This window comes from Nitrospirillum guaranorum (genome assembly GCF_034653275.1).
In the GTDB taxonomy this organism is placed as follows: Bacteria; Pseudomonadota; Alphaproteobacteria; order Azospirillales; family Azospirillaceae; genus Nitrospirillum.
Map to the genome: position 1 here is coordinate 1,598,651 of NZ_JAYEES010000003.1, position 54,846 is coordinate 1,653,496.

The 54,846-nt window shown below is 68.2% G+C and carries 57 protein-coding genes (2 of these 57 only partly in view); 24 read left to right on the top strand and 33 right to left on the bottom strand.

Annotated elements, in window-relative coordinates:
* A protein-coding gene (locus UAJ10_RS16280; protein WP_322916273.1) for a MotA/TolQ/ExbB proton channel family protein crosses the window boundary here: on the top strand, window positions 1–38 show its 3' end. 892 nt of this gene lie to the left of the window's left edge; the window shows 38 of its 930 coding nt (coding positions 893–930); its start codon lies off the left edge, out of view; it ends in the stop codon at window positions 36–38.
* A gap of 56 nt (window positions 39–94) precedes the next feature.
* Here the strand turns inward: UAJ10_RS16280 and UAJ10_RS16285 are convergent, their stop codons facing one another.
* Entirely contained in the window at window positions 95–424 is a 330-nt protein-coding gene (locus tag UAJ10_RS16285) for a hypothetical protein (RefSeq protein WP_322916275.1), read from the bottom strand.
* 332 nt (window positions 425–756) lie between these two features.
* On the opposite strand from UAJ10_RS16285, the gene UAJ10_RS16290 reads away from it, so the two are divergent.
* A complete protein-coding gene (locus UAJ10_RS16290) occupies window positions 757–1,677 on the top strand; it encodes a bestrophin family protein (RefSeq protein ID WP_322916276.1) in 921 nt (306 codons plus the stop codon).
* A 51-nt stretch (window positions 1,678–1,728) separates the two neighbouring features.
* Here the strand turns inward: UAJ10_RS16290 and UAJ10_RS16295 are convergent, their stop codons facing one another.
* From UAJ10_RS16295 to UAJ10_RS16345, 11 genes are all read right to left on the bottom strand, one after another.
* Window positions 1,729–2,088 carry a hypothetical protein gene (locus tag UAJ10_RS16295; RefSeq protein ID WP_322916277.1) on the bottom strand — a complete coding sequence of 120 codons (360 nt, stop codon included), beginning with the start codon at window positions 2,086–2,088 and terminating at the stop codon, window positions 1,729–1,731.
* 79 nt (window positions 2,089–2,167) lie between these two features.
* Window positions 2,168–2,512, bottom strand: coding sequence for a hypothetical protein (locus tag UAJ10_RS16300; protein WP_322916278.1), 345 nt, complete (start codon window positions 2,510–2,512; stop codon window positions 2,168–2,170).
* Between the two features lie 139 nt (window positions 2,513–2,651).
* The gene (locus UAJ10_RS16305) at window positions 2,652–2,984 is read right to left on the bottom strand and encodes an ArsR/SmtB family transcription factor (protein ID WP_322916279.1); all 333 of its coding nucleotides are present in this window, start codon (window positions 2,982–2,984) and stop codon (window positions 2,652–2,654) included.
* Window positions 2,977–3,450: an SRPBCC family protein gene (locus tag UAJ10_RS16310; protein ID WP_322916280.1), complete on the bottom strand. Its 474-nt coding sequence runs from the start codon at window positions 3,448–3,450 to the stop codon at window positions 2,977–2,979. The genes UAJ10_RS16305 and UAJ10_RS16310 overlap by 8 nt, the downstream gene beginning before the upstream one ends.
* Window positions 3,451–3,585: 135 nt before the next feature.
* Window positions 3,586–4,410: an anti-sigma factor family protein gene (locus UAJ10_RS16315; protein ID WP_322916281.1), complete on the bottom strand. Its 825-nt coding sequence runs from the start codon at window positions 4,408–4,410 to the stop codon at window positions 3,586–3,588.
* A complete protein-coding gene (locus UAJ10_RS16320; protein WP_322916282.1) occupies window positions 4,407–4,973 on the bottom strand; it encodes a sigma-70 family RNA polymerase sigma factor in 567 nt (188 codons plus the stop codon). The genes UAJ10_RS16315 and UAJ10_RS16320 overlap by 4 nt, the downstream gene beginning before the upstream one ends.
* Before the next feature lie 30 nt (window positions 4,974–5,003).
* A complete protein-coding gene (locus UAJ10_RS16325; protein WP_322916283.1) occupies window positions 5,004–5,543 on the bottom strand; it encodes a cytochrome b in 540 nt (179 codons plus the stop codon).
* On the bottom strand, window positions 5,540–6,676 hold the full coding sequence (locus tag UAJ10_RS16330) for a catalase family peroxidase (protein WP_322916284.1): 1,137 nt from the start codon (window positions 6,674–6,676) through the stop codon (window positions 5,540–5,542). The genes UAJ10_RS16325 and UAJ10_RS16330 overlap by 4 nt, the downstream gene beginning before the upstream one ends.
* 110 nt (window positions 6,677–6,786) lie before the next feature.
* On the bottom strand, window positions 6,787–7,986 hold the full coding sequence (locus UAJ10_RS16335) for an MFS transporter (RefSeq protein WP_322916285.1): 1,200 nt from the start codon (window positions 7,984–7,986) through the stop codon (window positions 6,787–6,789).
* Window positions 7,987–8,110: 124 nt separating this feature from the next.
* On the bottom strand, window positions 8,111–8,848 hold the full coding sequence (locus UAJ10_RS16340) for a hypothetical protein (protein WP_322916287.1): 738 nt from the start codon (window positions 8,846–8,848) through the stop codon (window positions 8,111–8,113).
* Between the two features lie 103 nt (window positions 8,849–8,951).
* Window positions 8,952–9,590, bottom strand: coding sequence for an ATP-dependent Clp protease proteolytic subunit (locus UAJ10_RS16345; protein WP_416235374.1), 639 nt, complete (start codon window positions 9,588–9,590; stop codon window positions 8,952–8,954).
* Window positions 9,591–9,881: 291 nt separating this feature from the next.
* Between UAJ10_RS16345 and UAJ10_RS16350 the strand changes: the two genes are divergently transcribed.
* Window positions 9,882–10,688, top strand: a complete 807-nt coding sequence (locus UAJ10_RS16350) for an ABC transporter ATP-binding protein (RefSeq protein WP_322916288.1) — start codon at window positions 9,882–9,884, stop codon at window positions 10,686–10,688.
* A complete protein-coding gene (locus UAJ10_RS16355) occupies window positions 10,685–11,464 on the top strand; it encodes an ABC transporter permease (protein ID WP_322916289.1) in 780 nt (259 codons plus the stop codon). The genes UAJ10_RS16350 and UAJ10_RS16355 overlap by 4 nt, the downstream gene beginning before the upstream one ends.
* A gap of 148 nt (window positions 11,465–11,612) precedes the next feature.
* Here UAJ10_RS16355 and UAJ10_RS16360 read toward each other — a convergent pair whose 3' ends face one another.
* Window positions 11,613–12,128, bottom strand: a complete 516-nt coding sequence (locus UAJ10_RS16360; RefSeq protein WP_040846319.1) for an adenine phosphoribosyltransferase — start codon at window positions 12,126–12,128, stop codon at window positions 11,613–11,615.
* A gap of 230 nt (window positions 12,129–12,358) precedes the next feature.
* On the opposite strand from UAJ10_RS16360, the gene UAJ10_RS16365 reads away from it, so the two are divergent.
* The 7 genes from UAJ10_RS16365 to bla all read left to right on the top strand — a co-directional run bounded on the left by UAJ10_RS16365 (window position 12,359) and on the right by bla (window position 19,179).
* Window positions 12,359–13,498, top strand: coding sequence for an MlaE family lipid ABC transporter permease subunit (locus UAJ10_RS16365; protein WP_322916290.1), 1,140 nt, complete (start codon window positions 12,359–12,361; stop codon window positions 13,496–13,498).
* Between the two features lie 42 nt (window positions 13,499–13,540).
* Window positions 13,541–14,308, top strand: a complete 768-nt coding sequence (locus tag UAJ10_RS16370) for an ABC transporter ATP-binding protein (RefSeq protein WP_322916291.1) — start codon at window positions 13,541–13,543, stop codon at window positions 14,306–14,308.
* A gap of 21 nt (window positions 14,309–14,329) precedes the next feature.
* Window positions 14,330–15,298: an MlaD family protein gene (locus tag UAJ10_RS16375; RefSeq protein WP_040846323.1), complete on the top strand. Its 969-nt coding sequence runs from the start codon at window positions 14,330–14,332 to the stop codon at window positions 15,296–15,298.
* Window positions 15,295–15,957 (top strand): ABC-type transport auxiliary lipoprotein family protein, encoded by a 663-nt coding sequence (locus UAJ10_RS16380; RefSeq protein ID WP_322916292.1) that lies wholly within the window; start codon window positions 15,295–15,297, stop codon window positions 15,955–15,957. Before UAJ10_RS16375 ends, UAJ10_RS16380 begins: the two co-directional genes overlap by 4 nt.
* Window positions 15,958–15,972: 15 nt before the next feature.
* Window positions 15,973–16,752: a DUF6969 family protein gene (locus UAJ10_RS16385; RefSeq protein ID WP_322916293.1), complete on the top strand. Its 780-nt coding sequence runs from the start codon at window positions 15,973–15,975 to the stop codon at window positions 16,750–16,752.
* Between the two features lie 215 nt (window positions 16,753–16,967).
* Entirely contained in the window at window positions 16,968–18,074 is a 1,107-nt protein-coding gene (spbR, locus tag UAJ10_RS16390) for a SpbR family protein (protein WP_322916294.1), read from the top strand.
* A gap of 100 nt (window positions 18,075–18,174) precedes the next feature.
* A complete protein-coding gene (gene bla / locus UAJ10_RS16395; protein WP_322916295.1) occupies window positions 18,175–19,179 on the top strand; it encodes a class A beta-lactamase in 1,005 nt (334 codons plus the stop codon).
* Here bla and hrpB read toward each other — a convergent pair.
* Entirely contained in the window at window positions 19,176–21,683 is a 2,508-nt protein-coding gene (hrpB, locus tag UAJ10_RS16400; protein WP_322917341.1) for an ATP-dependent helicase HrpB, read from the bottom strand. The two genes, bla and hrpB, sit on opposite strands and share 4 nt — an antisense overlap.
* Before the next feature lie 94 nt (window positions 21,684–21,777).
* On the opposite strand from hrpB, the gene UAJ10_RS16405 reads away from it, so the two are divergent.
* Window positions 21,778–22,134 carry a DUF1428 domain-containing protein gene (locus UAJ10_RS16405; protein WP_322916296.1) on the top strand — a complete coding sequence of 119 codons (357 nt, stop codon included), beginning with the start codon at window positions 21,778–21,780 and terminating at the stop codon, window positions 22,132–22,134.
* A gap of 1 nt (window position 22,135) precedes the next feature.
* Here UAJ10_RS16405 and UAJ10_RS16410 read toward each other — a convergent pair whose 3' ends face one another.
* Window positions 22,136–22,558 carry a response regulator gene (locus tag UAJ10_RS16410; RefSeq protein WP_322916297.1) on the bottom strand — a complete coding sequence of 141 codons (423 nt, stop codon included), beginning with the start codon at window positions 22,556–22,558 and terminating at the stop codon, window positions 22,136–22,138.
* A 358-nt stretch (window positions 22,559–22,916) separates the two neighbouring features.
* Between UAJ10_RS16410 and UAJ10_RS16415 the strand changes: the two genes are divergently transcribed.
* Both UAJ10_RS16415 and pssA read left to right on the top strand, forming a co-directional pair.
* A complete protein-coding gene (locus tag UAJ10_RS16415; RefSeq protein ID WP_322916298.1) occupies window positions 22,917–23,609 on the top strand; it encodes a phosphatidylserine decarboxylase in 693 nt (230 codons plus the stop codon).
* Window positions 23,609–24,592: a CDP-diacylglycerol--serine O-phosphatidyltransferase gene (gene pssA, locus UAJ10_RS16420; protein ID WP_322916299.1), complete on the top strand. Its 984-nt coding sequence runs from the start codon at window positions 23,609–23,611 to the stop codon at window positions 24,590–24,592. Before UAJ10_RS16415 ends, pssA begins: the two co-directional genes overlap by 1 nt.
* 7 nt (window positions 24,593–24,599) lie before the next feature.
* On the opposite strand, the gene UAJ10_RS16425 is transcribed toward pssA, so the two are convergent.
* The 3 genes from UAJ10_RS16425 to UAJ10_RS16435 form a co-directional block, all read right to left on the bottom strand.
* The gene (locus UAJ10_RS16425; protein ID WP_322916300.1) at window positions 24,600–25,451 is read right to left on the bottom strand and encodes a class I SAM-dependent methyltransferase; all 852 of its coding nucleotides are present in this window, start codon (window positions 25,449–25,451) and stop codon (window positions 24,600–24,602) included.
* Window positions 25,448–25,765 carry a hypothetical protein gene (locus UAJ10_RS16430; RefSeq protein ID WP_322916301.1) on the bottom strand — a complete coding sequence of 106 codons (318 nt, stop codon included), beginning with the start codon at window positions 25,763–25,765 and terminating at the stop codon, window positions 25,448–25,450. The genes UAJ10_RS16425 and UAJ10_RS16430 overlap by 4 nt, the downstream gene beginning before the upstream one ends.
* Window positions 25,766–25,880: 115 nt before the next feature.
* The gene (locus tag UAJ10_RS16435; RefSeq protein WP_322916302.1) at window positions 25,881–26,219 is read right to left on the bottom strand and encodes a hypothetical protein; all 339 of its coding nucleotides are present in this window, start codon (window positions 26,217–26,219) and stop codon (window positions 25,881–25,883) included.
* 263 nt (window positions 26,220–26,482) lie between these two features.
* On the opposite strand from UAJ10_RS16435, the gene UAJ10_RS16440 reads away from it, so the two are divergent.
* Complete coding sequence (locus tag UAJ10_RS16440) at window positions 26,483–27,160, top strand: response regulator (protein WP_322916303.1); 678 nt, start codon at window positions 26,483–26,485, stop codon at window positions 27,158–27,160.
* A gap of 64 nt (window positions 27,161–27,224) precedes the next feature.
* Window positions 27,225–27,755 carry a hypothetical protein gene (locus UAJ10_RS16445; protein ID WP_322916304.1) on the top strand — a complete coding sequence of 177 codons (531 nt, stop codon included), beginning with the start codon at window positions 27,225–27,227 and terminating at the stop codon, window positions 27,753–27,755.
* Window positions 27,756–27,811: 56 nt separating this feature from the next.
* Here UAJ10_RS16445 and UAJ10_RS16450 read toward each other — a convergent pair whose 3' ends face one another.
* Window positions 27,812–30,295, bottom strand: coding sequence for a Tex family protein (locus UAJ10_RS16450; protein WP_322916305.1), 2,484 nt, complete (start codon window positions 30,293–30,295; stop codon window positions 27,812–27,814).
* A gap of 537 nt (window positions 30,296–30,832) precedes the next feature.
* Here UAJ10_RS16450 and UAJ10_RS16455 point away from each other — a divergent pair.
* The 4 genes from UAJ10_RS16455 to UAJ10_RS16470 all read left to right on the top strand — a co-directional run bounded on the left by UAJ10_RS16455 (window position 30,833) and on the right by UAJ10_RS16470 (window position 35,723).
* Window positions 30,833–31,489: a tetratricopeptide repeat protein gene (locus tag UAJ10_RS16455; protein ID WP_322916306.1), complete on the top strand. Its 657-nt coding sequence runs from the start codon at window positions 30,833–30,835 to the stop codon at window positions 31,487–31,489.
* Window positions 31,486–32,916, top strand: coding sequence for an outer membrane protein assembly factor BamB family protein (locus tag UAJ10_RS16460; protein ID WP_322916307.1), 1,431 nt, complete (start codon window positions 31,486–31,488; stop codon window positions 32,914–32,916). The genes UAJ10_RS16455 and UAJ10_RS16460 overlap by 4 nt, the downstream gene beginning before the upstream one ends.
* 12 nt (window positions 32,917–32,928) lie before the next feature.
* Window positions 32,929–34,317 carry a ribosome biogenesis GTPase Der gene (der, locus tag UAJ10_RS16465; protein WP_322916308.1) on the top strand — a complete coding sequence of 463 codons (1,389 nt, stop codon included), beginning with the start codon at window positions 32,929–32,931 and terminating at the stop codon, window positions 34,315–34,317.
* 197 nt (window positions 34,318–34,514) lie between these two features.
* Window positions 34,515–35,723 carry a hypothetical protein gene (locus UAJ10_RS16470; RefSeq protein WP_322916309.1) on the top strand — a complete coding sequence of 403 codons (1,209 nt, stop codon included), beginning with the start codon at window positions 34,515–34,517 and terminating at the stop codon, window positions 35,721–35,723.
* 49 nt (window positions 35,724–35,772) lie between these two features.
* On the opposite strand, the gene sciP is transcribed toward UAJ10_RS16470, so the two are convergent.
* The 6 genes from sciP to UAJ10_RS16500 form a co-directional block, all read right to left on the bottom strand.
* Window positions 35,773–36,129 carry a CtrA inhibitor SciP gene (sciP, locus tag UAJ10_RS16475; protein WP_322916310.1) on the bottom strand — a complete coding sequence of 119 codons (357 nt, stop codon included), beginning with the start codon at window positions 36,127–36,129 and terminating at the stop codon, window positions 35,773–35,775.
* A gap of 120 nt (window positions 36,130–36,249) precedes the next feature.
* A complete protein-coding gene (locus UAJ10_RS16480; protein ID WP_322916312.1) occupies window positions 36,250–36,942 on the bottom strand; it encodes a flagellar hook capping FlgD N-terminal domain-containing protein in 693 nt (230 codons plus the stop codon).
* Between the two features lie 25 nt (window positions 36,943–36,967).
* Complete coding sequence (locus UAJ10_RS16485; RefSeq protein WP_322916313.1) at window positions 36,968–39,079, bottom strand: flagellar hook-length control protein FliK; 2,112 nt, start codon at window positions 39,077–39,079, stop codon at window positions 36,968–36,970.
* A gap of 411 nt (window positions 39,080–39,490) precedes the next feature.
* Window positions 39,491–39,985: a hypothetical protein gene (locus tag UAJ10_RS16490; RefSeq protein WP_322916314.1), complete on the bottom strand. Its 495-nt coding sequence runs from the start codon at window positions 39,983–39,985 to the stop codon at window positions 39,491–39,493.
* Window positions 39,982–40,491, bottom strand: a complete 510-nt coding sequence (locus tag UAJ10_RS16495) for a rod-binding protein (protein ID WP_322916315.1) — start codon at window positions 40,489–40,491, stop codon at window positions 39,982–39,984. Before UAJ10_RS16495 ends, UAJ10_RS16490 begins: the two co-directional genes overlap by 4 nt.
* Window positions 40,491–41,672, bottom strand: a complete 1,182-nt coding sequence (locus UAJ10_RS16500; protein ID WP_322916316.1) for a flagellar basal body P-ring protein FlgI — start codon at window positions 41,670–41,672, stop codon at window positions 40,491–40,493. The genes UAJ10_RS16495 and UAJ10_RS16500 overlap by 1 nt, the downstream gene beginning before the upstream one ends.
* A gap of 329 nt (window positions 41,673–42,001) precedes the next feature.
* Between UAJ10_RS16500 and UAJ10_RS16505 the strand changes: the two genes are divergently transcribed.
* Both UAJ10_RS16505 and dksA read left to right on the top strand, forming a co-directional pair.
* Window positions 42,002–42,424, top strand: a complete 423-nt coding sequence (locus UAJ10_RS16505) for a flagellar assembly protein FliX (protein WP_322916317.1) — start codon at window positions 42,002–42,004, stop codon at window positions 42,422–42,424.
* A gap of 233 nt (window positions 42,425–42,657) precedes the next feature.
* On the top strand, window positions 42,658–43,077 hold the full coding sequence (dksA, locus tag UAJ10_RS16510) for an RNA polymerase-binding protein DksA (RefSeq protein WP_004272667.1): 420 nt from the start codon (window positions 42,658–42,660) through the stop codon (window positions 43,075–43,077).
* 95 nt (window positions 43,078–43,172) lie between these two features.
* On the opposite strand, the gene UAJ10_RS16515 is transcribed toward dksA, so the two are convergent.
* On the bottom strand, window positions 43,173–44,174 hold the full coding sequence (locus UAJ10_RS16515; RefSeq protein WP_322916318.1) for an AraC family transcriptional regulator: 1,002 nt from the start codon (window positions 44,172–44,174) through the stop codon (window positions 43,173–43,175).
* Window positions 44,175–44,636: 462 nt separating this feature from the next.
* Between UAJ10_RS16515 and UAJ10_RS16520 the strand changes: the two genes are divergently transcribed.
* On the top strand, window positions 44,637–46,064 hold the full coding sequence (locus UAJ10_RS16520; protein WP_322916319.1) for a methyl-accepting chemotaxis protein: 1,428 nt from the start codon (window positions 44,637–44,639) through the stop codon (window positions 46,062–46,064).
* Window positions 46,065–46,286: 222 nt separating this feature from the next.
* Here the strand turns inward: UAJ10_RS16520 and flgH are convergent, their stop codons facing one another.
* From flgH to UAJ10_RS16545, 5 genes are all read right to left on the bottom strand, one after another.
* Window positions 46,287–47,042, bottom strand: a complete 756-nt coding sequence (gene flgH / locus UAJ10_RS16525) for a flagellar basal body L-ring protein FlgH (protein WP_322916320.1) — start codon at window positions 47,040–47,042, stop codon at window positions 46,287–46,289.
* A gap of 11 nt (window positions 47,043–47,053) precedes the next feature.
* Window positions 47,054–48,028, bottom strand: coding sequence for a flagellar basal body P-ring formation chaperone FlgA (gene flgA, locus UAJ10_RS16530; RefSeq protein ID WP_322916321.1), 975 nt, complete (start codon window positions 48,026–48,028; stop codon window positions 47,054–47,056).
* A gap of 25 nt (window positions 48,029–48,053) precedes the next feature.
* Complete coding sequence (flgG, locus tag UAJ10_RS16535) at window positions 48,054–48,839, bottom strand: flagellar basal-body rod protein FlgG (RefSeq protein WP_145609227.1); 786 nt, start codon at window positions 48,837–48,839, stop codon at window positions 48,054–48,056.
* Window positions 48,840–48,876: 37 nt separating this feature from the next.
* Window positions 48,877–49,596: a flagellar basal-body rod protein FlgF gene (gene flgF / locus UAJ10_RS16540; protein WP_322916322.1), complete on the bottom strand. Its 720-nt coding sequence runs from the start codon at window positions 49,594–49,596 to the stop codon at window positions 48,877–48,879.
* 291 nt (window positions 49,597–49,887) lie between these two features.
* Entirely contained in the window at window positions 49,888–50,364 is a 477-nt protein-coding gene (locus UAJ10_RS16545; RefSeq protein ID WP_004272662.1) for a peptidylprolyl isomerase, read from the bottom strand.
* A gap of 351 nt (window positions 50,365–50,715) precedes the next feature.
* Between UAJ10_RS16545 and UAJ10_RS16550 the strand changes: the two genes are divergently transcribed.
* The gene (locus UAJ10_RS16550; RefSeq protein WP_322916323.1) at window positions 50,716–53,253 is read left to right on the top strand and encodes an intermembrane phospholipid transport protein YdbH family protein; all 2,538 of its coding nucleotides are present in this window, start codon (window positions 50,716–50,718) and stop codon (window positions 53,251–53,253) included.
* Between the two features lie 151 nt (window positions 53,254–53,404).
* On the opposite strand, the gene UAJ10_RS16555 is transcribed toward UAJ10_RS16550, so the two are convergent.
* Entirely contained in the window at window positions 53,405–54,169 is a 765-nt protein-coding gene (locus UAJ10_RS16555; RefSeq protein ID WP_145609230.1) for a hypothetical protein, read from the bottom strand.
* A gap of 131 nt (window positions 54,170–54,300) precedes the next feature.
* A protein-coding gene (locus UAJ10_RS16560) for a glutathione peroxidase (RefSeq protein ID WP_322916324.1) crosses the window boundary here: on the bottom strand, window positions 54,301–54,846 show its 3' portion. Its footprint extends 57 nt past the window's final position; 546 of the gene's 603 nt are visible here — the last part of the coding sequence; its start codon lies beyond the right edge, outside the window; it ends in the stop codon at window positions 54,301–54,303.

Consider the following 54,846-nt stretch of genomic DNA (forward strand, 5'->3'; position numbering starts at 1 on the left):
GCCGCATTGCCGCCGCCCTGGCCGCCGAGGCGCGCTGAGGCCGCGCGCTGCCCGACGGCCAAGGAGTGCGGTTTCGGCCAAGTCCGCCGCCGTATCAGTTGACGGTCGTCTGGGCCTGCTGCAGCGCGCCGCTCAGGTTGGTGACACAGCGGTCGTAGATCTCGGTGCCGGCGGTCAGGCCGGCTTCGCCGCAGGCGGTCTGGCTACGCTGCTCATGCATCTTCTTGGTCATGGACAGCGTCTGCGTCAGGCTGGCGACGCAGGCGGCGTACTGGGTGTCGGCGGGGCTGACGTGCAGGGCGTCCTGGCAGGCGCGGTCGATCGACGGGTGCACGGTGACGGTCTGCACGGCATCGGCAGCCAGGACCGGCTGCGCGGCCAGGGTGAACAGGGCGGCGATGGCGACGACGGAAGATTTCAACATGGCATGATATCCTTTAGGGCTCGCGTGCCACGTATCCGGCACGTTGTGGGTGTGTGGGTCTTTTGTAGGGGTGGGGTCGTTTACTGGATTGGACAATTCAGTTGTTTATGGAATAATCATCGATGTTATTTTTGTGAATATTTGTACAATCCAGCCTTATTTTTATATTTACGCCGAGATAATTCCGGTTAAGGCGGTGGCGTTAAGGAAACGGATGGCAGCCGCCCGATTTTGCGTTTGGATTCGGGACGGCGGCGGGGGCATGGTCCGGAACGCCGCCGGCCCCTTGATCTCCAAGACCGGCGATCCTCAGTGCAGACGGAAACTCCACCATGATCGTCCGGGACCGGCCCGGCCTGCTGCGGCTGTTCTTCATCCTGCGCGGCTCCATCGTCCTACGCATCCTGCCCCAGGTGCTGGTCATCCTCGTGCTGTCGGCGGGTGTGGTGTGGGCGCGCACCACCCATCCGGGCTGGGCGCCCGCCTTCAACGGCACGCCCTTCGCCCTGCTGGGCATCGCCCTGTCGGTATTCCTGGGCTTCCGCAACAACGCCTGCTACGACCGCTGGTGGGAGGCGCGCAAGGATTGGGGGCAACTGCTCTATGCCGTGCGCGACCTGGGCCGGCAGACGCTGATGCTGGACCGGGACGGCGAGCCGAGAGCCGCGCGGCGCCAGCTGCTGCGCCTGGCCATGGCCTTCGGCCACGCCCTGGTCTGCCACCTGCGGCCCGGCGGCGACGCCACCAAGCCCCGCCGTTTCCTGTCCGCCGGCCAGCTGGCGGGTTTCGAGGCCAGCCGCAACCGGCCGGACTTCTTGCTGCGCCAGATGGGCCAGGTGCTGGCGGAGCTGCTGGCCGACGGCCATGTCAGCGACATCCAGTACACGGTCCTGGAAGGCGCTCTGGGCCGCATGTCGGCCGTCCTGGCGGCGTGTGAGCGCATTCGCAACACGCCGGTTCCCTTCGGTTACACCTTGCTGCTGCATCGCACGGCCTATCTGTTCTGCTTCCTGCTGCCCTTCGGCTTCGCCGATGTGCTGCACTGGGGCACGCCCTTCGTCACCGGGCTGGTGGCCTACACCTTCTTCGGCCTGGACGCCCTGGGGGATGAGTTGGAGGAGCCGTTCGGCACCCGGCCCAACGCCCTGCCCATCGAGGCGCTGGCCGACACCATGGAGATCAATTTGCGCGAAGCGCTGGGGGAGACGGACCTGCCCGCCCTGCCGCAGCCCAAGGACCACGTGCTGATGTGACCGCCGGCGGCCCGCGCCCCGGAGGATGGGGCGCGGGGCCGAAGGGAGCGGTCAGTTCGGGGCCAGCAGCACTTGGTTCAAGGCGCCGTCCAGGTTGGCGACGCAGCGCTCGAACCCGTTGGTGCCGGGCATCAGCCCCACCTCGGCGCAGGCGTTGCCGGTGGGCGTCTGGCGCTGGGGCTGCGCGACGGCCACGGCCTGGTTCAGGGTGGCGACGCAGGCGGCATAGTCGGTGTTGTTGACGGTCAGGCCCAGCGTCGACTGGCAGGCATGCTGGACGGTGGCGGTGCTGGCGGCCGTGACGGTGACCGTCAGGGGGGCGGCGGCGAAGGCCGGGGCGGCGACGGTGGCACCCAGCAGGGCGGCGATGGCGCCGGTTTTAATAATCATCGGCAAAGTCCGGGTGTTCATGGCCTTTACTCCATGTTGAATGGTGGATTTTTAAAGTGGATTTTTAAAAGACCGCAGGCTGCGGGGGCCTGGCGGAGGATCAGTTCGCGGACAGCTGGGCCTGGGTCAGGGCGCCGTCCAGGTTGGCGACGCAACGGCCGTAGTCGGCGCTGCCGGGGGCCAGGCCCACGTCGGCGCAGGCGGTGTTGGCGGGCGTTCGCGCCGGGGTGCTGGCGGCGCGCACCTGGGCCAGGGTGGCGACGCAGGCCGCGTAGCCGCTGTCGTTGACGGTCAGCCCCATGGTCTGTTCGCAGGTGTGCTGGATGGTGACTGCATCGGGGGTGGCGGCCGGGGCGGCGAAGGCGGGGGCGGTGACGGTGGCGGCGCCCATCAGGGCGGCGGCAACGGTGGTCCTGATCGACGCAGACAGAGTCCGGGTGTTCATGGCCTAAGCTCCTTTAATTTGGCATCGCGTTGAGGGGGTTTTGTTTTCCCCGCGCTGGGGATGCCAATAAGACGCCGGCCAGGGGGCTTTATTCCCGGGTACGCAAATTTTTTTGAACTTTTTTTGAGGGTGGAAAAACTCAGCCTTCGACGAAGGCGCGCAGGCGGGCAAGGGCGTCATCCCACTGCGCCGACACGGCGTCCAGATAGCCGCGCGCCGCGGCCACCGGTTCCGGCTGGAAGGCGAAGCGGCTTTCCCGGCCCACCCGCACGCAGGCCACCAGGCCGGCATCCTGCAGCACGTGCAGATGCTTGGTCACCGCCTGGCGGGTCAGGGTGGTGTCGGCCGACAGGGTGGCGATGGACCGGGCGTGCCCATCGCTGAGGCGGGACAGCAGGGACAGGCGGGTGGTATCGCCGAGGGCGGCGAAGACGACAGCCGGGTCGGGAATTGTCCCGACGGTTTCAGTCATCCAGCGGTCCCTCGATGTGGGCGCGGATGTTATGCGCCTGGGCCGTCCACCCGCCCTCGTTCATGCGTAGCGCCTCGACCCGGCGATGGTCGGGCAGGGTGTCGAAGCCGCTTTCGGTGATGGTCAGCAAGGTGCCGCCCGTCCCCGCATCCCCTGGGCGCTCCTCCAGCGTGAATTCCACCAGGGTGGGGGTTTCGCCCGAGTAATCCTTCTCCGGATCCACGGCATAGGGATGCCAGGTGTAGGAGAACAGATGCGGCGCCTCCATCCGCACCACGGTGGCCCGCCATTTCACATGCTCATAACCGGGATAGGTGATGCGGCCGGTCGCCTCCTGGCCCGGTACGAAAGGCCCGTCCAGCTTCACCCGGAACCAGGTGCCGAATTCCTCATGATCGGTCAGCGCCCGCCACACGCGCTCTATGGGGGCCTTCAGCTCGATGTGCTTGCGAATGTGATCGGACATTTTGCGCAACCTCCTGGTTGCCAATTTATAGCGTGCTTAAACAAGAACGGCAACCATTTGGTTGCCGTTCCGGTCCCGTATCCGAGCTGTACAAGCATCGAGGCGGCGTTTGGTTCGATGCCGCCCCCGCGAAAGTCAAATCTTGGTGCGCAGCTGCCGCCGCGCCTCATCCGCCAAGGGGTGCAGCGCCTGGGCCGAGGCGTCGGCCACCAGGCTGTAGCCCATGCCGCGGTTGCACCAAGTGACACCGCCGACATCGTCCTTCTGATGCTCGGTCATGGGGGCGTCGCCGTCCTGCTTCATGGGCCGCACCAGCATGGCGATGCGGTTGCCGCTGCTGTCGTCATAGAAGAACATGGCGCCCGGGCCATGGGCGGTGGCGACCAGGCGCCCGCCCATGAACCGATAGCCGGAGGCCGACAGGTCGGGCACGGCCACCTTGCGGTCCAGCCGCTGCGACACCCACCGCAGCAATTGTTCCTGCTCCCCCGCGTGCATCTCCACCGGTCGCACGGCGTCGGCGGCGTAGACGCGGTAATTGTCCATGGCCTCCTGCGTCAGCATGGTTTCCGGATTCAGCGACGCCTTGCCGGCGGCGATGCCGTGCATGGACCAGCCGCCAGCGCCGCCGACCAGCACCAGGGCCACGGCGGCGGCGATGTTGCGCCAGGGACCGGCCCCAACGGCGGCCCCGGGGGTAGACAGCCACGACCGCGCCTGCCGGTGCTGCCGCGCCTCTACCAGGCGGGCCAGGTTCAGGCGGTGGGGGACCGGCTCCTCCGCGATGGGGGCCAGGGCGGCGCGCAGGGCCTCGCGCTGGGCGGCATAGGCGGCCACGCGCCGGGCGGCGTCGGGGTGGGTGGATAGGTATTCATCAACCTCCGCCCGGCGCCGCTCGTCCAGGGCGTGGTCGACATAGGCCTGAAAGTCTTCCTCGGTGATGGGGCGGCCGGCGTTCATTTCACTCTCCTGAAAATTCCAGCGCCAAAAACGGGGCGATGGATGGTGGCCCCGCCCTTCGCAGCCTCCTGGGCCGGGGTGCCCTCCATCTTCTGCAACAGCTTCTCCCGCGCCCGGGCCAGGCGGGACATGACGGTGCCGATGGGAATGTCCAGCACCCGCGCCGCCTCGGCATAGGTCAGGTCTTCCACCGACACCAGCAGCAGCACGCTGCGCTGCTCCTCCGGCAGGGTTTGCAGGGCCTGCATCACGTCGGCGTGGTGCAGCGCGTCCTCCTGCGTGGCCGGTCGGGCGATCATGGCCTCGTCCACCCCGTCGTCCAGGGTGACGTGACTGCCGCGCCGCCGGTTCTGGCGCATATGGCTGACGGCCAGGTTGTGCAGGATGGTGAACAGCCAGGTGCGGGCGTCACCATCCTGCCGCCGTTGGTGCCAGCGGGTGATGGCGCGCTCCAGACAATCCTGCACCAGATCGTCCGCCGTGGCGTGGTCCTTCACCAGCGCCCGGGCGTAGCGCCGCAGCTGTGGAATCAGCGGCTCGATCAGCAGCATCATGTCGTTCATGGCACGCATCCCTGGGTCCGGGGTCCACCGTCAGCGACGGGTGCGCCAGGCCGCCATGCTCTGGAACACGCCATCCTTGAAAATCAAGGCATGCATCAGGGCGGCGGACAAGTGGGCGATCACCGTGAGGAACAAAGCGTACGCCAGATAGGTGTGCAGGTGGCGCAACGACGCGTACAGCCCCCTGTCCGGCGACAGCAGCGGCGGCAGGTGGACGGCCCCCCAGACGGTGATGGGGTAGCCGCCGGCGGACAGCATGGACCAGCCCACCAGCGGCAGGGCGATCATCAGGGCGTACAGCACCAGGTGCGACAGGTGGGCGATGGCCTTCTGCGGCGCCGGCATGTCGGCCGGCAGCGGCGGGGTGCCCTTGGTGGCGCGCACCGCCAGACGGATCAGCACCAGCAGCAGCAGGGTGGCGCCCACCGACTTGTGCAGCGGCACCAGCCAGTTGTGGCTGGCGCCCACGGTGGAGACCATGCCCACGCCGATGAACAGCATGGTGATGATCAGGACGGCCATCAGCCAATGCAACAGCCGGGCGGCGCCGCTGAACGTGGTCGACTTCATTGCGCGGACTCCTTCGCGGCGGGCTGGCTGGGGGTGAGGCTGGCAGGGGCGGGAAAAGCCTTGTCGGCCGCCAGTGCGCTGGCGGCCACGGGCTCACCCGTGCGGCGGGTGTAACCCACGGCATAGACGGAGGAACGCGCGGCCAGCAGCGGATCGTCGGAAGGCGACACGCCAGCCGGCAGGATGGTGGGGTCGAAGTTCACGTCGCGGCAGGGTCCATCCTCCTCCGTCACCGCCCGGTCGATGGTCAGGGTGCCGACCTCCACCCGCTGGCGGTCGTCCGGCCAGGGCTTGGTGGCGTCATCGGTGGGATCGCCGGCGTTGGGCAGGATGACGGACAGGTGCCAGACCAGCGGGCCCTGGGCCAGGCGGCCGGCGACCTCGTCGAACAGGAAGTCGCGCGGGCGGTCGGCCAGGGTCGCCTTGTCCAGTTCCTCGAACGGCGCCTCGGGCGTGAAGATCCAGCGCACCAGCCGGGTCTGGCCCTGATCGTTGGTGAAGCGGAAGGCGTTGACGCTGTTGTAGTTGGCGTTGGCGAAGCTGCTGGGCAGGGGGGCCTTCGCCATGTAGTCGGCGAAGGCCTTGGTTTCCGGATGCCGGGCCATGTAGGCGCCCACCTTCGCCGGGTCGGGCTTGCCCGTCGCGGGGTCGGGCGTGGTCGCCAGCTGGAAATCGAGGAAGGCCTGCGGCGTGGCCACAGGGAACACCGGCACATGGTTCAGCGCCATGCGCCACTGTTCGCCCTGCGGCAGATCGAATTTCAGCGCCAGGCTGTGGAAGGTCACGCGGCCATCACCGGCGTTGGGCACACCGCCAGCCAGGGAGAAGCGGCCGATGACCGGGGTGGTGGCTTGGCGGAACAGGCTGGCCTTGCTCAAGGCCAGCCCTTGGCCATTGCCGTCGAAATGGCCCACCACGCACAGGCCCTTGGCATGGGCGCGGCGGAAGCCCTCGTGCTTTCCGTCGTGGCCTTCCAGCGCGTTCACGATGGTCGTCGGCTTCAGCCGGCCGGGCGCCAGCCAGCCGCCGGCATAGGCGAACGCGGCCGTGGCCCCGCCCGCGACGGCGGCGATGGCCAGCAGCGATACCAGGCTGCGGCGGCTGACGATGTCCTGCACTCGATACCCGGGCATGGGCGGGGTCCCCTTTCGGTTTCAAGGGCCCCGATGGGGCCGCTACCGAGATGGACGCCGCCCGCGCCGGTTTATTCCGCGCGCGATGGAAATTTTTTCATGAGGCGGGATTAATGCGCGTAGCCGGGGCAGGCGTCCTCACCCGCCACCTCATCGGCGTGCGGGGTGCCCTTGTCGGTCGCGGCGGCGATGGCGGTCAGGCTGAGGGCGCAGACGGCGAGGCCGGCGCCCAGCCAGGGCAGATGGCCGTAGGCCACGCCATGGTCGATGGCGATGCCGCCGAACCAGGCGCCCAGCGCGTTGCCCATGTTGAAGGCGCCCTGGTTCAGGGTGGAGGCCAGGTTGGGCGCGCCGCGCGCCTGGTCCACCACCCGCATCTGCAGGGGGGAGCCGACGGAGAAGGCGGCGATGCCCCACAGCACCAGGGTGGGCACGACCCCCAGGGGCGTGGCGCTGGTCCACACCAGGGCCACCAGGATCAGGGTGATGATGCCGAAGGTGGTCATGACCATGGGCATCATCTTCCAGTCGGCCAGGCGCCCGCCCACCAGGTTGCCCACCGTCAGCCCCACGCCGAACAGCAGCAGGACGTAGGTGACCTGGTCGGGGGTGAAGCCCGTGACACGCTCCAACAGCGGGGTGATGTAGGTCAGCACGCTGAACAGGCTGGCCGAGGAGATGACGCTGATCATCATCGCCATGGCGACCTGGGGGCGGCCCAGCACGCGGAACTCGCCCAGCAGGCTGCCGCCGCTGCTGCCGGCCAAGCCGCGCGGCAGCCACAGCGTCAGAGCGGCGGCGGCGATGACGCCGATGGCGACGACGGCCCAGAAGGTGGCGCGCCAGCCCAGCTCATGCCCCAATGCCGTGCCCAGCGGCACGCCCAGCACGTTGGCCAATGTCAGGCCGGAGAACATGAGCGAGATGGCCTGGCCCCGCTTGTGTCGCGGCACCAGGCCGGCCGCCACCACGGCGCCGATGCCGAAGAAGGTGCCGTGCGACAGGGCGGTGACGATGCGCGCCGCCATCAGCAGGCCGTAGGTGGGTGCAACCGCGCAGCAGAAGTTGCCGAAGATGAAGATGCCCATCAGGCCGATCAGCGCGCTCTTGCGCGGCAGCCGCGCGGTCGATACCGCCAGGATGGGGGCGCCCACCACCACGCTCAAGGCATAGGCGGTGACCAGCATGCCGGCCTGCGGGATGGTGACCCGCAGATCCTGCGCCAGGTCCGGCAGCATGCCCATGATCACGAACTCGGTCGTGCCGATGCCGAAGGAGGCGATGGCGAGGGCGAGCAGGGGCAAGGGCACTGGAACCACTCCGGAATCAGCGGTGCGATCTTGGATGCCCTTAGCATCGCCGAAAATAGGTAAGCGCTGTCATGCTGCGTTGCAGCAGGAGCCATGACGCCAGGGGATGACCGTCTCGGCGGGATTATTCGGGCGCGCGCAGCCAGCGCTCGGCCGCCGCCGCCGCCCGCTCAGCATAACTGGGCTGGCCCGGGCCCAGCAGGGGCAGGCCCCATTCCGCCACCACGCGGGCGATGCCGGCCGCGTCCACGGGCAGGCCCAGCTCCTTCAGCCGCCAGGCCATGTTCATCTCCTGGCCCCAGAAATAGATTTGGGTAGCGCATGTGTTGGCGGCCATGGTCCGCACCTGGGCCTCACGGTCCCGGCCGTGCAGCGGCAGCCAGATATCGGCCAGCAGTGTGTCGAAAGGCTGGCCGTCCACCGGCGTCCAGCTGTAGGCGTCACCCTGGTGGATGGTGATCTTGGATGCGGCCTCCGGCGGCAGCTGGCGGAAAATGCCGGATTGCTCCACCACCGCCAGTACTTCGGGATCGAATTCCACCACCGTGACGGCGGTGACGGCGGGGTTCAGGGCGGCGTTGGCCACGGCCCAGCCCATGCCCATGCCCATCACCACCGTGCGCCCGCTGGCCAGCTGGCAGCCGATTTCCTGGCTTTCCGTTTCCATGGGGGTCATCGACATCCAGGCGCGGGTGTTGCCGTCGCCGTCGTGGCGGATCAGCGCCGCCATGTTTTCCACCATGCGCGGCCCCGACCAATAACCGGGGCAGATGACCAATGCCGCCAGCCGCATCTCCCACCGTTCCCCCATGAAGGGCTGGTAGCTGGGGTAGAACAGCGGGAACGCGGCGGTGTCGGACATGCGGAACTCCAGACCTGGCGGGGGCGGGTTGAGGGCCATGAAAAAAGCCGCCGACGCCGGTGGGGCGAGGGCGGCTTTGATCAACGTCTCAAGGCATCGGACCTTACTTCAGGTCGTCGGCCTTGTTGATGATGTGGGTGACGATGCCGTAATCCTTGGCCTCTTCCGCCGACATCCAGAAGTTACGGTCCGTGTCCTGCTCGATCTTCTCGAGCGGCTGGCCGGTCTCACGGGCGATGATGCTGTTCAGACGCTTGCGCATCTTCACGATCTCGCGCGCTTCGATGGCGATGTCGGTGGCCTGGCCGCCGGTGCCGCCCATCGGCTGATGGATCAGGAAGCGGGTGTTGGGCAGGCAGAAGCGGTTTTCCTTGGCGGCGCCCAGGAAAATGTGCGCGCCGGCGCTGGCCACCCAGCCGGTGCCCAGGACCAGGACGCGCGGACGGATGAACTGCAGGATGTCGTGGATGCTGTCGCCGCTTTCCACGTGACCGCCCTGCGAGTTGATCACCAGGCGGATGGGGTCGTCGCTTTCCGACGCCAGGGCCAGCAACTGGGCCACGGTGCTTTCCGCGATCTTCTGGTTGATCTCACCGAAGATCAGGACCGTGCGGCTCTTGAACAGGCTCTGCGCCACGGGGGAGAAAGGCGCGCCCTTGGATTTTTCCTCCTTGCCGCCTTCCGGAGCGGTCTCGGGGGCGTCATCGGGTTCTTCGTCGTCGAAGCGGATCGGCAGGGTCACCAGGATCTCCATGGGAACGAACAAGACGGGGGGGCCGAACCGGCGGCCCATCCGGCCACCCTTATCAGGTAGCGGGATTCGCCGCCCCATTCAACCCGCCCGTGACAGAACGGCTTTACCATGATCGGCTACCCCGGCCGGTCTATTCAAGTCTGGATGCGTGGATTCACGCTTCAAGCCGTTTCCGGCTTTCCGCGATCCACTTGGGCCCGCGATCCACTTGGGCAAGACTGGCGCGTCGTCTCCGGCATGGGTAAAGGTTAAGGCCGGCATGGCTGGAAACGGAAACACATGATGGGGCAGGGGCCGGCACCCTTCCTGGAACTGCAAGGTGTGACCAAGCGCTATCCCAACGGGACGTTGGCGCTGACCGACATCTCGCTGGCGGTGGGCGAAGGGGAGTTCCTAGCCATCGTCGGCGCCAGCGGCTGCGGCAAGAGCACCATCCTGCGCCATGTCGCCGGCCTGGTGGCGCCGTCGGCCGGCCGCATCGCCTGGTCCCAGCCGCCAGCCGCCGGCGGCGTGGGCATGGTGTTCCAGGAACCGACGCTGATGCCCTGGTCCCGCATCCGCGACAATGTCCGCCTGCCCCTGGACCTGGCCAAGGTGCCGCGCGCCGAGGCGGACGCCCGCGTCACGGCCTTGCTGATCCAGGTGGGCCTGGCCGACTTCGCCCAGGCCTATCCGCGCGAACTGTCGGGCGGCATGAAGATGCGGGCCTCCATCGCCCGCGCCCTGGTCACCCGCCCGCGCCTGCTGCTGATGGATGAGCCGTTCGCGGCCCTGGATGAGATCACCCGGCAGAAGCTGAACGACGACCTGCTGGCCCTGTGGCGGGACCAGCGCTTCACCGCGATGTTCGTCACCCACAGCGTCTATGAGGGCGTGTACCTGGCCAACCGCGCCATCGTCATGGCGCCCCGTCCGGGCCGCATCCATGCCGACATCCCGCTGGACCTGCCCTATCCCCGGGATGAGGCGCTGCGCACCGACGCGCGCTATGCCGCCGCGTGCCGCCGGGTGTCCCTGGCCTTGGCCGACGCCATGCAGGCGTCGGGGCCGCCGCCCGGGCGACCCTCGGGGGAGACAGCGGCATGAGCGCGCTGCGCCGCCTGGCCCCCGTCATCCTGGGCGTGACCGTCCTGGTGGGGTGGGAAGCGCTGGTGCGCTTGCTGGCCATTCCGGCCTTCGTCCTGCCGCCGCCCAGCGCCGTGGTCGCGGCCCTGCTGGCCGACCCGGACACGCTGGGCCTGTCGCTGTGGTTCACGTTGACGGTGACCTTGCAGGCCTTCGCCCTGGCGGTGGCGGGCGGGGTGGCGCTGGCCATCCTTTTCACCCGTTCCCCCCTGCTGGCCTCGGCCCTTTACCCCTATGCCGTCATCCTGCAGGTGACGCCGGTGATGGCCATCGCGCCCTTGCTGCTGGTCTGGGTGGGGTATGAGCGGGTGGACCTGGCGCAGCTGATCCTGGCCTGGATCGTCGCCTTCTTCCCCATCCTGGGCAACACCACCCTGGGCCTGCGCTCGGCCGACGCGGGGCTGCGCGACCTGTTCCGCCTCTATGGCGCCAGCAAATGGCAGGTGCTGTGGCGGCTGGAGCTGCCGTCCGCCTTGCCCTACCTGCTGGCGGGCATGAAGATCTCGGGCGGCCTGGCGCTCATCGGCGCGGTGGTGGCGGAGTTCGTGGCGGGGTCGGGGACGGGCAGCGGCCTGGCCTGGCGCATCGTGGATGCCAGCAACCGCCTGAACACGCCGCGCATGTTCGCGGCCCTGGCGCTGTTGTCCCTGTTGGGTGTGGCCATCTTCGCCCTGTTGTCGCTGGTCCAGCGCCTGGCGCTCAGGCGCTGGCACGACAGCGAGGCGGGCGCCCTATAAGGCTCCAACCAAGGGCATGAGATTTGACTCATGCCCTTGTAGGACGCGACCGCGTCCGCCGCAGATTTCCGGGGAGCGGAGCGGACTGGAAATCGAGGATAAGCCAAGCCGCCGGATGGCGGCGCCCGGCGTTTGAGGGCCTGCTGAACTACTTGTCGTAATTCAGCAGCGACAGCACCGGCACGTCCAGCTTCTTGCGGCCCTCCAGGAAGTCCAGCTCGATCAGGAAGGCGGCGGCGCGCACGTCGGCGCCCACGTCGCGCAACAGCTTGATGGCGGCGTTCATGGTGCCGCCGGTGGCCAGCAGATCGTCGACCACCACCACGCGCTGGCCCGGCTTCACCAGGTCGGCCTGGATTTCCACCGTGTCGCTGCCGTACTCCAGGTCGTAGGAGTGGCGCACCACGTCGCCCGGCAGCTTGCCCTTCTTGCGCACCATGGCGAAGCCCAGGCCCAGCTTCAGGGCCAGGGGGGCCGCCATCAGGAAGCCGCGGGACTCGATGCCCACGATGAAGTCGACGCCCGTCTCCTGGATCAGGCGGGCCATGCGGCCCATGGCGACGGCCCAGGCGTCGGAATGGGCCAGCAGCGGCGAGATGTCGTAGAACAGGATGCCGGGCTTGGGATAGTCCGGGACGCCGCGGATGTGGCTTTTCAGGTCCATGGGGGAAGGCCTCGGGGAAACGGATGCGCCCCGGTCCCGGGGCGCGAAATCATAGGGGAGGCTGGTCTGGCATGCCAGCGCCAAGCCGCGCCGCCCCCGTCCGCATGATCCGGATGGGCGCCTGACGGCCGCTGCTGTTGACCCGCAGCGGGCCTTTCTGTCAAGTGAAGGGCGAGCAAGGCCGCCCGGCGCCCCTGTCAGGATGGGGCGGGGGCCGGCGAAGGGGCGAGATGGCGGCGGCAGGCAGCGGCGTGATCAAGACGGCATGGGACGGCGACCATTGGTTGCTGGCCGCCCTGGGCCGTTGGGACCTGGCGGGGGCGGAGCACCTGGACATGGCGCTGACCCGCCTGAAGCCGGAGCGCAAGCCGGGCCAGGTGCTGCTGGACCTGTCCGGCCTGTCGGGCATGGATACCGCCGGCGCCCTGGTGCTGGACCGCCTGATCGAGCGCCTGCGGGCGGAGGGGGAGACGGTGGCTGTGGTCGGCGCCACGCCGGCGCAGTGCACCCTGCTGCGCGACGTGCGGCGCGCCGTGGTGCGCCATCCTGAGGTCACCACCCCGCATCGGCCCTTCCATGACCTGCTGGAGCGGGTGGGCAAGGGCGCCTTCAGCCTGGCCGAGGACGCGTTCCAGTTGCTGAGCTTCTTCGGGCTGGTGTTCATCACCATCGCCCGCGTTGCCCGCGATCCGCGCCGTTTCCGCTGGACGGCCTTCTTCTTCCACCTGGAGCAGGTGGGGCTGAACGCCCTGCCCATCATCGGCCTGCTGACCTTCCTGATCGGCGTGGTGCTGGCGTACCAGAGCGCCGACCAGTTGCGGCGATTCGGCGCCGAAATCTTCGTCGTCAATCTGCTGGGCATCGGCATTCTGCGCGAGTTGGGGGTGCTGATCACCTCCATCATCGTGGCCGGCCGCTCCGGCTCCGCCTTCACCGCGCAGATCGGGACCATGAAGGTGAACCAGGAGGTGGACGCCATGCAGGTGCTGGGGCTGGACCCCATCGAGATGCTGGTGCTGCCCCGTCTGGCCGCCCTGTTCGTGGCCCTGCCGCTGGTCAGCTTCTATGCCGACGTGGTGGGCCTGTTCGGTGGCGCGGTCATGTCCTATGGCACGCTGGACATCACGCTGGGCCAGTTCCTGCGACAGTTGCAGGTGGCGGTCAGCCCGACCACCATGCTGGTGGGCCTGATCAAGGCGCCGGTCTTCGCCATGGTCATTTCGCTGGTCGGCTGTTTCGAGGGCCTGAACGTGACCGGCAGCGCCGAAAGCGTGGGCAAGCTGACCACCCGCTCGGTGGTCGAGTCCATCTTCCTGGTGATCGTGCTCGACGCGCTGTTCTCCATCCTCTTCTCCTATCTCAAGATCTGAGGGGCGCCGATGAGCCTTGGCAACTCAGAGGGGGGCAGCCCCATGGGAGACAACGTCGCGCCGGTCATCCAGGTGCGCGGCCTGGTCACGCGCTTCGGCCGGCAGACGGTGCATGACGGCGTGGACCTGGACGTGCGCCGGGGCGAGGTGCTGGGCGTGGTCGGCGGGTCGGGCACCGGCAAGTCGGTGCTGCTGAAGGAGATCATCGGCCTGCTGCGCCCCACCGCCGGCCGGGTGGAGGTGCTGGGCACCAACATGTGGACGGCCGACAGCGCTGCCCGCCGCAACATCCAGAGCCGCTGGGGCGTGCTGTTCCAGGACGGCGCGCTGTTCAGCTCCATGACCGTGGCGGAGAACGTCATGGTGGCGCTGAAGGAACATACGGATCTGGAGGACTGCTTGATCCAGGAACTGGCCCGCATCAAGATTTCCATGGTGGGCCTGCCGCCGGACAGCTGTTCCAAATACCCGTCCCAACTGTCGGGCGGCATGCGCAAGCGCGCCGGCCTGGCCCGCGCCCTGGCGCTGGACCCGGAAATCCTGTTCCTGGATGAGCCGACGGCCGGCCTGGACCCCATCGGCGCGGCCGCCTTCGATACGCTGATCGGGACATTACAGCGCAGCTTGGGCCTGACCGTCGTCATGGTTACCCATGATTTGGACAGCCTTTATGCCATTTGCGATCGCATCGCGGTGCTGGTCGACCGTAAGATGAAAGTGGGAACCATTGACATGTTGCTGGCGGACACGCATCCCTGGATCCACGACTACTTCCATGGACCGCGCGGCCGCGCGGTCGTGAAGAGCTGAGCAGTTAGGGGCTGAATTCACATGGAAACGCGCGCCAGCTACGCGCTCGTCGGCGGGTTCATCCTGGCACTGACGGCGGCCCTGTTCATCGCCATCGTCTGGCTGGCCAAGGTCCAGTTCGACAAGGCGTCGACCCCTTACCGCATCTATTTCTCCGGCTCCGTCACCGGCCTGGTGGCGGGCAGCCCCGTGCGCTATCGCGGCGTGGCCGTGGGCCGCGTCACCGACATCCGCATCGATCCCGGCAACGTGGAACGCATCGAGGTGAAGGTGGAGGTGCCCAAGGACACCCCCATCAAGTCCGATGCCGTGGCCTCGCTGGAGCCGGTGGGGGTTACCGGCGGCGTCTATGTCGAGATCGCCGGCGGCAGCCAGGAGGCGCCGCTGCTGCGCGAGACGCAGAACGACGTCGACGTGCCCGTCATCCCCTCCCGCCCTAGCAACATCGCCTCGCTGCTGCAAGAGGCGCCGCACCTGCTGGAAAACCTGATCAAGCTGTCGGACAGCCTGGCGGGCTTCATGACGCCGGACAACCAGAAGGCCTTCGCCTCCATGCTGGCCAACCTGGCCTCCACCGCCGGCGCCGCCAACGGCACGGTGCAGGACGCCGGCCATCTGGTGAACGAACTGCGCGGCAGCGTGCGCGAGATCAGCAAGCAGACCGAGGCGCTGCTGGTCGATACCCGCACCACCGTGAACACCGTGGGCAGCGACGCCAAGCGCATCAGCGGCAACCTGAACCAGTCGGCGGAGGACGTGAAGGTCCTGACCCGCAACCTGAACCAGACCGTGGAGCAGCTGCGCGGCATGGTGGAGGAGAATCGGGGGCCCATCCGCGACTTCACCTCCAGCGGGCTCTATGACCTGACCCAGCTGATCGGTGACCTGCGCACGCTCAGCAACAACCTGTCGCGGGTGACCAACCGTATCGAGAACGATCCGTCCGGCTTCCTGTTCGGTGGCCGGCAGCGTGGGGTGGAGGTGAAATGAGGGGGGCCCACAAGGGTGCGATTAGCCGTCGCCGCCTGCTGGCGCGCGGGATGGGGGTGATGGGCGGGGGCCTGGCGCTGGGGGCGCTGCCAGCTTGCTCCGTGTTCGACAGCCCGCCGCACGTGGTGCGGCTGACGGCGGCGCGCGAGTTCTCACCGGCCCCGCCCGTGGGCTGGCAACTGCTGGTGGGCGTGCCCACCACCACCTCGGTGCTGAACACCACGCGGGTCGCGCTGCGCCGCCTGGAAGGGGACTTCGGCTATTTCGACGCCGAGTGGCAGGACCCGATGCCGGAGATGGTGCAGGGCCTGTTGATCGAGTCCTTCGAATATTCCGGCCGCGTCCCGGGCGTGGGGCGCGAAGGCTCCGGTCTGCGCGCCGACTATGTCCTGCTGACCGACATTCGTGACTTTCAGGCGGAATATCCCCACGCGACGGTGGACGACGTGCCCACCGTGCATGTCCGCGTCCAGTGCAAGATCGTGACGCTGCCCCGCCGCACCATCCAGGAAAGCCAAGGCTTCGAGATCCGGGTGCCGGCCAAGTCCACGGGCTTTCCCGCCGTGCTGGCGGCCTATGACGAGGCCTTCCACACGCTGGCCCGGCAGGTGGCCGAGTGGGCCTTGCAGCCCGGGCGGCGCGCCGGCGGCGGCGTCTGAGGAAAGGGGACGGCCATGCCCTTCCTCCGGGGCCCCGCGCGCGGCAGTTCCGTTGTCGATGGCCTGCCGTACGAGACCTTGACCCGGCTGGTGGAGGCCGCGCGCGAAGTCGGCTTGTGCACGCGGGTGCTGGCCAAGACAGGCGACACGGTGCTGAGCGAGGTTTTGCGCGACGTCCTGCCGCCGCTGGACCCCTGGCGGCATCATCCGCCGGGGGATGTCTACGACAGCGAATACCACGCCCAATACTACTTCCATGCCCACCCGGAGTCGGAACTGGTGGGGGAGGAGATGGGGCACTTTCACACCTTCATGCGGCCCCTGGGCATGCCGGACGGGGTGGCGCCGGCGCCCTTGCCCGATCTGCAGCCCGACACCGACGGCAACGCCGCGCTCAGCCACTTGGTCGGGATTTCGGTCGATGGCATGGGCCGGGTGACACGGTTGTTCACCACCAACCGTTGGGTGACGGGGGAAACATGGTACGCGGCGGCCGACGTGGTGCGGATGCTGGAAGGCTTCCAGATCGACCATGCCCGGCCGTCCTGGCCGCTGAACCGCTGGATCACCGCGGTCGTCAACCTATACCGTGATGAAATTATTGAGCTTTTGCAGGAGAGGGATGCGGCGGTGGCTCGCTGGCAGGCGGACCACCCCGGCAGTTACGTCTATGACGACCGCGCGTTGGAGGTGACGTCGGAACGGCTGGTGGACGTGGACGGCCGCATCCAGGAGTTGGAGCGCGCGCTGCGTCGGCGCAACCGCCAACAATCCCCTATGGGCGATCCCGCGTAGCAGCCCCTGGGGTTAGGCGGGGAATATCACCCAAATGGCGTTGGCCAAGACGGGGAAGGCTGTATTATTAGTGGGCAATGGTCACCCGACGTGCATCGGGGGCCTTAATGGTGGTGAAGCCTGGTACCCCCGGTCCGGCCGCGCATGGCGGCCCAGGGGTGGGGATGGAAAGCCAGGTGGCCGGTCGGTAGCGAAGGGAGCGGGTTGCCCTGCCAATGTCCGAGACCTTGACGCATCAGGATGTGCAACGGCTTCTGGCCGATCCGTCCGCCACGACCCGGGCCGAAATGGCCACCAAGGTTGCCGCCCAGTTCGGCGCCGATCAGCTTTCCCCGTCCGAACGGGCCCTGGCCGAGGATATCGTCCGTCTGATGGCGCGCGACGCCGCCGTGCGCGTCCGCTCCGCCCTGTCGGAAAGCCTGAAGACCTATCCCGCGATTCCCCGCGACGTCGCTTTGCAATTGGCGCGCGACGTGGAAGAGGTGTCGCTGCCCTTCATCGAACTGTCGTCGGTGTTGACCGACGCCGATCTGATCGAACTGATCAAGACCGGTTCGGAGGCCAAACAATCGGCCGTGGCCAAGCGTCCCGACGTGTCCGAGGGCGTGGCCGACGCGCTGGTGGATAATGGCGCCGAGACCGCGGTCGCCACGCTGATGGCCAACGAGGCCGCCAAGGTGACGGAAGCGGCGCTGACCCGCGTGCTGAACCGCTTCCCCAAGAGCGACGCCGTCCACGCCCCCCTGATCGAGCGCGGCAGCCTGCCGGTCACCATCGCCGAGCGCCTGGTGACCATGGTGTCGGAACAGCTGCGCGAGCGGCTGGTGGAGCGTCATGAGCTGCCGGCCGACATCGCCAGCGACATCGTCCTGCAAGGCCGCGAGAAGGCGACCTATGGACTGGTGGGGGTCGCCACCGACGCCCAGCTGGAAACGCTGGTGGAGCAGTTGTACCGCAACGGCCGCCTGTCGCCGTCGCTGCTGCTGCGGTCGCTGTGCATGGGGGACGTGGCTTTCTTCGAAGTGGCGCTGGCCCAGCTGGCCCGCATCCCCACGCCCAACGCCCGCATGCTGATCCACGATGCCGGCAAGCTGGGCATGAAGGCGTTGTTCGACCGCACCGGCATGCCGCAGTCGATCTATCCGGCCATCAAGGTGGCGCTGGACGTCGCCAGCGAGACGGAGTTCGACGGCGGTGAGCATGACCTGGAGCGCCACCGCCGCAAGATGCTGGAACGCATCCTCACCCAGTTCGAGGAAATGGCCAGCGACGACCTGGACTATCTGCTGAGCAAGCTGACGGACCTGACCACCAAGGTCTGACCTTGGTCGGTTTGGCGGCCACGCCGCCACCACAGTTTCAGGGCACTCCTCCATGGCCGCCGATCCTTGGCCGGCCCGAGAGGGATGGGGATTTTCCTAAATGCTGACATCGACGCTGCGCGCCGCCTGCGCCGCCGCCTTGTGCCTTGCCGTCGCCGCGCCCGCGGGCGCCGGGACCCTGGACATGCCGGCGCTGCAGGCGCGCCTGGACCAGCTGGCCCAGGGCTTCCCCGGCCGTGCCGGCATCGCCGTGCGTGATCCCGCCACCGGCGCGGTGGCGGGGGTCAAGGCGCAGGAACGCTTTCCCGAGCAGAGCGTGTTCAAGCTGACCGTGGCCATCGCGCTGCTGGACCTGGTGGACAAGGGCGCCATGGACCTGAAGCAAAAGGTCACGCTTTATCCCAAGGACCGTTCCGTCTATTGGCAGCCGCTGGCCAAGAACATCACCCCCGCCGGCTGGACCACCACGCTGGACGACCTGATGGCGCGCATGGTGGCGGACAGCGACAACGTCGCCGCCGACACGGTGCTGCGCCTGATCGGCGGCCCGGCCACGGTGCAGGCCGCGCTGATCGCCCGGGGGTTGGACGGCATCCGCGTCGACCGGGATGAGCGCCACTTGCAAAGCGACATCCTGGGTCTGACCTGGAAGGACGCCTATGTCGAACCGGCGGCGTTCCAGGCCGCGGCCGACGCCGTGCCGGTCGCCACCCGCCTCGCCAAGCGTGAGGCCTACCTCAGCGACCCGCGCGACACGGCCCAACCGGCCACCATGGCCCTGCTGCTGGAGCGACTGGAAAAAGGCGAGCTGCTGAGCCCCGCCGGCACCCGCCGCCTGCTGGACATCCTGGACCACACCACCACCCAGCCCAACCGGCTGAAGGCTGGACTTAGCGCCGGCTGGGCCGTGGCGCACAAGCCGGGGGCGGGACCTTCCGTCGAGGGCGTGACCCTGGCCAACAACGACGTGGGCCTGATGACGGCGCCGGACGGCCACCGCTACGCCGTGGCGGTCTACGTCGCCAGCGTGCAAGGCCCCCGGGAGCGGGCGGACGCCTTCATCGCCAGCGTGGCGCGGGCGGTGGTCGAAAGCTGGAGGCCCTAAGTGCCCCTGCGCTTGGCCCGGGCCGTCGGCTCCGCCTCCAGGGGGTTGTCGGGCCAATAGTGGCGCGGGTAGCGGCCCGCCAAATCCTTCTTCACGTCGCGGTAGGTGTTGGCCCAGAAGGAGGCCAGGTCGCGGGTGACCTGGATGGGGCGGTGGGCGGGCGACAGCAGGTGCAGCAGCACGGGCACGCCCGCCACCGTCGGCGTCTGCGGCAGGCCGAACAGCTCCTGCAGGCGCACGGCCAGGGTGGGGATTTCGCCGGAATAGTCGATGGGCAGGCGCGACCCGCTGGGCACGTCGATGTGGGTGGGCGCCTGGCGCTCCAACTCCTGGCCCTGGGCCCAGTCCAGCATGCCGGTCAGCGCGCTGTGCAGGTCCACGCGCGGCAGATGGCCGGCGCGGCTGATGCCCGTCAGATAGGGGGCAAGCCAAGTCTCCAGGGTGGCCAGCAGCGCTTCGTCCGACAGGTCTGGCCAGACATCCTGCCCACCGGCGCGGTGCAGGAAGCGCACGCGCTCCCGCCATGCCTCCAGCGTCTTGGTCCAGGGCAGGGCCGCGAGCCCCATCTCCCGGATGCCGGCCATCATGGCGGCGGCCATGGCCTCGGCCGAGGGCTGGCTCAGCGCCTCGTCCTTCAGCACCAGGCCGAACAGGCGGCGGCGCCGGCGGGCCAGCACGGCCTGTTCCCGCCCGTCCCAGCTCACCAGCTCTTCCGTCACGATGCGGTCGGCGTAGATCTCTTCGATCTCCTCCCGCGTGATGGGGGCCGCCAGGTAGATGCGGGCCTCGCGCGCGTCGCCGTCCAGGTCGCCCACCGCCAGCCAATCCTGGCGGGACAGGGCATCGGCGCTGTCCAGCACCGCCCCCTTGCCATTGGCCAGGCGGTACTGGCCCTGGCTGCCGGGGCGCTTCTGCGCCAGGCGGTCGGGATAGGCCAGCGCCAGCAGGCGGCCGGCATCCTCCCCCGTGAACGACCGGTCGGTGATGCGCAGTTGGCGCATGGTCTGGCGGGCGCTTTCCCGGATCTGGCGCAGGGCGTTGCGGTCGGCGGCACCGCTGTCCTGGCCGGACAGCAGGTCCAGCCGGCGGCGCAGGTCGGCATCGCGGGCAATGCCGCGCAGGGGATCCCGTTCCTCCAGCAGGGCCGCCAGGTGGGCGGCGGCGGCGCCCAATCCCATCTCCACGCCTGTCAGCACCATGTGGGCCAGGCGCGGATGCATGCCCAGCGTGGCCATGCGGCGGCCGTGGGCGGTGATCCTGGACTCGCCGTCCAGGGCGCCCAGTTGGCCCAGCAGGGTGCGGGCCTGGGCCAAGGGGGCCGCCGGGGGCAGGTCCAGCCAGGGCAGGGCGGTCACGTCATCGACGCCCCAGGCCGCAAGCTCCAGCGCCAGGGGGGCCAGGTCGGCGCGCAGGATTTCCGGCGGGGCGTAGGGCGTCAGCGCCCGGTCCGCCTGTTCGCTCCACAGCCGATAGCAGACGCCGGGTTGCAGGCGGCCGGCGCGACCCCGGCGCTGGTCGGCGGAGGCGCGGGAGACGCGGGCCGTCTCCAGCCGGTTCATGCCGCTGCCGGGATCGAAGCGGCCCAGGCGGGCCTGGCCGGCGTCGACCACGATGCGGATGCCGTCGATGGTCAGGCTGGTTTCGGCGATGGCGGTGGCCAGCACCACTTTGCGCTGGCCGGCTGGAGCCGGGCGGATGGCCGCCTCCTGCTGATCCAGCGCCAAGTCGCCATAGAGGGGGGCGACCAGCACGTCGCGGGGCAGCCCCAGGTCGGCCAGGGCCTTTTCGGTGCGCCGGATTTCGCCGGTTCCGGGCAGGAAGACCAGGGCGCTGCCCGGCTCCTCCATCAGCGCGCGCTTGACCACGCGGGCCACGGCCGTCTCCAGCCGATCGGTGGGCGCGGGTTCCACCCAGCGCGTCTCCACCGGAAAGGCGCGACCCTCGCTGGTCACCATGGGCGCGTCGGCCTGCCCGCCGTTGGCCAGCAGCTTGGCCACGGCGGCGCCATCCAGCGTGGCCGACATGACCAGCAGGCGCAGATCCTCGCGCAACAGTCCCTGGGCCTGCAGGCAAAAGGCCAGGGCCAGGTCTGCGTCCAGGCTGCGTTCGTGGAATTCGTCGAACAGCACGGCGCCCACGCCGTCCAGCGACGGGTCGCCCTGCAGCTGGCGCAGGAAAAGGCCTTCCGTCACCACTTCGATCCGGGTCGCCGGTCCGACGCGCGTGTCCAGGCGGACGCGGTATCCCACTGTCCCGCCCACGGCCTCGCCCAGGGTGTCGGCCATGCGCTTGGCGGCGGCGCGGGCGGCCAGGCGCCGGGGTTCCAGCATGACGATCTTCTGCCCAGCCAGCCAGGGCTGGTCCAGCAGGGCCAAGGGCACGCGCGTGGTCTTGCCGGCGCCGGGGGCGGCCTGCAGCACGGCGTTGGGCGTGCCGGCCAGGACGCGCAGCAGGTCCGGCAGCACGGCATCGATGGGAAGGGCGGTCTGGTCGATGGGCGGCATGGCGCCGTCATAGCGCGCGTCCGCGCCCGCTGCCAGCCCTACCGGCATTTTGCTATCATGCGGACCCACGCGTCATCCGAAGGGGGGCTGGGTCATGTACGTCGTCGGGGTCGTTATTCCCGTGCCTGGGGATAAGAAGGACGCCTATCGCGCCTGGTCGGAGAACAGCGCCGCGCTGTTCAAGGAATTTGGCTGCCTGGAAATCGTCGAGTCCTGGGAAGACCATGTCCCGGACGGCAAGCAGACCGACATGCGCCGCGCGGTGGCGGCCCAGCCGGGGGAGAAGATCGTCTTTTCCTGGCAGGTGTGGCCGGACAAGCAGACGCTGGACGCGGCTGAAGAGAAGATGCGCGACGACAGGCGCTTCGACATTCCAGTTGACATGCCGTTCGACGCCAAGCGGTTGATCTACGGCTGCTTCAGCCCGCTGCACGTCATGGGGCGCGACTAGCTCAGGCCAGACTCAGGGCTTCCAGGCTGCGCTGGAAGTCTTCCGGCCGGTAGGGCTTGGTGATGAAGCCCAGGGAGACGGAATGGACGCGGTTGCGCAGGGTGTTGGCGTCGACGGCGCTGGTGAACAGGCTGCGGATTCCGAAGCGCTTCCAGATGCGCTCCGCCGCTTCCACGCCGTCGTCGCCCCCGCGCAGCATGACGTCCATCAGCACCAGGTCGGGACGGTGATGGTCCACCGCCTCCACCGCCTCTTCCACCGACGCGGCCACGGCACACACCTCGTGCCCCTGCTGCAATAGGATTTGCTGGAGGCCGAGGGCGATCAGTGCCTCATCCTCCACGACCACGATGCGATAACGGGGATGACGGGCCGTGGAGGACCGCTGGGTCAGTTCCCGATCGATTGTCTGTTCGGCACGCACGGCGGAGCAACCTGTCAACATCGCAAGAAACACCAGGACGCGCCGTTGCCAGGGGCCGACCCAGATTGGCTACATTTTTGCGTAAAACGACGTGAAAGGGTATCCGCCCTTGAGGCGGAGACCGGTAGGCAACCTGTCATAGTTCACAGGGTGGAGCGCAGTGTGCAGCTGCCGACCTTGGCGTATGGCCAAAAAAAGCCTTGAACAGCCAGGACCCCTCCGCCGTTAGCCCGAACGACATGCAATGGCACTTAAAATCCGGACCGGCCCTGTCTACACTGCGGCGGTCTACCCATCTCCCCGGGGCCCGGCCTATATCCCTTGGCCCCATCCCCGGGGCCGCCTTTGGAAAGTGCAAATGTCCGCTCTCAGCACCGTCATCGTGCCGATCAACCGCGCCGGTTGGCCCTTCATCCTGGCCTTCGCCGTGGTCACCCTCATCCTGTTCTGGCTCTCCACCTTCCTGGGCTGGATCGGGGTGATCCTGACGGCATGGTGCGTCTACTTCTTCCGGGACCCCGACCGCGTGGTGCCCACCCGCCCCGGCCTGATGGTCAGCCCGGCCGACGGCCTGGTGCAGATGATCACCAAGGCGGTGCCGCCGCCCGAGCTGGGCATGGGGCCGGAGCCGCTGACCCGCATCAGCATTTTCCTGAACGTGTTCAACGTGCACATCAACCGCACCCCCGTCGAGGGCACGGTGACGCGCGCCGAATACCACCCGGGCAAGTTCCTGAACGCGGCCCTGGATAAGGCCAGCGACCTGAATGAACGCATGAGCATCCGCCTGGCCATGCCCGACGGGCGCGAGATCGCCTTCGTGCAGATCGCCGGCCTGGTGGCCCGCCGCATCATCTGCACCCTGAAGCCGGGGCAGAGCGTATCGACCGGGGAGCGCTACGGCCTGATCCGCTTCGGCAGCCGCACCGACATCTACCTGCCGGATGGCGTGCAGCCCCTGGTGGTCGTCGGCCAGAAGGCGCTGGGTGGCGAGACCATCCTGGCCGACCTGGCCAGCACGGAACCGCAGCGTCAGGGCGTGGTGCGCTGATGGTGCAACGTCCCCCGAGGGCAGGCGGGGGGGCGCTGGGACGGCGGCGCCGGGCCATCCGGCCGCCGCGCCTGGGTGGCCTCACCATCAACAAGCTGTTGCCCAACATGCTGACGGTGCTGGCCCTGTCGGCCGGCATGACGGGCATCCGCTTCGCCACCGAGCAGCGCTGGGAACACGCGGTCGTCGCCATCGTGGTGGCGGCCGTGCTGGACGCGCTGGACGGCCGCATCGCCCGCCTGCTGAACGCGCAGAGCAAGTTCGGGGCGGAGCTGGACAGCCTGTCCGACGTGGTCAGCTTCGGCGTGGCCCCGGCCATGATCCTGTACATGTGGGGCCTGAACGAGGCGCGCAGCTTCGGCTGGATCGCCTGCCTGCTGTTCGGGGCCTGCGCCGCCCTGCGCCTGGCCCGCTTCAACACCGCCTTGGGGTCGGCCGCGCAGAAGCCGGTGTGGGCCTACAACTACTTCACCGGCGTGCCGGCCCCGGCCGGCGCCGGGCTGGCCTTGCTGCCCATCGTCGCCAGTTTCGAGATGGGGCGGACGGTGGTGGGCCACCCGGCCTTCGTCGTGGTGTGGACCGTGGGCATGGCGGCCTTGATGATCAGCGCCATCCCCACCTTTTCCCTGAAGGGGCTGCGCATCCACCCGCGCTATGTCGTCTTCATTTTCCTGGGCCTGGTGCTGCTGGCGGCCGGTGTCGTCAGCGCGCCCTGGACCACCCTGCTGATCCTCGGGGTGGGCTATCTCGCCACGCTGCCCTTCAGCGTGCGCCAGTACCAACGCCTGATGACCCAGGCGGAATCACTGGTGGGCGCCGGGCCGGAAGGGCCAGAGGGTGCGATGCCAGAGAGTGCGATGCCAGAGGGCGCAGTGCCGGAGGGCGCGTTGACGCAAGGCATCGTGGCACGGGAAAGCGTGGTGGACCCGATGGCCGGCGAACCGCCGGTGCCGCCGCCGGATGGCACGGCGACGCGGCCCTGACAGGCGCTTATTTGTGAGCCACCAGCAGGCGGGCATGGAGATGGACGGGTATCTTCCCGTCCATTTCCGTTTCCAGCGCCACCGCGGCGGTGACGCGATCCTCCACCGCCCCGCGCTCCTCGGCCGACAGCCGGGCCAGGGCGGGGGTGAAGGCCATGTCCAGGGTAGGGCGCCAAAAGGGCTTGGCGGCGTCGGCCAGGGCCGATTGCTCCAATGAGGTTTCCGACACGGTGTCGAAGCCTGCGTCCAGGAACAAGCGGCCCAGCGCGCCCTCCTCGGCGAAGCGGAACAGCACGGCCAGCTCCGGCACGCCGCCCAGCGCCTCATCCAGAAGGCGGAATAGGGTGTTGCCAGCTTTCGGGCCCCAGCACAGCAAGGCGGCGATGCCGCCCGGGCGCAAGACGCGACGCATCTCCGCCACGGCGCCGACCGCGTTCGGCACGAACATCAGGCCAAAGCGGCAGCTGATCCTATCGACGCTGGAGGGGGCCAGGGGCAGGGCGGTCATGTCGGCCGCCAGGAAGGAAAGGGCGGCGATACCGGCCCCGCGCCGCCGGGCGCCGGCCAGCATGGCCGGCACCAGGTCGCTGGCCAGCACGCGTCCCCCGGTGGAACCTTCGGTCGGCCCCATGCCCTTGGCCGCGGTGATCGCCGGTTCGCCGGCGCCGCTGGCCAAATCAAGAAGCGTGTGGTGTGGGTGAAGCGCCAGGGCGGCCAGCAGCGGTTGGTTCAGGCGGGCGGCGGGATCCGCCATGCTGTCGGCCCAGCGGTCCCAGGCTTGGCCGCTGTCATGCCAGCGGCGTATCTCCCGTTCGCGGACGGGATGCGGGTCGGCGGCCGGGGGGCCGCCGGCGCTCAATGCAGGACCCGGGGGTAGCGGTCCTGTGGCTCATAACCGCCGTCGGCCAGACGGTGGCGCAGCATGTCCACCTCTTCCGTCAGGCGCTGGTTGAACTCGCCCAGCCGTTCCACCTGGCCGGCCAGATCGGTCAGGTCGCGTTGCAGCCGCGTCAGGTGGTCCGAGGCCGTGCGGGCCAGGTTCGACTGGCGCACGGCCAGGCGGCCCAGGCGGCGCCAGACATAACCGATGGTCATGCCGGCGGCGGCCAGCACGGCGACGCAGGCGAAGACCAGGAACAGGGCGGGGTGGGCGTTGTCCAACTGCGAAAGCATCTGCGTTCAACCATGGCGGCCGCGGGTTCAAGGGCGGCGGTCGAAGGGGGCGGTGACCTCTTTTACAAATAAGCGTGGCACCGTCTGGTGAAAAGGCCGCGTGTGCGGCGGCACCTCACGACAGGCTGGTCGTGGGCTCGGTCACGGCTTCCGGCGTCAGGGCGGCCAGTTTGTCGCCAAAGGCGCGCAGAACCGGCAGGAAACGGTCGATCTGGTCACGGGTGACGTGGGCGTCCGTGCGCAGGATGATGTCGGGCGCCGCCTGCAGCAGCTGAGTCATGCGGAAAGGGCCGATCTGATCATCCAGGAACATGGACAGTCCCATCAGCATGCCCAGGGTCACGTCGTCCGGCGCGCTGGGGATGTTCAGCACATCGTGCAGCTGTTCCATCAGCGTGTAGGTCAGGACGGACGTGCGTTCGATGAGGTTGTTCTGGGGGATAGGCCGGGACATGGGACTGGCGCTCCTTATCAACACCTGCCCGGTTCAGGGACCCGCGCGCGGCGATTCCATCCGGGGATGAGCGAACCATAGGCCGCCGCTTGTCACCAAACCGTTAACTGCGCAAGAACGGCGCGCATGCCGCACTGTGCGGGGGGATAGGGTGAAGATCGGGCGCGGGGCGCGGTATGGTTCCCGCCGCATTAAGCCGCGCGCAGGGCGAAGGAAGGGGCTACACTGCCGGCCAAACGGGGGCCGGCTGGGCATCAGGCGATATGGCATCAGCAAAGTCCGGAAAATACTACCGCCTGGACGGTTTGAGCGTCCTGGTGGCCGACGACAACCGCTTCGTGCGCACCATCCTGGTCACGGTGCTGCGGGGCCTGGGCGTCGGCCGCGTGTTGCAGGCGGAGAATGGCGAGGAGGCGACCGCCATCTTGGACGTGTCGACGCAGATCCAGGGGGCCAGCGACATCGACATCGTCTTCGCCGACCACCTCATGGCGCCCGTGGATGGGCTGGAACTGCTGAAGTGGGTGCGTGAGCACGACCACGACAAGCTGAAGTTCATCCCCTACATCATGATGAGCGGCGAGGCGGACGAGAACGCCGTGCGCATGGCGCGCGACGGCGGGGTCACGGAATACCTGGCCAAGCCCATGTCGGTGGCCAACGTCGCGTCGCGTCTGGTGGCCATCGTCGACAAGCCGCGGCCTTTCATTCGCGCGCCCGGCTATATCGGGCCTGACCGGCGGCGGCAGACCCTGCCCTATTCCGGGGATGATCGCCGCGTCATGGCGGGGCACCGCGTGACGCTGGACGGGGCCCCGGCGCCCATCGAGGACGAGGCGCTGCCGCCCGTCGGCCAAGCCGTGCCCGAGGTGCCGGCCGAGGGGGCGGGCGGGGCCGGTGGCGAGCCGGCCGTACCGCCCTCGTCGGAAACTGTGGACTAACACCGATGGTGGGATATGCCGACCGGCTTCTGGAAAGTTGTGATCCCCTACGGGAGGGACGGGTATGACGGACAAGTCCGATAAAGGCCTGCCTGGTAAGGGCACCCGGGTGGTGGAGATCATCGAACTGCCGAACAAGCTGCGCGCCAAGGTCGGCGGGGCGGCGGGCAAGCCCGGGCAGATCGACCCGGCGGCCATCGACCGCGCCAGTCGCCATGTGGCCCGCATGGCGGAAGCGCACCAGACCCAGACCCGCATCGACCTGACGACGTTGCAGGCCGCGTTCGAGCAGGCCAAGCGCGACACGGAGCATCGTGCCCAGCATTTGCGCAAGGTCTATAAGATTTCCGACGGCATCATGACCCTGGGGCGGACCTTCGGCTACAACCTGCTGTCCGATTTCGCCAATTCCATGAACCACTTCCTGGTGGATCTGGAAAACCCCACCGATGCCCTGCTGACCGTGGTGGGCCTGCACATCGACGCCATGCATGTCGTGGTGCGCGACGACATCAAGGGCGACGGAGGCGAGCTGGGGCAGGCCTTGACCAAGTCCCTGGCCCTGGCCCGCGCCAAGCTGATTCATAAACGTTAAGGGGCGCCAGCGGCGTGAGCCGGTGGCCCATGCCGCTGGGGCTCGCGCCTTTCTGCTTACTTGTCCTTGCGCGCGCGGGCGAAGGCGTCGGCCAGGGCGCCGCCGAAGGCGTTGCCGAAGCTGCCGCCGCGCAACTCTTGAGGCTTGCCGCCGCCCTGGTTGGGGCGGGGGCCGTTGGGCTTGCGGTCGCCCTGTGGACGGTCCCCGGTGGGACGGTCCCCGGCGGGACGGTCGCTGTTCGGGCGGCTGCCTTGGGGACGGTTGCCGCCGGGGCCGCGATTGTCGCCACGGTTGCCCGGGCGGGCGTCGTCCTGGCCCCCCTGGGCGCGGCTGCCGCCGTTGCCGGCCGGACGGGCCGCCTGTTCCTCAAGCCGCATGGTCAGGGCGACGCGGCGGCGCTTCAGGTCCACCTCCAGCACCTTGACCTTGACGATGTCGCCGGCGGTGACGACGGCATGCGGGTCCTTCACGAACTTGCCGGCCAGTTGGCTGATGTGCACCAGGCCATCCTGGTGCACGCCCACGTCAACGAAGGCGCCGAAAGCGGTGACGTTGGTGACCACGCCTTCCAGCACCATGCCGGGCTGAAGGTCCTTCAGCTCCTCCACGCCGTCCTTGAAGGCGGCGGTCTTGAACTCGGGGCGCGGGTCGCGGCCGGGCTTCTCCAGTTCCTTAAGGATATCCTCAACCGTTGGGATACCGAAACGATCGTCGGCGTAGTCTGCCGGATCCAGGCTGCGCAGGAAGGGCACATCGCCGATCAGCGTCGCCAGGGTCCGCCCAGTCTTGGCCAGGATACGCTCGACCACCGCGTAGGACTCCGGATGCACGGCGGAGCCGTCCAGCGCGGTGTCGCCGTCGCGGATGCGCAGGAAACCGGCGGCCTGTTCGAAGGCTTTGGGCCCCAGGCGCGACACGTCCAGCAGCTGGCGGCGGTTGCGGAAGGCGCCGTGCGCGTCCCGGTAATCGACGATGTTGCGGGCGATGCTGTCGCTCAGGCCCGACACCCGGGCCAGCAGGGGCACCGAGGCGGTGTTGAGGTCCACGCCCACGCCGTTCACGCAATCCTCGACCACGGCGTCCAGGGTGCGGGCCAGTTTGGTGGGGCTGACGTCATGCTGGTACTGGCCGACGCCGATGGACTTGGGGTCGATCTTCACCAGCTCGGCCAGCGGGTCCTGCAGGCGCCGCGCGATGGAGACGGCGCCGCGCAGGCTGACGTCCAGATTGGGGAATTCCTTGGCCGCCACTTCCGATGCAGAATAGACCGAGGCGCCGGCCTCCGAGACCATGATCTTGGTCAGCTTCAGCTGCGGGAACTGGGCCATGACGTCGGCGGCCAGCTTGTCCGTCTCGCGCGACGCTGTGCCGTTGCCAATGGCGATCAGGCCGACGTTGTGCCGGCCGGCCAGGGCCGCCAGCGTGGCGACCGAACCCACCCAATCGCGGCGCGGCTCGTGCGGGTAGATGGTGGTGGTCTCCAGCAGCTTGCCTGTGGCGTCCACCACGGCGACCTTCACGCCGGTGCGGATGCCCGGGTCCAGGCCCAAGGTGGCGCGCTGGCCGGCGGGCGGCGCCAGCAGCAGGCCCTTCAGGTTGCGGCCGAAGACGGCGATGGCCTCATCCTCCGCCCGGTCGCGCACCGTGCCCATCAGGTCCAGTTCCAGATGCAGCGCGATCTTGGTGCGCCAGGCCCAGCGACAGGTGTCCAGCAGCCAGCGGTCGGCGGCCCGGCCCCGGTCCTGGATGCCGAATTGGTTGGCGATGGCCGCCTCGCAGGGGTGTTGCTGGCCCGGGGCGGGATCCTCGCCGACCTTCAGGGCCAGGTCCAGGATGCCGCCGGCGCGGCCGCGGAACAGGGCCAGCGCGCGGTGCGAGGGCAGGCCCGCCAGCGGCTCCGCCTTGTCGAAATAGTCGGAGAACTTGGCGCCCTCCTCGGCCTTGCCCTCCACGACGGTGGAGACGATGCGGCCGTGTTCCTGGCAATAACCGCGCAGGAAACCCAGCAGCTCGGCGTTTTCGCCCATGCGTTCCACCAGGATGGCGCGGGCGCCGTCCAGGGCCGCCTTGGTGTCGGCGACACCCTTTTCGGCATCGACGTAGGGGGTGGCGCTGGCTTCCGGGTCGTGGGTCGGGTCGTTCAGCAGCAGGTCGGCCAAGGGCTCCAGCCCCGCCTCCCGCGCGATCATGGCCTTGGTCCGGCGCTTGGGCTTGTAGGGCAGGTACAAATCCTCCAGCCGCGTCTTGGTGTCGGCGGTGGCGATCTGGGTCTGCAACTCGGGCGTCAGCTTGCCCTGTTCCTCGATGGACTTGAGGATGGTGGCGCGCCGCTCCTCCATCTCACGCAGATAGCGCAGGCGCTCATCCAGCGTGCGGAGCTGGGTGTCGTCCAGGCCGCCGGTCGCCTCCTTGCGGTAGCGGGCGATGAAGGGCACGGTCGAGCCTTCGTCCAGCAGGGCGACCGCCGCCGCCACCTGTTCGGGGCGGGCGGAAAGTTCGGTGGCGATAAGGCCGACGATGCGGCGCGCGGTATCGGTCATGGCGGCTTTGAATCAGGCGTGGTGGCAGCGGCGGGTTCCCCCCGGCGGGGGCCCAGGCTCATTACCGCGACGCGGCGGGGATCGCCAGTCTTTGCTGCGCCTACTCCCTTGGGTGGGGATTATCCACCTTTCGGGCAGGGGACTCGGGGTGGTCGACGGCGCACCACCCCTGGCTGTTTCAGGGCGCCCGCCACTATTCCTGGGGCATCCTTCCGATGGGTCTTTCCCTTTTGGACAGGGGAGGGACGTTTTTCCATGTGTCGCTCCACAGACTTATCCACAGGGCCGGATTATTTCGCGCGGCAAAAACAACCGACCGATAGGAAATGCCCTCTCCGCCCGTGCCAAGGGCGACTGATTTAATCTATGCTGCCCGCCCGGCCGCGATTGGCGGGGTGCCGCCGCTGGCCTTCAGGGGATGGCGGGCAGGGGGATTGGGGGACATTCGATCCGGACTTTCCTTGACCGTCACGCGCCCCTCTGGTATCGGCGCGGATTGCTGTTATGGTGCCGGCCTCGGTGTCGAAGAGTGAGCTGATGAGCGATATTTTTCGCGAGGTCGATGACGACCTTCGCCGTGAACGACTGGAAAAACTGTGGCGCCGGGTGGGGCCTTACCTGCTGGCGGGGGCTGTGGCCATCCTGGCGGGCACGGCCGCCTACGTGGCCTGGGACCAGTACCGCACCCGCCAGGCGATCGAGCGCACCAGCGCCCTGATCTCCGCCACGGAAAAGGTGTCGCCCGCGATTGAGAGCGGCAACGCCAAGGACGCGCTGGCCGCCCTGGCGGCGGTGACGCCCAAGCTGGGCGGCGCGCCGGCCACGCTGGCCCGCCTGCAGGAGGCTGGGCTGAAGGCCGCCAGCGGCGACGCCGCCGGCGCCATCGCCATCTACGACCAGGTCGCCGGCAGCGCCGACAACGATCCGCTGTTCCGCGATCTGGCGCAGATCCTGGCCGTGATGCAGCAGGTGGATACCGGCAATCCGGCGCAGCTTCAGTCCCGCATCGCGGGCCTGACCAAGGGCCCGTGGCGCTACACCGCGCAGGAGCTGTCGGGCCTGCTGTATCTGCGTGCCAACGACCTGGCCAAGGCCAGGGAGATTTTCCAGTCCCTGTCCGTCGATCCGGCCGCACCCCAGGGCGTCCGCGCCCGCGCCGCCGATCTCGTCGCCCTCTACGCCGAGCAGAAATGATCAACAAGAACGCCGTCACCGGCCTGCCCTCCACCGAGGCCTTCGCCCGTGCCCCCGCCGTCCGGTCGTCGTCCGCCCGCCCCATGCGGGTCCGCCGCGCCGTCGGCCTCAGCACCGCGTTGGTGGCCTGCATGCTGCTGACCGGCTGCGGCATGTTCGACTGGCTGGGCTTCGGCGATGACAACAAGCCTAAGGAAAAGCTGGCCGGCAACCGCATCTCGGTGCTGCAGCTGGACCAGCAGATCGAGCCGGACAGCCAGGCGCAATCCAAGCAGGTGACCCTGCCGGACGCGGTGACCAACACCGACTGGGCTCAGCCCGGCGGCAACGCGGCCCACAATCCGGGCCACGTCACCCTGCCCAAGACCCTGAAAGAGGCCTGGAAGGTCAGCATTGAGGGCTCCTCCAGCGACAACCGCCTGCTGGACGGCCCGGTGGTTTCCGAGGGCAAGGTCTATCTGCTTGACACCGACTTCGTGCTGCACGCCTTCGACGAGGCCACCGGCAAGAAGGTCTGGGACAGCGAGATGAAGCGGCCGGAGCAGGAAGGCTCCGCCATGGGCGGCGGCGTCGCGGTTGGCGACGGCGCGGTGTTCGTGACCACCGGCTACGGCGAGGCCATCAAGGTCGATCCCAAGGATGGCAAGGTCACCTGGCGGCAGCGTATCGCCGCCCCCATCCGTTCCGGCCCCACTGTCGCCGGCGGCCGCGTGTTCGTCGTGACCATCGACAACCAGTGCATCGTCCTGGCCTCCAACAACCGCGTGCTGCAGTGGACGCACGCCGGTTTCCCTGAGCCGGCCGCCCTGCTGGGCGGCGCCAGCGCCGCGGTCGAGAACGACATCACCATCATCCCCTATTCCTCGGGCGAGCTGTACGCCCTGCGTGTCGACAACGGCCATCCGGCATGGAGCGACAACCTGGCGTCCTCGCGCCGGGGCGCCAACCTGGCCAACCTGGCGGACATCAAGGGCTTGCCCGTGGTGGATCGCGGGCTGGTCTACGCCATCAGCTATTCCGGCCGCATGGTCGCCATCGACCAGCGCACCGGCCAGCACGTCTGGGAACAGGACGTGGGCGGCCAGAACCAGCCGGCCGTGGTCGGTGACTGGGTGTTCGTCGTGAACAACGAGGCCCAGCTGGTGGCGCTGACACGCGACACCGGTCGCGTCCGCTGGATCAAACAGCTGGAACGCTGGGAGAATCCGGAGAAGCGCAAGGATCCGATTAACTGGGTTGGTCCTATTGCAGCCGGTGGACGCTTGATTATGGCCAACAGCCTGGGGCAGGTTGTGGAAGCGTCGCCCACCAACGGCGACATCCTCAACAAGATGGAGTTCGACGACCCGATCAGCGTTGCCCCCATTGTGGTCAACAACACCCTGTTTGTGCTGACGGACGACGGCGATCTCTTCGCGTATCGATAAGGCGTTTTAGTTATGGCGAGTCCCCGCCGCTTGACGGTCGCTATCATCGGCCGGCCCAATGTCGGCAAGTCGACTCTGTTCAATCGACTTGCCGGTAAGAAGCTGGCCATTGTCGACGATACCCCGGGCGTCACCCGGGACTGGCGATCCGCCGACGGCTACCTGGCCGGCATCGAGCTGACGGTGGTGGACACCGCCGGCCTGGAAGAGGCGTTCGACGACAGCCTGGAGGCGCGCATGCGCCGCCAGACGGAACGCGCGATCGAACGGGCCGACGTCGGCCTGTTCATCGTGGACGCCCGCGCCGGCATCACGCCGCTGGACCGCCACTTCGCCGCCTGGCTGCGCAAGGGCAAGACGCCCATCATCCTGGTGGCAAACAAGTGCGAGGGCAACGCCGGCAAGCCCGGGCTCATGGAATGCTATGAGCTGGGGCTGGGCGATCCGGTCCCCCTGTCCGCCGAGCATGGCGAGGGCATGGCCGACCTGGTGGACGCCCTCACCCCCTACCTGCCCCCCGACGAGCCCGGGGAAGAGGAGGCGGAGGAGGAGGGCCCCCTGGACGACGAGGCGGCCGAGGCCCGGGACAACGCCAAGCCCCTGCAGTTGGCCATCGTCGGCCGCCCCAACGTGGGCAAGTCCACCCTGCTGAACAGCCTGCTGGGCGAGGAGCGTGTGCTGACCGGTCCCGAGGCCGGCATGACCCGCGACGCCATCGCCGCGGAATGGACCTGGCGTGATCGCCCGGTGAAGCTGGTCGACACCGCCGGCCTGCGCCGCCGCGCCCGCGTGGAAGACAAGCTGGAAAAGCTGGCGGTGGCCGACACCCTGCGGGTGGTGCGCATGGCCCATGTGGTGGTGCTGGTGCTGGACGCCGACGCCATCTTGGACAAGCAGGACCTGACCATCGCCCGCCAGGTGATCGAGGAAGGCCGCGGCCTGGTCATCGCCGTCAACAAGTGGGACGCCGTGGCCAACCGCGCCGAGGCCCTGCAGCAGCTGAGCGACCGGCTGGAGACGTCGCTGCCGCAGGTGCGGGGCATTCCCACCATCACCATCTCCGCCCTGAAGCAGCAGAAGCTGGACGTTCTGCTGGACGCGGCGTTCGAGGTCTACCGCCTGTGGAACCGCCGCATCCCCACGGCCCAGCTGAACCGCTGGCTGCAGGGCATGCTGGAATCGCACCCGCCGCCCCTGGTGGACGGCCGCCGCCTGAAGATCCGCTACATGACCCAGGTGAAGGCCCGCCCGCCGACCTTCGCTCTGTTCAGCAGCCGCCCGGTGGAAATCCCGGAACATTACACGCGGTACCTGATCAACGGCCTGCGTGAGACGTTCAAGCTGCCGGCCGTTCCCCTGCGCTTCCTGCTGCGCAAGGGCAGCGACAACCCGTTCGACTGATCAGGCGGCGCCCCGTTATCCAGGTTGACTGCCCATCGCAAAAAGGGAAGCGGTCCTCCGCTTCCCTTTTTGTTGGAAGACGCGCACAGGGGGCGGCTTTTCTATTTCCTTCTGAGGAAGAGGGCGATCGCCTATAGTGTCTTTGAAAGTCGAATCCGGGCCGCCGGGTCGCGAGGCTGGGGACGCAGGGCTGGGACATGGGATTGAAATTCCGCAGCTGCAAGTTTGAGCTGCTGGGCCTGGAAGAGGGCCGCTGGACCATCCTTTTCATTGGTGACACCGAGGAAATGGCGGTGGCCGAGGCCAACCGGCGGTTGGCCCAGGGCAAGTTGAAGGCCGTGCGCGTCATGGCCGTGCGCACGGTCATGAACGCCTTTCCCACCGGCACCCTGGTGTTCGAGAAGACCGCGCCCGAAGTGGTGAAGCCCAGCGTGCTGCGTGAGGCGCCGGATGGCACGCCGCTCTGCTCCGCGCCGGAAGACCTGTACGGCCGCCAGTCGCGCCGCGCCATCGCGCTGATCCTGAGGGATTACCTGACCCGCCAACAGATTAGCCCGACGGAACTTTTGCACGGGGCCACCCATCTCCGCCGGTTGCAGGACACGGGCGCCATGCTGCAGGCGGCGCTGCACAAGGCGGCCACGGTCCAGTCCAAGGTGACGGGCCAGAATACCCGCGCCCGTATCGCCGACCTGGACCGCTATGTCGATGTCGTCGCCCAGAAAGCCCGCGACTTCCAGGCGAACAGCCGCAAATGGTCCGTGCCCCTGAATGGCAGCGCGGCGGAACTCAGCGCCGCGGTGGAGCGGCTGGTTGGGCCGGAAGGGCACGACCATGCCTTTTACAGCCTGCTGACCGTGCGGCTGGCGGGTATCCGCACCCTGGGCGGCAAGCTGGAGGAGGTGATGCGGCTGGCCACGCCGGAGACGCCGTGGCGGCTGCAGGAGATGCTGGGCGGCATCGCCGCCGACCTGCTGCGTTTTTCCGACGTCATCCAGGATCTGTTCGGCAACCAGCGCTGCCTGTCCGATTTCCTGATCGCGCTGATCGACCTGCTGCGCGACCCGGTGGCCGTGGCGACGAAGGCCGATGCTGAAAGCAAGGTGCCCACGCCCATGGGCCTGCTGGCCCGGCTGCTGGCCGAAGACCGGCTGCCGGAGGGGCGGGAAGTGTTGCTGGAATGGCTGACCACGGAGTTGGCCAGCGAGCATCCGTTGAACCGCCACGACCCCAAGAGCGAAGGCAGCGAGCTTACCCGCGTCGCCGTGGCGCTGACGGCCGACGGCGCCATCGTCGGCGGGGAAGTCGTGGAACAGGCGCTGGCGGCGCGCCGGTTGATCCAGCGCCAACAGACCCTGCGAAGCGAGGGCCTGCACATCATCGCCGATAGTCTGAAGCCGAACTGATTCGGGTAGCCGAAGGGCGCCACCGGGAGAGGCGCCCTCGGGGATTCCCTCAACCCACGGCCGCCAGGGGGTCCTGGTCGTCGGCGTTGCCCGGGCCGCGGCGGTAATCCTGCAGGCGGGTGGTGCGCAGGGCGCGGGGGCCATGGGCGTCGATCAGCCGCTGCCACGACAGGAACTCTTCCTCCGACAGGGTATAACGCGCGCAGGCCTCCTGCATGCTCAGCAGGCCGCTGCGCACCCCATCCACCACCTGCGCCTTGCGCCGCATCACCCACCGCTTGGTGTCGGGCGGCGGAAGGTCGTCCAGGGTCAAGCCTCGGCCCGGCGCGGCGGCCTTGGCCGCGTTACGACCGTTCCCCCCGGTCAACAGCGCGCGGGGGCCGCGTCCGGCTTCCTGTGCCGACATGCCTTACCTCATACAGTGCCTGTGCGCCCTGGACTCCACCAGGGCCTGCAGCACCATAAGGGCGGGGGCGTTAAGAAGAACTGAACGCCCCTATCACTTTCAGGCAGGTTGCCCGGCGGCTTACGCGCCGGCCAGCACGGTGGTGACGTCGCTCATGTTCACGGTCATGTCCCCCATCTGCAGGGTGGGCGTGGCGCCGGACATGTCGACGCCGGTCACCTTGCCCGCCACCTTCACGGTGGTGTTCACCGCCTTGCCGCTGCTGTCGGTGGCGGTGACCTTCACGCTGTAGGTGCCGTCGGGCAGAACCTTGCCGGAGCTGTCCTTGCCGTCCCAGGAATAGTTGTGGGTGCCGGCGGCGCCCGACACGTCGGTGGTGCTGACCAGGGCGCCGGTGCTGTCATAGACCGACATGGTGGCGGAGGCGGCGGTGCTGCCATACGTGACGGAGACGTTGGCTGTGCTGTTCTGCAGCGGGAACTGGTCTCCCTGCATCTCCACATATTTGCCCAGGTAGTTCAGCGCCTGGCTGGACTGGCCCCCGGCCAGCGTCGACTGGATCGCCTTCAGCTGGTTGTTGGCTTCGATCTGCTGCTCGACCGAGCTCATCTGCACCAGCTGCTGGGTCATCTGGTTGGTGTCCATGGGCGACGTCGGATCCTGGTTCTTCAGCTGCGTGGTCAGCAGCGTCAGGAACGTCGTGTAATTGTTCGTCAGATCGCTCAGCGGATTGCTGGCTGGCGTGTTGCTGCCCGACGAACCGCTGGGGTTGACGTTGTTGGTGTTGCTGGAACCGCTGACGGCATCGGTCATGATCACTACTCCCTCAAATCTATCGTCAGATCCGCACGTCGACGCGGCCGAGCGACGGGATGATGGTGTCTTCTGACGCGGCCTCCTCGGGGGCGGCCGTGTCGTCCATGGAGAATTGGGCGCCGTTCTGCCCGCCGCGGCGTTCCTGCTGCTGCTGGGCCTGGCTGTCGTCCTTCAGGTTGAAGGACAGGCTGTCATTGTCGGTCTGCAAGCCGGCATCCTGCAGGGCGCTCTTCAAGTCATCGGAGTTGCGCTGCAGCAGGTCCAGCGTCTTGGCGTTGTCCGCCGTCACGCTGGCCCGCACCTTGCCGTCCTTGTGGAAGTCAAGCTTCACGTCGATGCTGCCCATGTCGTCCGGGGTCAGCTGGATGGTGACGCTGTCCATGCCGTTGCTGGCGGCCTTCTGGAAGCCCATCGTGACCTGTTGCAGCACCGGCGGGTACTGCGCCGGGCGGGCCGCCTGGGCCGCGCCGGCCATCTGGGCGGCGAAGCCGGTGGGGAAGGTGTGCTGGCCGTCGACCAGGCCCATGAAGCCGTTGGCATTCAGCGCCGCGTCACTGGCCGAGACCGAGCCGCTGCTGCCGTCCGTGGCGGCCGGCAGCAGGCCGTTCTCCGTCGTGGCCAGCAGGCCGTTGCTGGCGGTGTTGGCCCGCCCGGCTTGCTGCTGCTGCAACAAGGCCTGCAGGGTGGCCTGGGCTGAGGTCGGGCTGGTGGCCGCGTTGCCATTGGCGACCGCGTTGCCCAGTGTCGCCATGGGCGCCGCCGCCGGCGTCGCCGCGTCACCCACCCTCGCCAAGGGGGCCGCGGCGGCGGCATGGGCGTCCGCATAGATCATGCCGTTGTCGGCCGGCGCGGCCAGGACACCGTTGCTGCCACTGTCGTCGGTGGCGCTGCCGGCGGTCTGTTGCCGGGTCTGGTCGGCGGTGGCGGCCCCGGACTTCTGGTCGGAGAGGGTCGTGGCGGTCACGGTGGCGCCCTGTGGCTTCAGCGTATCGCCCCTGGCGCCCTTGGGCGCGCCGGTCTTGAGGCCGGAGCCGGAGGTGGCGACGCCGTCGGCCTTGCCCGTCTTGGATGCGCCGTCCGTCGCGGCGGGGGCCGTGGCGGCCAGCGCGGCGGCAACGGCCACGGTACCGGCCTGGGCCTGCGCCGTTTGGGTCTGGACGGTTTGGGTTTGAGCCACCTGGGTCTGAGCCGCCTGAGTCTGGGCCGGGGCGGCACTAACGGGCGGAACCGTGGTGGATGCGCGGCTGGTGGTCGGCGGGGTGCCGGCGGCCAGCGCCGCGGCCTTCTGGTCGGCCACGGCCAGGCTGGCGGCTGCCGCGGAGGTGGCGGCGCCCTTGGCGGGCGCGACCGGGGCCGCCTGCATGGCCTGGGCCGCCAGCGCCGCGTCGGCGGCGGTGGGCTCGGTCACCGGCGTCATGCCGAGCAGCGCCATGCCCGTCTGGGATAAGCCCGCCTGGGATGCGCCAATCGGGGATGCGCCAATCTGGGACGCGTCCACCGGGACCGCATCGGCTTTGGCGGCGTTGGCCTGGATCGCGTCCGTCTGGACGATGGCGGGCTGGGCGGTGGCGGCTGGGGCGACGGATTGGCTGGCGGCCATCGCGTCCGTGGCGGCATCGGCCTTGATGGCGTCCGAAGGCGTCTGGCCGGCGGCGGTCGGCGTGGCCGGAGCGGGCGGGTTGGGCTGCGGCTGCCCGCCCATGGCGGCGGCCAGCGCCGCCAGCGTGGTGTCGGTGGCGGCGCCGTCCTGAGAGGTGGCGGTCTGGCCGTCGGTGGCGCTGTCGGCCGCATCGGCCATGGCGGTCTTGGCCGACCAGTGGGTTTGCGTCCAGCCGGTGGCGGCCTGCAGGGCCGATGGCGTGTTGGCGGTGATGCCGGTCATCAGGGCGGTCACGGCCGTGCCCGTGGTGGCGCTGGCCGGGACCAGGCCGCCCTTGGCCTGCGCGCCACCCTTGCCTGTGGCGAAGGGAATGGTGGACGGCGTGAAGGGGGAGGGGATCGCGGCGCCATTGGCGCCGCCCGCGCCCTGGCCGGCGGTGAGAAAGGCGCCGCCCTGGGCCGCCGACTGGGCGCCGGTGGTGTTGGCGTCGACCATGCCGCTCAGCAACTGGGTGAACAGAATCCGCCGCCTCACCGCCCGCCACCGTGCCGCCCAGGATGCCGGACGCGGTCGTCCCCTGCGTGGGGAACAGGCTTTGAACGGACTGGAAACCGGTCATGTGTCGCTTCCTCGGGCCTGGACGCGTCCATCGCCGGATGGCGGGGACGGTGGCGGGCAAGACGCCCACCGCCTGGGAAAGCAATCGACGTGCCAGGCGGCGGCAAGGTCCGGGCCCAGGTTTTCCAAGGGTTTTCAGGGGGGAGGAACCGAGCGGCGGAGAAAACTCCTGCCGGGGATGGGAGCTTCTTGCCGCAGGGGGCAGAATTTGCCGCCCCGTCGGAACCCTCCCCACGGGCGTCCCCATGCGCCATCGCCCGCCACCGGCGTGGCGGCCAGGGCGGGGTGGGGTGAACGCCTAGGGGGTGCCAGGAGAGGAGGATCAGGTCACAGGCACTGGTTCACGGCCAGGGGTGGAATGCCGGCCCGGCGATAGCCCGCCGGACGGGCGGCGCCATGCTTGGCGACATAACCCTGTTCCTGGTTGCGCTGCTTGTTGATGGTATTGACCATGATGTTGACCACCGATTGCGCCACGGCGGCCGCGGCCCGCAGCGTGGTCGCGTTCTCCATGGATTCCTTGTGGAACACCTCGGCCAGGCTTTTCATGCGCGCCTTCAACTCCGGATTGAGGGCGCGCAAGCCCACCATGTCCAGGCTGATGATGCGCACCGCGTCCTCATAGCTTTTGGTCAGCAGGTGCTTACGCTCCACCAGGGCCAGCATGGCCTTGATGTCGCGCTTTTTCAGCAATGCCGTTTCTTCCTGGTACAGCGCCATCAGCCGCTCCATGGCGGCGATCAGCGACAGGGCGCGGGCTTCGGCCGGGCTGGCCATGACCGGGGCGGGCGGCGGCAGGGAGGGGGTGTCGCTGGGCGTCATGGCTTGTCATCCGATGCGTCGTCGGAACCGGTGGGCAGGCTGGCGGCGGCGTCCAGTGGCAGGTGCTGGGCCAGCGAGGCCTGAGCTTGGGCATAGGCGTTCTTGGGCGCCGATGCGCCGGCGGCGGAAGCGGCGTTCTGGGCGCGGTGCAGCGGGTCGGCGCCGGCCGCCTTCTCCTGCATGCGCATCATTTCCTTTTTGATTTCATCGGCGATGCCCAGGCCACCGCCCTTGGTGATGGCCTTGGCCTGCTCTTCGATCATCATGCCGCGGAACATCTCCTCCGCATGGCCGCCGCCGAAGTTCTCGTCGACCTTCACGCCTTCCCACATGTGTTGCAGCATCTGGCTGATGAAGACGGACTCGAACTCCTTGGCCGCCTTCTCGATGGCCGCGTCGTCCTTCATGCCGCTTCCGGGGCTGGCCTGCGTCTTGGGCATTCCTTTGGCGTCGGCCAGGGCCTTCGCGTCGTAGCCGGGGGGCGACAGCTTCATGTCGTCGCTCATCACATCACCTTCAGTTCGGCCTGTAGGGCGCCGGCGGCCTTGATCGATTGCAGGATGGAGATCATGTCGCGGGGGCTGACCCCGAGCGCGTTCAGGCTTTGCACCAGATCCTGCAAGGACACGCCGGAGGGCAGGATGGCCAGCTTCTTGCCCTGCCCGTCATCCACCTGGATGTTGGTGCGGGGCACGGTGGTGGTGGTGCCGCCGCTCAGGGGGCCGGGCTGGGAGACCTGCGGCGTCTCCGTGATCTTGATGGTCAGGTTGCCCTGGGCGATGGCGACCGTGTTGATGCGCACGTTCTCACCCATCACGATCACACCTGACGCCTCGTCGATGACCACGGTGGCGGGGTTGTCCGGAGCCACCTTCAGCTGTTCGATGTCGCGCATGAAGCCCACCAGGTCGGCCTTGCGGCCGGCCGGCACGTTCACCGTCACGTTGGACGGGTCCATGGCCATGGCCGTGCCCATGCCGATGGCTGCGTTGATGGCGTCGGCGATGCGCTTGGCGGTGGTGAAATCAGGATTGTGCAGGGCCAGGTGCAGGGCCTGCATGTCCGACATCCGGAAGTCCACAGTGCGCTCCACCAGGGCGCCGGCGGCGATGCGGCCGGCGGTGGGGACGCCGCGCGTGACGCTGGCGGCGGCACCTTGCGCGGTGAAGCCGGAAATGGCCACGGGGCCCTGGGCCACCGCGTAGACGTCACCGTCGGGCGCCAGCAGGGGGGTGCCCACCAGGATGCCGCCCTGCAGGCTCTTGGCGTCGCCCAGCGTGCCCACCTGCACGTCGATGCGCGTCCCCTGCGCCGCGAAGGGGGGCAGGGTGGCGGTGACCATGACCGCCGCCACGTTCTTGGTGGTCAGCGTGGTGCCGCGGATGTTCACGCCCAGTCGCTCCAGCATGCCGTACAGGCTCTGCTGCGTGAAGGGCGCGTTGTTGATGGTGTCGCCGGTGCCGTTCAGGCCGACGACCAGGCCGTAGCCCACCAGGACGTTGTCGCGCACGCCCTCCACATCCACGATGTCCTTCAGGCGCGACTGGGCGCCAGCCGGTTGGGTGGCGCCCAGGGCGAGGACGGCGGCCAGCACGACGGCGGCGCGCTTCAGGGCGCGGCCCAGGGCGGTGCCCAAGGCCGTGGTGGAACGGATGCGGGCGTTCGTGAACGTGTCGTGCGTGAACACGGGGGGATACTCCCTGAAACAGATGCCGCTCCCCTAGCGAACTTCATGCCAACCGCAGCATGCGCCCAAATCCGCCGGATTCCCAGGTTCCGGCCGCTGTCCGCCGCCGGAACCTGGCCGACAGCCTGCGGTTATGACCAGAGGCGGCCGAATATCCCCGGCAAAAATTGCCCTATGCGCGTCTTCCCTGCGGGTGGTAACAATAGGACAGGCCGCAGGCCCGCCAAGCCGGCGGAATCGCCCCCTTTTTCCGGTTCTGTCGGGGGAGGAACGGGTGATGAGGTCCGGGTGTGCCGGGCGGCTGGCCCAGATTGCGGTGGCGGCACGACATGAAAATCCAAGGTCCCGGTTCGTCCCTTCCCTCCAGCCAGACGCGCAAAACGCAACGGGCCGGCGGCGACAGCTTCCGTACCCAGGTCTCGGAAGGCGACGGTGACGAGGGTGTGAAGTCCGTGACCGGCGCGCAGACCGCGATGGCGATCACGCCGCTGCTGGCCCTGCAAGAGGTCGATGACGCGCTGAACTCCAAGCGCAAGGCCCGCCAGCGCGCGGAAAACCTGTTGGACAAGCTGGAGGAACTGCGTCTGGGTCTGCTGGCCGGCACCTTCCCGCGCGAGCGGCTGCAGGACCTGGTGCGCATGGTGCAGAGCCGGCGCGAAACCGTGGCCGATCCGCGCTTGCAGGACGTGCTGGATGAGATCGACCTCCGGGCCCAGGTGGAACTGGCGAAGTTCGAATCGGCTTCGCGCTGAGGGGCGGCCCAGGGGTGGCGCCCGCGGGCGGAGAGCCCGTCCTATTCTTATACGCTTATATCTGTAATCCGAATGGCCGGCCGCCTTCTCGCTTTGGGCGGGAGTGGGCAAAATCACCATCCATTTCAGTGACTTAAACATCGCATGCGGATGCTGAGCGCAGTATTGCGGGTTGCGTTGCGTCTCCCTATACTCCGCGCCGTCTCGATCACACTGGATTCGGACCAAAACATATGTCGTCTCCGATACTTCCCCCGGATTACCGCCCGTCCGAGGATGAGCCGTACATGAGCCCCGTGATGACGGAGTACTTCCGTCAGAAGCTGCTGCAATGGCGCGCGGAGCTTTTGAAAGAGTCCACCGAAACCCTGGTCAATCTTCAGGACGGCGGCATTCAGGAACCGGACATCGCCGACCGCGCCTCGGCGGAAACCGACCGTTCCCTGGAACTGCGCACCCGGGACCGGGAGCGCAAGCTGATCAGCAAGATCGATGAGGCCATCGAACGAATCGAGCTGGGTGAATACGGCTATTGCGAGGAAACCGGGGAGCCCATCGGCGTCCGCCGCCTGGAGGCCCGCCCCATCGCCACCCTGTCGGTGGAAGCCCAGGAGCGGCATGAGCGCATGGAGCGTACGCAGCGCGACGATTGAACCCCGCCAACCGGCTCCGCCTCGCCATGGCTTGGGCGGGGCGGCGGTCGGATGCAGGTGGGCGTGGCGGCCCCGGGGGCCGTCACGCCACCAGTTTAGTATAGGTTCCTGTGCCGGCGCAGAACGGTGGACGGTGTTTCGCCGAATGCCGCCAGAAAATCCTTGCTGAAACGACTTAGATCGCCGTACCCGCAGGAAAGGGCGATCTCCGTCACGGTGAGCCCGGGCAGACCGCTTTCCGCCATGAGGCGCGCGCGTTTCAGCCGCGTCCGCTTCAAGAATTCCATGGGTGAATAGCCGCGGTGTTCGGCGAAGGCGCGGAAGACACTGCGCGCGCTGGCTCCGGTCGCCGTGACGATATCCTCGATCGTCAGGGGATCGTCGGCGTGGGCTTCAATGAAGTCTTCCGCCCGTCGTACCTGCCATGGCGCGATCCCACGAACAGGGCCGTCCAGGATGGGCCGGTAGTCATGCGCGCCGGTGACCAGCAATGCTGTCGTCAGCGCCTGCTCCAACTCCGCGAGAACCAAGCGACCAGCCGGCCCGGGCAAGTTGTTCGCCGCGTTGGCCAAGTTGGAGAGGATCTCCCTCAAGGCGCGCCCGTTTGGGGTCTGAAGGTCCAGCGCGGCTTTGAAGTTCAGCGGACCGTCGACAGCCTCGCCCGTCAGGGCGGCGAGTTTCCGGGTCAACATCGCCACTGGCACGCGCCAGGCGAACTGCTGGAATCCCTGATGAAAGTCGATCTTCGCATCGGCGGAGGAGACGCAGGCCATGGTTGGGGCCAAGGCGACATCCTGACCGGCGGTGCTTGTCTGGCCGCTTCCCGTCCAAGGGATTTGCAGCCTCATGTACGTCCCTTCACCAAAGCCCAGGGTGACGGGAAAGCCATAAGAACAGAACCAGAGATCGCTTCCCGGCAGACGGCAATGGTTCGCCCGGGTGTCGCAGGTCGGGATTGACGCGGGCCCGCGCAGAACCGTGGCGGCGAGGCGGCTCTCGGCGAACGCCATGGCTTCGTCCGTCTTCGATGTGTTGAAGGACAGGTGATTGGACAGCGGTAAGGGGGCTGTTTCCGCGTCGTTGCGTGTTGCGGCCAACGTCCTGTCGTCCTCGCGCTCAGGTCACATGACGATCATGCGGGCATTGATTCGTACCATCCACATGGCGGCGATGCCATTGAGCCAAATCAAACCTAACCCAAAGAGCACTGGATTTGGCACTTGCTGCCAAATTTCGGCGCCACATGACAAGTAAAAATACGAATGTGTGCCAGGATAAAATGTCGCATTGCCAACAAATATAGATTAACTGTGCACAGTTATAATAGCTTAATACGACCAAACTCTGGTTGATATATATCCTTTATATTCTGATCGTATTTTACGGATCAACATTTCGTTAACATTTTTTGCTTTTAATCGACATTGTTCAGATCGGCGGAAGATGAGTTTTTTGGCAGCGATACGCTATCACCCCCCGCCAGATCAGTCGGGAATACATGGAGGTGCCCAATGTTCGAAACGCGTCGCAGCCGTGAAATGGCTGGGAAGTTGGCGGCCTTGGACAAGTCCCAAGCCATCATCGAGTTTGCCCTCGATGGCACGATCCTGGCGGCCAACGCCAATTTCCTGCAGGTCATGGGCTATGACTGGGGTGAAATCAAAGGCCGCCACCACAGCCTGTTCGTGGAGCCGAAGCTCAAGGACAGCGCCGAGTACGCGCAGTTCTGGGACGCTTTGCGCCGGGGCGAGTTCCAGGCGGCGCAGTTTAAACGGATCGGCAAGGGCGGCAAGGAGGTCTGGATCGAGGCGTCCTACAATCCGATCTGCGACCGTAAGGGGCGGCCCTTCAAGGTCGTCAAATTCGCCACCGACGTGACGGCGCAGAAGATGGAATACGTCGACATGCGCGGCCAGGTGGAGGCGATCAACAAATCCCAGGCGGTTATCGAGTTCGCGATGGATGGGACGATCCTTGCCGCCAACGGGAATTTCCTGCGAACCATGGGCTATTCGCTCGATGAGATAAGGGGCCGCCACCACAGCTTATTTATCGATGCGGAGACACGGGACAGCGGTGCTTACGAGGCTTTCTGGCGGGATCTGCGGCGGGGTGAATTCCGCGCGGCGCAATTCAAACGGCTCGGCAAAGGCGGCAAGGAGGTTTGGATCGAGGCGTCCTACAATCCCATCCTCGACCTAAACGGCACGCCGTTCAAAGTGGTGAAGTATGCGACGGACATCACCGACCATGTCCAGACGATGGCTGACCTGAAGACCCTCATCGATCGGAACTTCGGTGAGATCGATCAGGCCGTGACGCAGTCGACCCAGCAGTCCGAGGACGCCGCCCAGGCCGCGGGCGAAACGTCCGGCGCGGTCCAGATGATGGCGTCAAGCGCGGAGGAACTGGCCGCGTCCATCCGGGAAATCGCGCAGAGCATGACCCAGTCCCGGTCGGCGACGGAAAACACCGCTGAACTGGCGGCGGGCGCCGACGCGGCCACCCAGCGCCTGGCGGCGGTGGCCAAATCGATGGAAGGCGTGGTTGACGTGATCCGCACCATCGCCGGGCAGATCAATTTGCTGGCCTTGAACGCGACCATCGAGGCGGCGCGGGCGGGAGACGCCGGTAAGGGCTTCGCCGTAGTGGCGACGGAGGTCAAGAACCTGGCCAACCAGTCCGCGAAGGCCACCCAGAAGATCTCGGAGGAGATCGAGGGTATGCAGGCCGTGTCCGATGACGTGGTCGGCTCGCTGGACGCCATCCGCCAATCCATCAACACGGTACGGGAGTTCGTGGCATCGACCGCCAGCGCCGTGGAGGAGCAGAGCGCCGTCACCCGCGACATGTCGTCGAACATGCAGAAGACGGCGGGTGCCGTGGAAACGGTGACCCGCAGCCTGTCCAGCATCTCGGCCGCCAATCAGCAGGTGGGCGAGGCCGTGGGGCGGACCAAGGAGGCCGCCCGCGTCCTGGCCCGCTAGTCTCAGAGGCTGCCAGTACCTGGATAAAAGAAGGGCCGGTGCACGCGACACCGGCCCTTTTCAGTTTGTTCGAGGTCAACAAAGGTCCACAGAGGCCCCGTGGACGTGGGGGACTAACAGGCGAAAATGGAACGCGGGTGATCCGCTGCCGCCGCGACGGCCGGAAGGCTGATGGAGAGCCCGACGGCGGGGGCACCGCCGGGCCGCTGGATCAGGCGGTCATCAGAAGGGCAGGAGGACATCCAGCAGCTGCTGGCCGTAGCGTTCCTGCTGCACGTCGGTGATCTGGCCGCGGCCGCCGTAGGAGATGCGGGCTTCGGCGATCTTCTCGTACGAGATGGCGTTGGTGTTGTCGATGTCCTCGGGCCGGATGATGCCCTGGATGGTGAGCTCGCGCAGTTCGTAGTTCACGCGCACTTCCTGCTTGCCCTGGATGACGAGGTTGCCGTTGGGCAGCACCTGGGTGATCAGGGCGGCGATCTTCAGGTCGATCTTTTCCGAGCGGGCCACCGTGCCCTTGCCGTCCGACGCCTTGGCGCTGGTCGTGGACACCAGGCTGGAGGCCGAGGTGGCGGAGTTGAGCACCTTGGGGATCTGCGCCTCCAGGCCAAAGAAGTTGGGGATGCCCATGCTGTCGGAGTTGGCGCGCGACCGCTTGGTCTCGTTGGACACGTCGGCGCTGTCGTTGATGGAGATGGCGATGGTCAGGATGTCGCCGGTCTGGCTGGCGCGCTGATCCTTGAAGAAGGCGCGGGCGCCCGGGCGCCACAGCGAGTTGGCCTGGCGCTCCAGCACCGGCGGGGTCGGCATGGGCATGCGCACCGGCTGGTAGCCCTTCTGCGTCGTGGGGTCGGACAGGGTGCTCATGTCCGGCGCCTTGCCGATGTTGTTGATGCGGTCGACGGCGCCACAGCCGCTGAGCGCCACGGTGGCGACGGTGGCGATGAGGAGAGCGCGGATGGTGGAAGGCACAGGCATGATGTCTCTCCTCAATTCAGGGCGGTGCGGGTGGTGCGGGCGGTGGCTATAGGGGCCTGGGCCGTTGGTTGCACCATGACCAGGTCGGGGCCGGCCACGCGGGCGTCGATGGTCCGGTTGCTGGCGGTGTTGGTGACGCGGATGATCTCGTTGACGCCGCCTTCGGTCTGGGCGCGGCCCTGGACCGTCAGGATCATGTTGCCGGACTGCAGCATCATGGTGACCAGGGCGCCGCGGGTGACCACCACCGGCGCCCGCACCTCGTCGGTGCGCACCGGCTGGTAGGGGCTGGCGCCGTGGCGCACGGTCAGGCCGATCAGGTCGCGGGCCTCGGTCACCACGTCGCCGCTGATGCGGGTGCGCGGCACCTTGGTCCATTCCACGTCGCTGGCGGCGATGGTCTCGCCCGGGGCCACGCGGCGGTTCAGCACCGGCAGGGTGACCATGACGGCCACGCGGGCGCCGAAGCTTTGACGGATGACGGGGTCGCCCTTGGCCGGGATGACCAGGTCGCCGGTGGCGCGGCCGCGGGCGGCGTCGTAGTTCACGTTGGTGAAGCCGATGCTGCTGTCGCTGTTGGCCGGCAGGCGCAGGATTGTGCCGGGGTTGTCCAGCTGCACTTCCATGCCGGCCGGCGCGCCGGCGTCGGCCAGGGCCTTGGTGAAGGCGGCCTGGATCTGGTCGGCGGTCACGTCCACCGAGGGGCGGCTGACGATCACGCGCTCATTGCCGGTCGACTTCCAATTCACGCCGTTGGCGGCGGCGATGCGGTCCAGCACCGTGGCGTCGTAGGTGATGCGGTGGCCGGGCGCCGGGGCCTGGCCGATGACGATGGCGGCCTGGTTGGGGCCCAGCGCGTCGAACAGGTCGCCCAGGTGGATGGTGTCGGCGTTGACGTCCACGTCGCCATGCAGGTCGGCGGCCATGGCGGCGCCGGCGCTGAAGAGGATGCTGGTGCCCAGCAGGATGGTGGCCAAGGCTTTCATGACTGTTCTCCGCTTCCCGCCGCCGTCACTTCATGTTCGTGATGGACTGCAGCATCTGGTCCGTCGTGGTCACGACGCGCGAGTTCATCTCGTAGGCGCGCTGCGCCTGGATCAGGTTGGTGATCTCGGTCACGACGTTGACGTTGGAGGTTTCCAGCGCGTTCTGGGTGATGCGGCCGAAACCGGTGGAGCCGGGGACGGCGGTGGCCGGCTGGCCCGAGGCCGGGGTTTCCAGCAGCAGGTTGTCGCCGATGGCCTCCAGGCCGGCCGCGTTGGGGAAGTTCGCCAGGGTCAGCTGGCCGACGATGGCCGGGTTCACCTGGCCGTCGATCTTGGCCTGCACCTGGCCCGAGGCGTCCACCGAGATGTCCACCGCGTTCTGCGGGATGGTGAAGCCGGGGTTCAGCAGGTAGCCGTCGGAGGTGACGACCTGGCTGTTGGCGTTCAGCGAGAAGGAGCCGGCGCGGGTATAGGCGATCTGACCGCTGGGCAGCGTCACCTGGAAGAAGCCGTTGCCGTTGATCGCCAGGTCCAGGCTGTTGCCGGTGGTGGTGATGTTGCCCTGCTCGTTGATGCGGTAAACGGCGGCCGTCTTCACGCCGGCGCCGATCTGGATGCCGGTGGGGACGATGGTGCCGGCGTCGGACGAGTTGGAACCGACGCGGCGCATGTTCTGGTAGAGCAGGTCCTGGAATTCGGCGCGCTGGCGCTTGAACCCGGTCGTCGTCATGTTCGCGATGTTGTTCGAGATGACTTCGACGTTGGTCTGCTGGGCCTGCATGCCCGTGGCGGCGATGGAGAGGCTGCGCATAATCTGTTTCTCCTACTTCTTCGGCGTCACGGAGGCGTTATTGGGCTTTGGCGAGGTGGGTGATCGCGTTGCGGATGCGATCGTGTTCCTCGTCCACCAGCTTCTGGGTCATCTGGTACTGGCGCAGCACGTCGATCATCACGGTGGATTCGACGATGGCCTGCACGTTGGAGGCTTCGACGGCGCCCTGCGTCACCTGCGGGTTGGCCGAGGGGCGCGGCGTCTGGGTCGTCGTCATCAGGCCGCCGCCCAAGGTCTGCATCTGCTGCTGGTCGTCGAAGCTGACGATCTTCAGCTTGCCCAGCTGGGCGCGGTCGGCCATCACGGTGCCGTCGCCTTGGATCTTCAGGTCGGTGGTGCCGTCGGGGACGGTGATGCGGTTGTCGTTGGTGTCCAGCACGGGCAGGCCGTTCTGGTCCACGATCTCACGACGGTCGTTCAGCTGGAAATTGCCGGCGCGGGTGTAGCGCGGGCCGGACAGGGTCTCCACCGTGAAGTACCCGTCGCCCTTCAGCGCCAGGTCCAGGGTGTTGTTCGTCACCTGCAGGGCGCCGGCGCGGGTGTCGCGCATCAGGCCGTAGTCCTGGACGAAGGAGACCCGTTCGCCGCGGGCCGGCTTCTCCAGGTATTCCTGGAACAGCATGCGCTGCTGCTTGTAGCCCGTCGTGTTCATGTTGGCGATGTTGTTCGCCACCACATCCAGCTGCCGGGACAGCGCCTCCTGACGGGACAGCGCCACGTAAATCGGGTTTTCCATTTTCGCCTCGAACGCCGCTGCCGGTCGATGCCGGCCGCTTGTTAGTCGCCTCCCTATATGCAGGGGGCGTGCCAACATCCGAGGTGTAGGAAATTCAAATGCTTAGCTAGGGATGGGGTAGGCAGGGGCGGCAGGGGCTTCCCCTCGCGGCAGTTTCTGCCGGACCAGGCGGGCCAAACCCGCCCCGGGGGGCCGTTTTTACCCCCGGTCCAGCATCCGCCCCAAAAGCGGACCGCCCGCCCCCTTAGGGGGCGGGCGGTCGAACCTTGAACTGGATGAAGGATGCCAGGATCAGGCGGCGTCGGCCGCGACCTGCATCTTCACGATCTTGTCCGGGTCGGTGACGCTGCCGTTGTCGCGGCGGCTGCCCTTCTTCAGGGCGTCGACGAATTCCATGCCCTCGGTGACCTTGCCCCAGACGGTGTACTGGCGGTCCAGGAAGGTGGCGTCGTCGAAGCAGATGAAGAACTGGCTGTCGGCGCTGTCCGGGTTCATGGCGCGGGCCATGGAGCAGACGCCGCGCACATGCGGCTCGGCCGAGAACTCCGCCTTCAGCTTCTTGCCCGAACCGCCGGTGCCGTCGCCGATGGGGCAGCCGCCCTGGGCCATGAAGCCCTCGATGACGCGGTGGAAGCTCAGGCCGTTGTAGAAACCGTCGCGGGCCAGTTCCTTGATGCGGGCGACATGGTTGGGGGCCAAGTCGGGGCGGAGCGCGATGACGACGCGGCCGGCCGGCAGGTCGAGATACAGGGTGTTCTCAAGATCCATTTTGGGAAGCTCGTTCTTGTGGTGGGCGCGTCCGTGTCCGGCTTTGCCGGTCGGCGGACCATAGCGCCCCCGCTGGCCGATTTGAACCGCCCTTCTGGCGCAGCCGCCCCCCGCCTGCGGCAAAATTGGCGGGTGGGGGACCCAAAATCGGCAAGCGGCTTGCATAAGGAGGCGGTCAAGACGAGGCGGTCAAGGTCGGCGACCGGATCTTCTTGCCGCACACAGGGGGCTGTGGCGGCTTGTGGTCCGTCGCGGCTCTTGTCACTCTCCACCAGGGTTCCGGGTGCCACCGGGGCCGGGAAGGGACCCGCATACCCCATGTCCATGCCGCCGTTACGGCCGCCGCCCGGAATGCGGCCCCCCGACCTGCGCGCGCCCAAGGCCAAGCGTCGCACGACGCCCGGCGCGGGACGCCTGCCGTCGTGGCGGGCCGCGTTGAAGGGGTGGCGGTGGCCCGTCCCGTTCAAGGCCGGGCTGCCGCCGTGGGGTGCCCGCTGGCTCTGGGGCTTGGTTCCCCTTACCCTGGCCATCGCGGGGGGCATTTTGGCCGGCCGGCTGATTCTGCCGGCCACAGCGGAGCAGCGGCTGAAGGCCGCCCTGGTCGAAGCGGGCTTCCCCGATGCCCAAGTGACCGTGCGGCACGCCGGCTGGGGCTGGCTGGAGGCGGGCGTGCGCCTGCAAGCGGGGTTGGAGGCCGACACCGCGCTGGTGACCTTCGCCGGCCTGGTGCCCTGGGGGCGGCCGGCGCGCCTGGCGCTGACCGGGATCAGCCTCGATGCCGGCCACCTGGATGGGCAGGCCTTGGCACGCTTGACGGATCTGCCCATCGACCATGTGGACATCGGTTCGGCCCAGCTGATCCATGGGGACTGGTCGATGCCTTTGGCCCTGCACGCCGCGCTCGACCGCACGGCGGGGGACGCGCCTGCGGCCGGCGCTTGGCAGGGGCAGGCGGTGATGGAGCCGGCGGCGGGCTGGCCGGCGCTGGCCGTGACCGTCAGCCTTACCCAGACGGCCGATGGTCCGGCATTGCGGCTGGCCGCGGCCCCGGGCGCCACCCCGATGGTGTCGGGCACCCTGGTTGCAGGCCCCAAGGGCACCGTCAAGGCTGAATTGACCGTGACGGACCTGCGCGTGCGCGACTGGGGTGGTCCCATGTCCGCCCATCTGGCGGCGCAAGGCGACGGGGACCGCTGGACCGTGAGCGCCACCGCCGAGACGCCCGATGCCCATCTGGCCCTGGAGGGCGCCAGGCCCTGGATCGGCATGCAGGGCGCCATGCCCGCCGCGCCATGGGGACTGACCCTGCGCGCCCGGGGGGCCGGGACCTGGAGTGGCGAGGGCCTGTTGACCGTGGCTGGCACAGCCGAGGGCGGGACTCTGGCCGTGACCGTCGCGGCGGACGGGATGACGGCGCCGGAACTGCCGCTGATGGCGGCCTTCCTCAACGCCGGCGGAAACCTGAAGCCGGAGGGCGATGGCGCCTGGCGCCTGGATCTGACCCGCCCGGCGCAGGTGGGGGGGCGGCTGCGGGATGGTCAGGGCACGCCGGTCAGCCTGGGCTGGGATCCCGGTGCCGACGGCCACTTCGCGGTGACCTGGCGCGGCGGCTGGGGCAAGGAGCGCCGGGGCCATGCCGAGGCGCGGGGCGCCTTGGTGGGGCGCCTGGGGCCGGCGGCCACGCCGCTCATCGCCGGGGGCACCACCGGCCTGCGTGTCACCGCCGATTGGGATGCCGGGGGCTTGAGCGCGCTGGAGGCGTCCGCCGAGGCGGTGCAGGCGCCGGCGCTGCTGGGGGGCACGCTGGAGGGGGCCCATCTGTCCGGCGGCTTCGATCGCGCCAACCGCGCCAATCCCTGGCAGCTGACCCTGGATGGCGGCCGTGTGCAGGGCACGATGCTGCCGCCCCTGGCCTTGGCCGTCACCCTGTCCGGCGATCCGGCCGCCACGCTGACCCTGGCAGGCCAGGCCCGGGGATTGGGCACACCCTTGGTCCTGGGGCTCAGCGGCCACTGGACCGCGTCGGAAAGGCGGGGGGAGGCGGCCGCCGTGCTGGAGCCGCTGACACTGTCCACCGTACCCGACCTCGCCCGCCTGCTGCCCGGCACCGGTCTGACGGGACCGGTCCAGGGCCTGGGCACGGTGGCGGGCCGCGCCCGCCTGTCGTGGGAGCAGGGGCGCCTGACCGGGTCGGGGGAGGTGCGGGCCGATGCCGTCAGCCTCGCCGGTCCCTCCCTGGCGATCGACGGCCTCAAGGGGCTGGTGGCGCTGGACGGGCTGTTCCCGCTGCATAGCCCGCCCGCCCAGCATATCGAGGCCAAGGCCGTGCGCGCGGCCCTGGCGGTGGAGGACGTCGGGTTGGATTTCCAGTTGGCGGAGGGCCGGGTGCTGCTGCAAGGCGGCGATCTGGCCTGGGCCGGCGGCCACGTGCATCTCTCGCCGGAGGAAGGCGGCGGCTTCAGCGCCACGGTGGCGGAGGTCGATTTGGCCCAGGCGTTGCCGGCTTGGGCGGCGGCCGGCTACACCCTGCAGGGAAAGCTGGGCGGGCGCCTGCTGGGGCGCTTCGACGGCATGGCGCCGGTGCTGGCCTTTGGCGGCCTGCAGGCGGAGGCGCCCGGCCATATCGGCTATGCGGACACGACCGGTGCCGGCGTGCCGGTGGTGCTGAACCCCGACCACAACGGCAAGGTGGCCCTGGTGACCCGGGCGCTGGCCGATTACGACTATCAAGCCCTGACGCTGGAGCCCAAGGGCCCCATCCTGACCGATCCCCGCGCCCGCCTGCTGCTGCGCGGCGTCAACCCGGGGTTCTACGGCGGCTATCCGGTCGACCTGGACCTGGAATTGGACGCCGGGGACCTGTCCGCCTCGGGAGGGCAGGGGCGGTGATAACAATCCCAACGATGTGAGGCACCACCTCACACCGTTCTCGGCCACGACTGCGGACGCCGGAAGTTTTGGGCTCAAGCCCTGAACTGAGCAGAGCGGGCGGGATGGCCGCGACCGGCGCTTGAGGGCCTGCCTACGGGGAACGGCCTGCTTACGGGAACGGGCAGTGATCGCCCACCACGTCCACGAAGGAGCGTGAGCCGGGGCTGATCTTGAAGCGGTACTCGGTGTCGTCGATGATCACCGAATGCTGGAGCGGCAGCATGCCCGTGGTCTGGGTTTCCTTGCCGTTCTTGTCGGTGAACTTCAGGGTGACCGGCTTGGCCGGGTCGAACCAGGACTGGGGCGCGCCGTCGGGGCTGCGCGACGTGGCGCCCTCGCCGGAGACGGTGATGGCGCCGTCGGCGAAGCCGGCCGAGGTGTTGGGCCCCTTGTACAACGAGGTCGACAGGACGAAGCGCTTGGTCTCCGCCTTGCCGCAGGAGCGGGGCGTGCCCGTCTGCTCGATGATCAGGGCCAGGCGGCCGGCGTCCACCCCCTCCACCATCTTCTTGGCCAGCAGGTCCTTCAGCCGGCCCAGGTCACCCGTGGGCACGTCGCGGTCATAGCGCACCTGCAGCTCGCTGACGCGCACCTCGGCGGTCTGCAGCGCCGCCTGCAACTGGGCGACCTTGCGCTCGGTCTCCTCCTTGGCGGACTGGGCCTGGGTCAGCTGCGTCTGCAGGCTTTGTTCCCGGCGGATCAGCTGTTCCTGCCCCACCTCATAGCTGAAGGCGCAGGCGACGCCGACGACACCCGCCAGCAGCAGGAACTTGCCCAGACGCCCCCAGAAACGGCGGCGGGCCCGGCGGCTGTGATCATAAAGGCCATAACTCATGGTGGCGCCAACACCCAGCAGATAGGTCAGGGAGAACAAGGAATTAGTAAGCCCGGGAAACGACGTCTCCCGGGCCTGACCCTAGCGGGGCCGCCTTCCAAACTCAAGCGGCTGTCGGCCCATACGCAATCCGGGGCGGTGGCCCACCCCGGCCGCTGCCGCATCGGTACTCACCCGTTATGCGGCAGCGCCGCGTCGATGGCGGCCTTCAGTTCCGGCGATTCCGGTTCCACCTTGCTGGGGAAGGCGGCGATCAACGCCCCCTCCGGGCTGATCAGGTACTTGTGGAAGTTCCATTTCGGCGCGCCCTTGGCGGCGCTGACCCATTTGTAGAAGGGATGGGCCTTGCCGCCGGTCACCGTTTCCTTCTCCGTCATGGGGAAATCGACGGCGAAGTTGGCGTCGCAGAAGTGCTTGATCTCCTTGTTGCTGCCCGGCTCCTGGTCGGCGAAGTCGTTGGCGGGCACGCCCAGCACCACCAGGCCCTTGTCCTTGTACGCGGTGTAGAGGGCCTCCAGGCCCTTGTACTGCGGGGTGAAGCCACAGAGGGAGGCGGTGTTCACCACCAGGATGGCTTTGCCCTTGAACTGGCTGAGGGGCAGCGGATCGCCATCGATGGACGTGAACTTGTAATCGTAGGCCGAGCCCGCGGCGGAGCTGGGCAACGAGGCGGCGGCATCGACCTGGCGGGTGGCGGCCAGGCCGGCAAGGGCCAC

Bases quoted from the DNA above. Each gene is read 5' to 3' on its own strand.
- UAJ10_RS16285 (WP_322916275.1), bottom strand. From the start codon at position 424: ATGTTGAAATCTTCCGTCGTCGCCATCGCCGCCCTGTTCACCCTGGCC.
- UAJ10_RS16290 (WP_322916276.1), top strand. From the start codon at position 757: ATGATCGTCCGGGACCGGCCCGGCCTGCTGCGGCTGTTCTTCATCCTG.
- UAJ10_RS16295 (WP_322916277.1), bottom strand. From the start codon at position 2,088: ATGAACACCCGGACTTTGCCGATGATTATTAAAACCGGCGCCATCGCC.
- UAJ10_RS16300 (WP_322916278.1), bottom strand. From the start codon at position 2,512: ATGAACACCCGGACTCTGTCTGCGTCGATCAGGACCACCGTTGCCGCC.
- UAJ10_RS16305 (WP_322916279.1), bottom strand. From the start codon at position 2,984: ATGACTGAAACCGTCGGGACAATTCCCGACCCGGCTGTCGTCTTCGCC.
- UAJ10_RS16310 (WP_322916280.1), bottom strand. From the start codon at position 3,450: ATGTCCGATCACATTCGCAAGCACATCGAGCTGAAGGCCCCCATAGAG.
- UAJ10_RS16315 (WP_322916281.1), bottom strand. From the start codon at position 4,410: ATGAACGCCGGCCGCCCCATCACCGAGGAAGACTTTCAGGCCTATGTC.
- UAJ10_RS16320 (WP_322916282.1), bottom strand. From the start codon at position 4,973: ATGAACGACATGATGCTGCTGATCGAGCCGCTGATTCCACAGCTGCGG.
- UAJ10_RS16325 (WP_322916283.1), bottom strand. From the start codon at position 5,543: ATGAAGTCGACCACGTTCAGCGGCGCCGCCCGGCTGTTGCATTGGCTG.
- UAJ10_RS16330 (WP_322916284.1), bottom strand. From the start codon at position 6,676: ATGCCCGGGTATCGAGTGCAGGACATCGTCAGCCGCCGCAGCCTGGTA.
- UAJ10_RS16340 (WP_322916287.1), bottom strand. From the start codon at position 8,848: ATGTCCGACACCGCCGCGTTCCCGCTGTTCTACCCCAGCTACCAGCCC.
- UAJ10_RS16350 (WP_322916288.1), top strand. From the start codon at position 9,882: ATGATGGGGCAGGGGCCGGCACCCTTCCTGGAACTGCAAGGTGTGACC.
- UAJ10_RS16355 (WP_322916289.1), top strand. From the start codon at position 10,685: ATGAGCGCGCTGCGCCGCCTGGCCCCCGTCATCCTGGGCGTGACCGTC.
- UAJ10_RS16360 (WP_040846319.1), bottom strand. From the start codon at position 12,128: ATGGACCTGAAAAGCCACATCCGCGGCGTCCCGGACTATCCCAAGCCC.
- UAJ10_RS16365 (WP_322916290.1), top strand. From the start codon at position 12,359: ATGGCGGCGGCAGGCAGCGGCGTGATCAAGACGGCATGGGACGGCGAC.
- UAJ10_RS16370 (WP_322916291.1), top strand. From the start codon at position 13,541: ATGGGAGACAACGTCGCGCCGGTCATCCAGGTGCGCGGCCTGGTCACG.
- UAJ10_RS16375 (WP_040846323.1), top strand. From the start codon at position 14,330: ATGGAAACGCGCGCCAGCTACGCGCTCGTCGGCGGGTTCATCCTGGCA.
- UAJ10_RS16380 (WP_322916292.1), top strand. From the start codon at position 15,295: ATGAGGGGGGCCCACAAGGGTGCGATTAGCCGTCGCCGCCTGCTGGCG.
- UAJ10_RS16385 (WP_322916293.1), top strand. From the start codon at position 15,973: ATGCCCTTCCTCCGGGGCCCCGCGCGCGGCAGTTCCGTTGTCGATGGC.
- spbR (WP_322916294.1), top strand. From the start codon at position 16,968: ATGTCCGAGACCTTGACGCATCAGGATGTGCAACGGCTTCTGGCCGAT.
- bla (WP_322916295.1), top strand. From the start codon at position 18,175: ATGCTGACATCGACGCTGCGCGCCGCCTGCGCCGCCGCCTTGTGCCTT.
- hrpB (WP_322917341.1), bottom strand. From the start codon at position 21,683: ATGCCGCCCATCGACCAGACCGCCCTTCCCATCGATGCCGTGCTGCCG.
- UAJ10_RS16405 (WP_322916296.1), top strand. From the start codon at position 21,778: ATGTACGTCGTCGGGGTCGTTATTCCCGTGCCTGGGGATAAGAAGGAC.
- UAJ10_RS16415 (WP_322916298.1), top strand. From the start codon at position 22,917: ATGTCCGCTCTCAGCACCGTCATCGTGCCGATCAACCGCGCCGGTTGG.
- pssA (WP_322916299.1), top strand. From the start codon at position 23,609: ATGGTGCAACGTCCCCCGAGGGCAGGCGGGGGGGCGCTGGGACGGCGG.
- UAJ10_RS16430 (WP_322916301.1), bottom strand. From the start codon at position 25,765: ATGCTTTCGCAGTTGGACAACGCCCACCCCGCCCTGTTCCTGGTCTTC.
- UAJ10_RS16435 (WP_322916302.1), bottom strand. From the start codon at position 26,219: ATGTCCCGGCCTATCCCCCAGAACAACCTCATCGAACGCACGTCCGTC.
- UAJ10_RS16440 (WP_322916303.1), top strand. From the start codon at position 26,483: ATGGCATCAGCAAAGTCCGGAAAATACTACCGCCTGGACGGTTTGAGC.
- UAJ10_RS16445 (WP_322916304.1), top strand. From the start codon at position 27,225: ATGACGGACAAGTCCGATAAAGGCCTGCCTGGTAAGGGCACCCGGGTG.
- UAJ10_RS16450 (WP_322916305.1), bottom strand. From the start codon at position 30,295: ATGACCGATACCGCGCGCCGCATCGTCGGCCTTATCGCCACCGAACTT.
- UAJ10_RS16455 (WP_322916306.1), top strand. From the start codon at position 30,833: ATGAGCGATATTTTTCGCGAGGTCGATGACGACCTTCGCCGTGAACGA.
- UAJ10_RS16460 (WP_322916307.1), top strand. From the start codon at position 31,486: ATGATCAACAAGAACGCCGTCACCGGCCTGCCCTCCACCGAGGCCTTC.
- der (WP_322916308.1), top strand. From the start codon at position 32,929: ATGGCGAGTCCCCGCCGCTTGACGGTCGCTATCATCGGCCGGCCCAAT.
- UAJ10_RS16470 (WP_322916309.1), top strand. From the start codon at position 34,515: ATGGGATTGAAATTCCGCAGCTGCAAGTTTGAGCTGCTGGGCCTGGAA.
- sciP (WP_322916310.1), bottom strand. From the start codon at position 36,129: ATGTCGGCACAGGAAGCCGGACGCGGCCCCCGCGCGCTGTTGACCGGG.
- UAJ10_RS16480 (WP_322916312.1), bottom strand. From the start codon at position 36,942: ATGACCGATGCCGTCAGCGGTTCCAGCAACACCAACAACGTCAACCCC.
- UAJ10_RS16490 (WP_322916314.1), bottom strand. From the start codon at position 39,985: ATGACGCCCAGCGACACCCCCTCCCTGCCGCCGCCCGCCCCGGTCATG.
- UAJ10_RS16495 (WP_322916315.1), bottom strand. From the start codon at position 40,491: ATGAGCGACGACATGAAGCTGTCGCCCCCCGGCTACGACGCGAAGGCC.
- UAJ10_RS16505 (WP_322916317.1), top strand. From the start codon at position 42,002: ATGAAAATCCAAGGTCCCGGTTCGTCCCTTCCCTCCAGCCAGACGCGC.
- dksA (WP_004272667.1), top strand. From the start codon at position 42,658: ATGTCGTCTCCGATACTTCCCCCGGATTACCGCCCGTCCGAGGATGAG.
- flgH (WP_322916320.1), bottom strand. From the start codon at position 47,042: ATGCCTGTGCCTTCCACCATCCGCGCTCTCCTCATCGCCACCGTCGCC.
- flgA (WP_322916321.1), bottom strand. From the start codon at position 48,028: ATGAAAGCCTTGGCCACCATCCTGCTGGGCACCAGCATCCTCTTCAGC.
- flgG (WP_145609227.1), bottom strand. From the start codon at position 48,839: ATGCGCAGCCTCTCCATCGCCGCCACGGGCATGCAGGCCCAGCAGACC.
- flgF (WP_322916322.1), bottom strand. From the start codon at position 49,596: ATGGAAAACCCGATTTACGTGGCGCTGTCCCGTCAGGAGGCGCTGTCC.
- UAJ10_RS16545 (WP_004272662.1), bottom strand. From the start codon at position 50,364: ATGGATCTTGAGAACACCCTGTATCTCGACCTGCCGGCCGGCCGCGTC.
- UAJ10_RS16550 (WP_322916323.1), top strand. From the start codon at position 50,716: ATGCGGCCCCCCGACCTGCGCGCGCCCAAGGCCAAGCGTCGCACGACG.